Annotated in this window: 33 protein-coding genes, 3 rRNA genes and 6 pseudogenes (2 of these 42 only partly in view); 17 read left to right on the forward strand and 25 right to left on the reverse strand. The window is 68.8% G+C overall.

Annotation, left to right across the window (positions count from 1 at the left end):
- The 4 genes from QTQ03_RS18270 to QTQ03_RS18285 all read right to left on the reverse strand — a co-directional run.
- On the reverse strand, positions 1–277 hold the 5' portion of the coding sequence (locus QTQ03_RS18270; protein WP_289280888.1) for a nucleoside deaminase. The gene continues 161 nt to the left of window position 1, outside the view; 277 of the gene's 438 nt are visible here — the first part of the coding sequence; its start codon is at positions 275–277; the stop codon falls past the left edge of the window.
- Between the two features lie 253 nt (positions 278–530).
- On the reverse strand, positions 531–1,055 hold the full coding sequence (locus QTQ03_RS18275) for a tRNA adenosine deaminase-associated protein (RefSeq protein WP_289279111.1): 525 nt from the start codon (positions 1,053–1,055) through the stop codon (positions 531–533).
- Between the two features lie 114 nt (positions 1,056–1,169).
- The gene (locus QTQ03_RS18280) at positions 1,170–1,337 is read right to left on the reverse strand and encodes a hypothetical protein (protein ID WP_289279112.1); all 168 of its coding nucleotides are present in this window, start codon (positions 1,335–1,337) and stop codon (positions 1,170–1,172) included.
- Between the two features lie 78 nt (positions 1,338–1,415).
- Positions 1,416–1,781 (reverse strand): hypothetical protein, encoded by a 366-nt coding sequence (locus QTQ03_RS18285; RefSeq protein WP_289279113.1) that lies wholly within the window; start codon positions 1,779–1,781, stop codon positions 1,416–1,418.
- 60 nt (positions 1,782–1,841) lie between these two features.
- On the opposite strand from QTQ03_RS18285, the gene QTQ03_RS18290 reads away from it, so the two are divergent.
- Complete coding sequence (locus tag QTQ03_RS18290) at positions 1,842–2,576, forward strand: M23 family metallopeptidase (RefSeq protein WP_289279114.1); 735 nt, start codon at positions 1,842–1,844, stop codon at positions 2,574–2,576.
- 154 nt (positions 2,577–2,730) lie between these two features.
- Positions 2,731–3,798, forward strand: a complete 1,068-nt coding sequence (locus QTQ03_RS18295) for a PHP domain-containing protein (RefSeq protein ID WP_289279115.1) — start codon at positions 2,731–2,733, stop codon at positions 3,796–3,798.
- A 171-nt stretch (positions 3,799–3,969) separates the two neighbouring features.
- Here QTQ03_RS18295 and QTQ03_RS18300 read toward each other — a convergent pair whose 3' ends face one another.
- Complete coding sequence (locus tag QTQ03_RS18300; protein ID WP_289279559.1) at positions 3,970–5,112, reverse strand: IS701 family transposase; 1,143 nt, start codon at positions 5,110–5,112, stop codon at positions 3,970–3,972.
- 99 nt (positions 5,113–5,211) lie between these two features.
- On the reverse strand, positions 5,212–6,204 hold the full coding sequence (locus QTQ03_RS18305; protein WP_289279116.1) for a DMT family transporter: 993 nt from the start codon (positions 6,202–6,204) through the stop codon (positions 5,212–5,214).
- Positions 6,205–6,370: 166 nt separating this feature from the next.
- Between QTQ03_RS18305 and QTQ03_RS18310 the strand changes: the two genes are divergently transcribed.
- The gene (locus QTQ03_RS18310) at positions 6,371–8,041 is read left to right on the forward strand and encodes a DUF885 domain-containing protein (RefSeq protein WP_289279117.1); all 1,671 of its coding nucleotides are present in this window, start codon (positions 6,371–6,373) and stop codon (positions 8,039–8,041) included.
- 121 nt (positions 8,042–8,162) lie between these two features.
- Here QTQ03_RS18310 and QTQ03_RS18315 read toward each other — a convergent pair.
- Both QTQ03_RS18315 and QTQ03_RS18320 read right to left on the reverse strand, forming a co-directional pair.
- A pseudogene (locus QTQ03_RS18315) lies at positions 8,163–9,751 on the reverse strand (DUF6114 domain-containing protein).
- Positions 9,752–9,828: 77 nt separating this feature from the next.
- Positions 9,829–10,440, reverse strand: coding sequence for a DUF6230 family protein (locus QTQ03_RS18320; RefSeq protein ID WP_289279118.1), 612 nt, complete (start codon positions 10,438–10,440; stop codon positions 9,829–9,831).
- Between the two features lie 557 nt (positions 10,441–10,997).
- Between QTQ03_RS18320 and QTQ03_RS18325 the strand changes: the two are divergent.
- Positions 10,998–12,200: pseudogene (locus QTQ03_RS18325) on the forward strand (peptidoglycan binding domain-containing protein); the annotation flags it as partial.
- Between the two features lie 144 nt (positions 12,201–12,344).
- On the opposite strand, the gene QTQ03_RS18330 reads toward QTQ03_RS18325, so the two are convergent.
- On the reverse strand, positions 12,345–13,760 hold the full coding sequence (locus tag QTQ03_RS18330; RefSeq protein WP_289277416.1) for an IS1380 family transposase: 1,416 nt from the start codon (positions 13,758–13,760) through the stop codon (positions 12,345–12,347).
- 102 nt (positions 13,761–13,862) lie between these two features.
- Between QTQ03_RS18330 and QTQ03_RS18335 the strand changes: the two are divergent.
- A pseudogene (locus QTQ03_RS18335) lies at positions 13,863–14,498 on the forward strand (VanW family protein); the annotation flags it as partial.
- 412 nt (positions 14,499–14,910) lie between these two features.
- Here the strand turns inward: QTQ03_RS18335 and rrf are convergent.
- From rrf to QTQ03_RS18355, 4 genes are all read right to left on the reverse strand, one after another.
- A 5S ribosomal RNA gene (gene rrf, locus QTQ03_RS18340) occupies positions 14,911–15,027 on the reverse strand.
- Between the two features lie 97 nt (positions 15,028–15,124).
- Positions 15,125–18,239, reverse strand: a 23S ribosomal RNA gene (locus tag QTQ03_RS18345).
- A 377-nt stretch (positions 18,240–18,616) separates the two neighbouring features.
- Positions 18,617–20,132, reverse strand: a 16S ribosomal RNA gene (locus QTQ03_RS18350).
- Together the 16S, 23S and 5S rRNA genes form the textbook arrangement of a ribosomal RNA operon.
- Positions 20,133–20,852: 720 nt before the next feature.
- Positions 20,853–21,125 (reverse strand): SCO4848 family membrane protein, encoded by a 273-nt coding sequence (locus QTQ03_RS18355; protein ID WP_353890598.1) that lies wholly within the window; start codon positions 21,123–21,125, stop codon positions 20,853–20,855.
- A 414-nt stretch (positions 21,126–21,539) separates the two neighbouring features.
- Between QTQ03_RS18355 and QTQ03_RS18360 the strand changes: the two genes are divergently transcribed.
- Complete coding sequence (locus QTQ03_RS18360; protein WP_289279119.1) at positions 21,540–21,941, forward strand: alpha/beta hydrolase; 402 nt, start codon at positions 21,540–21,542, stop codon at positions 21,939–21,941.
- A 242-nt stretch (positions 21,942–22,183) separates the two neighbouring features.
- On the opposite strand, the gene QTQ03_RS18365 is transcribed toward QTQ03_RS18360, so the two are convergent.
- Entirely contained in the window at positions 22,184–23,602 is a 1,419-nt protein-coding gene (locus tag QTQ03_RS18365) for an IS1380 family transposase (protein ID WP_502889681.1), read from the reverse strand.
- Positions 23,603–23,785: 183 nt separating this feature from the next.
- On the opposite strand from QTQ03_RS18365, the pseudogene QTQ03_RS18370 reads away from it, so the two are divergent.
- The 4 genes and pseudogenes from QTQ03_RS18370 to QTQ03_RS18385 all read left to right on the forward strand — a co-directional run bounded on the left by QTQ03_RS18370 (position 23,786) and on the right by QTQ03_RS18385 (position 31,510).
- Positions 23,786–24,608 (forward strand): annotated as a pseudogene (locus QTQ03_RS18370) (alpha/beta fold hydrolase).
- Between the two features lie 648 nt (positions 24,609–25,256).
- Complete coding sequence (locus QTQ03_RS18375) at positions 25,257–26,585, forward strand: NAD(P)/FAD-dependent oxidoreductase (RefSeq protein WP_289279120.1); 1,329 nt, start codon at positions 25,257–25,259, stop codon at positions 26,583–26,585.
- 21 nt (positions 26,586–26,606) lie between these two features.
- A complete protein-coding gene (locus QTQ03_RS18380; protein WP_289279121.1) occupies positions 26,607–28,157 on the forward strand; it encodes an aminotransferase class I/II-fold pyridoxal phosphate-dependent enzyme in 1,551 nt (516 codons plus the stop codon).
- 197 nt (positions 28,158–28,354) lie between these two features.
- Complete coding sequence (locus QTQ03_RS18385; RefSeq protein WP_289280890.1) at positions 28,355–31,510, forward strand: AfsR/SARP family transcriptional regulator; 3,156 nt, start codon at positions 28,355–28,357, stop codon at positions 31,508–31,510.
- Here QTQ03_RS18385 and QTQ03_RS18390 read toward each other — a convergent pair.
- Positions 31,429–32,214, reverse strand: a complete 786-nt coding sequence (locus tag QTQ03_RS18390) for a Calx-beta domain-containing protein (protein ID WP_289280891.1) — start codon at positions 32,212–32,214, stop codon at positions 31,429–31,431. The two genes, QTQ03_RS18385 and QTQ03_RS18390, sit on opposite strands and share 82 nt — an antisense overlap.
- Positions 32,215–32,466: 252 nt before the next feature.
- Here QTQ03_RS18390 and QTQ03_RS18395 point away from each other — a divergent pair, with 252 nt between their 5' ends.
- Positions 32,467–32,937, forward strand: a complete 471-nt coding sequence (locus QTQ03_RS18395) for a hypothetical protein (RefSeq protein ID WP_289279122.1) — start codon at positions 32,467–32,469, stop codon at positions 32,935–32,937.
- A gap of 148 nt (positions 32,938–33,085) precedes the next feature.
- Here the strand turns inward: QTQ03_RS18395 and QTQ03_RS18400 are convergent, their stop codons facing one another.
- Positions 33,086–33,457 carry an ArsR/SmtB family transcription factor gene (locus tag QTQ03_RS18400; protein WP_289279123.1) on the reverse strand — a complete coding sequence of 124 codons (372 nt, stop codon included), beginning with the start codon at positions 33,455–33,457 and terminating at the stop codon, positions 33,086–33,088.
- Positions 33,458–34,029: 572 nt separating this feature from the next.
- Between QTQ03_RS18400 and QTQ03_RS18405 the strand changes: the two genes are divergently transcribed.
- The 4 genes from QTQ03_RS18405 (at position 34,030) to QTQ03_RS18420 (ending at position 37,960) form a co-directional block, all read left to right on the forward strand.
- The gene (locus QTQ03_RS18405; protein ID WP_289279124.1) at positions 34,030–35,031 is read left to right on the forward strand and encodes an efflux RND transporter periplasmic adaptor subunit; all 1,002 of its coding nucleotides are present in this window, start codon (positions 34,030–34,032) and stop codon (positions 35,029–35,031) included.
- Positions 35,028–35,729: an ABC transporter ATP-binding protein gene (locus QTQ03_RS18410; protein WP_289279125.1), complete on the forward strand. Its 702-nt coding sequence runs from the start codon at positions 35,028–35,030 to the stop codon at positions 35,727–35,729. Before QTQ03_RS18405 ends, QTQ03_RS18410 begins: the two co-directional genes overlap by 4 nt.
- Positions 35,730–35,799: 70 nt before the next feature.
- Positions 35,800–37,134: an ABC transporter permease gene (locus QTQ03_RS18415; RefSeq protein WP_289279126.1), complete on the forward strand. Its 1,335-nt coding sequence runs from the start codon at positions 35,800–35,802 to the stop codon at positions 37,132–37,134.
- A 196-nt stretch (positions 37,135–37,330) separates the two neighbouring features.
- Entirely contained in the window at positions 37,331–37,960 is a 630-nt protein-coding gene (locus QTQ03_RS18420; protein ID WP_289279127.1) for a VHL beta domain-containing protein, read from the forward strand.
- Positions 37,961–38,050: 90 nt separating this feature from the next.
- On the opposite strand, the gene eccB is transcribed toward QTQ03_RS18420, so the two are convergent.
- The 6 genes and pseudogenes from eccB to QTQ03_RS18450 all read right to left on the reverse strand — a co-directional run.
- Positions 38,051–39,469, reverse strand: a complete 1,419-nt coding sequence (gene eccB, locus QTQ03_RS18425; protein ID WP_289279128.1) for a type VII secretion protein EccB — start codon at positions 39,467–39,469, stop codon at positions 38,051–38,053.
- Between the two features lie 6 nt (positions 39,470–39,475).
- Positions 39,476–40,894, reverse strand: coding sequence for a type VII secretion integral membrane protein EccD (eccD, locus tag QTQ03_RS18430; protein ID WP_289279129.1), 1,419 nt, complete (start codon positions 40,892–40,894; stop codon positions 39,476–39,478).
- Entirely contained in the window at positions 40,894–44,838 is a 3,945-nt protein-coding gene (gene eccCa, locus QTQ03_RS18435; RefSeq protein WP_289279130.1) for a type VII secretion protein EccCa, read from the reverse strand. Before eccCa ends, eccD begins: the two co-directional genes overlap by 1 nt.
- Before the next feature lie 73 nt (positions 44,839–44,911).
- Entirely contained in the window at positions 44,912–46,090 is a 1,179-nt protein-coding gene (gene mycP, locus QTQ03_RS18440) for a type VII secretion-associated serine protease mycosin (protein ID WP_353890637.1), read from the reverse strand.
- A 47-nt stretch (positions 46,091–46,137) separates the two neighbouring features.
- On the reverse strand, positions 46,138–47,175 hold the full coding sequence (locus tag QTQ03_RS18445) for a hypothetical protein (RefSeq protein ID WP_289279132.1): 1,038 nt from the start codon (positions 47,173–47,175) through the stop codon (positions 46,138–46,140).
- A gap of 286 nt (positions 47,176–47,461) precedes the next feature.
- Positions 47,462–51,493 (reverse strand): annotated as a pseudogene (locus tag QTQ03_RS18450) (hypothetical protein); the annotation flags it as partial.
- Between the two features lie 157 nt (positions 51,494–51,650).
- On the opposite strand from QTQ03_RS18450, the gene QTQ03_RS18455 reads away from it, so the two are divergent.
- On the forward strand, positions 51,651–53,387 hold the full coding sequence (locus QTQ03_RS18455) for an IS1634 family transposase (protein ID WP_289276459.1): 1,737 nt from the start codon (positions 51,651–51,653) through the stop codon (positions 53,385–53,387).
- A gap of 75 nt (positions 53,388–53,462) precedes the next feature.
- On the opposite strand, the gene QTQ03_RS18460 is transcribed toward QTQ03_RS18455, so the two are convergent.
- The 3 genes and pseudogenes from QTQ03_RS18460 to QTQ03_RS30710 form a co-directional block, all read right to left on the reverse strand.
- Positions 53,463–54,593, reverse strand: a complete 1,131-nt coding sequence (locus QTQ03_RS18460; protein WP_353890599.1) for a hypothetical protein — start codon at positions 54,591–54,593, stop codon at positions 53,463–53,465.
- A gap of 41 nt (positions 54,594–54,634) precedes the next feature.
- Positions 54,635–56,068: an ISKra4 family transposase gene (locus tag QTQ03_RS18465; protein WP_289280660.1), complete on the reverse strand. Its 1,434-nt coding sequence runs from the start codon at positions 56,066–56,068 to the stop codon at positions 54,635–54,637.
- A 213-nt stretch (positions 56,069–56,281) separates the two neighbouring features.
- Positions 56,282–57,199 (reverse strand): annotated as a pseudogene (locus QTQ03_RS30710) (hypothetical protein); the annotation flags it as partial.
- Positions 57,200–57,228: 29 nt separating this feature from the next.
- Here QTQ03_RS30710 and QTQ03_RS18470 point away from each other — a divergent pair.
- On the forward strand, positions 57,229–57,671 hold the start of the coding sequence (locus QTQ03_RS18470; RefSeq protein WP_289280611.1) for an IS256 family transposase. 763 nt of this gene lie beyond the right edge of the window; only the first 443 of its 1,206 coding nucleotides appear in the window; the start codon lies at positions 57,229–57,231; its stop codon lies beyond the right edge, outside the window.

Raw genomic sequence — 57,671 nt, forward strand, 5'->3', positions numbered from 1 at the left:
GGGCCAGGACCAACGCGCCCGCGCACATCGTGCACGGCTCCAGGGTGACCACGAGCGTGCAGCCATCAAGTCGCCAGCGGCCCAGCCGGCCGGCAGCCCGACGCAGGGCGAGCACCTCCGCGTGCGCGGTCGGGTCGCCGGTCAGCTCCCGCTCGTTGTGTCCGGTCGCCAGCTCCGTGCCGTCCGGGCTGTAGAGCACCGCGCCGACCGGGATGTCGTCGATGGTGTCGGTCGCGGTGTCGGCTCCGGTGACAGCAACGCTCAGCGCCCGGCGCATCCACAGCTCGTGCCGCTGCCGGCGGCCGGCTCCACTCGGGTCGGCCAGCCCTTCGTCCGCGCCCGGACCGGACCGACCGGCCCGGCCTGGTGTCGGCTGCCCGGCCCGGACCGTCTCCAACGCGGGGTCGGTGACGTCGGCCGGTTCGCCGCCGCGCGGCGGGCCCGGCTCGCCGGTCGAGCCGGGCGCGGACGACCCGATCGGGCCGGGCGGGAACGGCTCCCCGCTGGTAGCCGAATCCGAACTCGCCGGGTCAGACCTCACGCAGTTCCTCGACCTCGTCGGCGCAGCCCAGCAGCGTGCAGATCTCGGCGGTGACGTCGGCCGGCAGCATGCCTTCGTGCCCGCAGAGCGGAAGCAGCTTCGTCGCCGGCACGCCCACGTCGGCGAGGAGATCCGCGTCCCCGACCGGATCCGCCTCCGGATCGGCGGCCGGCTGCTCGCCGTCCTCGTCGCCGCCAGCTCGATGGGACGCCTCGGTCTCGTCCACCCCGGTGACCGAGGCCTTGAGGTCCCCCACCAGCAGCGCGCCCAGGCGGGACTCCTCCGCGTACGCCGAGTCCGAGCCGAAGATCCGCAGGTCCTCGCCCTCGTCAAGACGCAGGATCACCAGGTACGCGTCCTCCGCCTCGACGAAGAGCAGCGAAAGGTCGGCGTCCGTGTCGACGTCACGCAACCGTTCGGCGACATCGTCGACGTCGGTGACGCCACGAAGGTTCACCTCGGCGGCGGTCCAGCCGCTCTCGTCGCGCACCACCGCCGCAGCGAAATACGACACGGTCCCCCCAAACTGCCTCGGCGCCGCACGCCAGCCCGTTACGCGTGCACGTTAGCCGGTCTGATCGGCAGGCGACCGGTCAACGCCCCGACGGACCGGCCGTTCCCGGGAAAGTCAACCCGCGAGGCGTCGCCGGGTGGCGATGAGCTGCCGCAGACGTAGGCTGCGGAGGCGCTGCGGGCGCTCCCGCTGGCGTACCGCCCGCGCACCGGTCAACTCGGCGAGGAGTTGCAGGCGGCGGCGGCGGCGCTCAGGGTCGAGCCGCGGAGTGGTCCAGGCCATACCGCCGAGAGTGCGTCAGCAGCGCCACCGCGTCAAGGCGTGATTCGCTGCGCAGCCAGCCGACGACGGACGGCAACCTCACCAGAGCGGCCAGTCGCCACTGGTCGCCCAGCAGGTCGCGACGATCGCCGCCGCGATGCTGGATCCGCCGCCGGTGACGATGGCGATCCCGGTGCCCACGCCCCGGTCACCGAGGCGCACCAGAAGGAGGGCTACCAGCCAGGCGAGGCCGCCGGCCACGACGGTCCACCAGGCGTACGTCCGGACGCTCGTGCCGAGTAGTCCAAACAACAGCAGCCAGACCGCGGCGCCGACACCACCCAGCGCCACCCCCGCCCCGGAGACGGGATGCGGCTCGCGGTAGGTGGGCCGCGCGGGCGGCCCGGCCGGGAACAGCCCCGACGGGTTGCGCGGGCGGAACCCGTCGTTCGGATCGGCTGTCACGGTCGCTCCCCGGTACGTAAGCCCCTCGTGGTCACCGTACCGGTCTGTCAGGATTGCCTGATGCCCCCGCCACCGACCGGCCGCCGCCCGGCGTACCTGGTCCTGCTGCTGCTCGTGTCGGCGCTGACGGCCGGCTGCGCGACGACCCGGCCGGGGGCGGTGGCCGACCGGCCCACCGGTCTGCCCACGGCCGTCCAGCCGGGTACACCGACCTCCGGCCCCGCCCAGGCCCCGACCTCGGCCGGCCCGTCGGCGGCGGCGACCCGCGCCGCGCTCCGGCATGTCTTTCCGGTACGCGCCCGTTCGATCGCCTACCACCCGACCCACTCGGTCTACCCCGGTACGGACATCTTCGCCGACTGCGGCGAGCCGGTCGTGGCGGTCACCGAGGGGACGGTCCTGGAGGTCAGCCGGGTGGATCGGTTCGACCGACGCGGGCCCCTCGGGCCGTGGAACGGCGGGTTGTCCGTCTCGCTGCTCGGCGACGACGGGGTGCGCTACTACGGCTCGCACCTGACCGAGGTCACCGCCGGGATCGACTCCGGTGTCCGGGTCCGCGCCGGCCAGCAGCTCGGAACGGTGGGCCGCACCGGCAACGCGAACAACGTGTGCCACCTGCACTTCGGTGTCTCACCGCCGTGCACCGGCAGGAACGACTGGTGGATCCGGCGAGGGGTGGTCTGGCCGGCGCCCTATCTGGACGCCTGGCGGCGCGGCGTGGACCGGGCACCCTCGGCCGAGGTGTCTGCCTGGCGCCGTCGGCACGGCTGCCCGAGGGCGCCGCACACCCGCTAGGGTCTGCACATCCAGGACGTGACGTTGCGGGACGTCATGCGTCTGCCGCATGGATCTGGGCATACGTCTGCCGCATGGATCTGGGGCGGTGCGAGGCGGAGTCCAGGCGTGGTCCGTCCCCCGACCGGCGGCGTGGGCGCGTAGGTTGCAGGGCATGACCGCCCGGGATCCCATCGCCGACCTGCGCCGGATCGCCTTCCTGCTGGAGCGGGCCAACGAGGCCACCTACCGGGTCCGCGCCTTTCGCGCGGCCGCGGCCGCGCTGGCCGCGCTGCCGGCGACGGAGGTGGCGGAACGGGCGGGTACCGGCAAGCTCACCGAGCTGTCCGGGGTCGGCGACGTCACCGCCCGCTGCGTCGCCGAGTCCCTCGCCGGCGAGGAGCCGGTCTATCTGCGCCGGCTGGTTGCCACCGAGGGGGCCGACCTGGGGGCGGAGGCGACCGTCCTGCGCACCGCCCTGCGCGGTGACTGCCACACCCACTCGGACTGGTCAGACGGCGGCTCGCCGATCGAGGAGATGGCGCTCGCCGCCGCCGAGCTGGGCCACGAGTACCTGGTGCTGACTGACCACTCGCCCCGTCTGAAGGTGGCCCGGGGCCTCACCGCCGACCGGCTGGGCCGCCAACTCGACCACGTCGCGAGGCTGAACGAGGCGCTTCCCGGGGGGTTCCGGATCCTCACCGGCATCGAGGTGGACATCCTCGCCGACGGCTCGCTGGACCAGGACGAGGAGCTGCTGGCCCGGCTCGACGTGGTGGTCGGCTCGGTGCACAGCGGCCTCAACGACGAGCGTGGAAAGATGACCCGCCGGATGCTGGCGGCGGTCGCCAACCCGCACCTGGACATCCTCGGTCACTGCACGGGCCGGATGGTGTCCTCCCGGCCGGCTGGCGTGACCGGGCCGGGCGATCGGGCGCACCGGCCGCGTACCCGACGCGAGAGCGACTTCGACGCGGACGCCGTCTTCGCGGCCTGCGCTGAGCGAGGCGTCGCAGTGGAAGTCAACTCCCGGCCAGAGCGGCAGGACCCACCGAAGCGGTTGATTCGGCGGGCACTGGAGGCTGGCTGCGTCTTCGCCATCAACACCGACGCGCACGCCCCGGGGCAGCTCGACTGGCAGCGCTTCGGCTGCGAACGCGCCGCCGCTTGCGGCGTGACCGCCGACCAGGTGGTGAACACCTGGCCGGCGCAGCGCCTCGTCGACTGGGCCGCGGACCGTTAATACTGCAACGGCGGGTCGTGACTTATGGCGGTTTGAGTCGTTTGCGGTAGTGGGCGGCTCGGGCTTGTTCCTGGCGGCGACGGCGGAAGTCGGACCAGCGCAGGATGTGGTCGGCTCGACGGCGGGTGGTCAGGACGAGGTGGGCGAACAGGCGGCGGATTTCGTTGCTGCTCAGCGGGATCTGGCTGCGCTCGTTTGCGGTGGTGCCCCCTTTGCGGCTTCGAGGGCGCGGGTGACGACGAGGAACGCGGCGGCGGCCATCGCGAGGGTGATGTGGGCGTACCAGGCGTCGTAGCGGCGGACCTGGTACTGGTCCAGGCCGACCTCGTTCTTCGCGGTCTGGAACGATTCCTCCACCGACCAACGGCTACCGGCGACCCGCACCAGGTCGCGTAGTCGGGTGCCGCGGGGGCCGAAGCAGACGTAGTAGGCGATGTCGCCGGGATCCGTGATCGAGCGTCGGGCCAGGACCCAGCCGCGGCGGCCGTGGGCAAAGGTGCGGCGGATCGGCAGCCGAGCCCAGTCGTAGCGGCGCGGCCCGTGCGCGCCGTCACCACACGACAGTCGTTGCCACGCGCCCGCACGCACCCTGCCGATCAGCTCGTCGACACCGGTGGTGGTGTGCAGCCCGGAGGGCACCCGATCGTCGCGTCGGGTGGCCATCACGTACGCGATGTCCCGATCCTCCAACCAGCCCCGCAGGCCAGGGTTCTGCCCGTAGGCCTCATCGGCCGTGAACCACGAAAACGGCACCCCCGCGGTGACCGCCCGCTCCAGCATGGCCTGCGCCTGCTGCGGCTTGGTCGCGAACCCGACGGCGTCCGGGATCGCCGAGCGCCGGCACCGGTCCCGATCACCGGTCCACGACTTGGGCAGGTACAACTCCCGATCGATCAACGCCCGACCCCGCGGCGTGGCGTAGCACAGGAACGTGCCGATCTGGCAGTTCTCGGTCTTGCCCGCCGTACCCGAATACTGCCGTTGGACCCCCGCCGACGCACGGCCCTTCTTGACGAACCCCGTCTCGTCAGCGATGAGCACCCCGGCCGCATCGCCGATCTGGTCCACCACGTAATCGCGCACGTCATCGCGGACCGCGTCCCGATCCCACGCCGCGCTGCACAACATGCCCTGCAACCCGTCCGGCGACACATGCCCAGCCTGCTCCGCGAGGGTCCAGCCGTTACGCCGCTCCAACGGTGCCAGTAGCCCCCGCACATACGCCCATGCCCGCCGCCGCGGCTCCACCCGCTCAAACCGATGCGCGAACCGGAAGAACAACTCCTCCAACCCGGCATCCCACGACCCGACCACCCGCGCATCCACCACAACCAACCAACGAATGATCAGCACCCGAAGCTACGACCCGCCGTTGCAGTATTAGGAGACGGGCCTGCCCATCAGGGGTTGGCGTCAGGAGGATGCCCTGCCCGGCACGGCGGGCTCGGCGGCGGGCACGGCCGCTGGGCCGTCGGTGACCGCCGCCGGTCGGCGCCGACCGACCAGGCCCTGCGTGACGGCAACGCCGAGGAGCACCACCAGCGCGCCGACCGGCTGGTGCCAGGTCAGCCGCTCGTCGAGCACCAGCGCGCCGATCAGCACCGCGAAGACCGGGATCAGGTATGTCACCGTGGAGGCGGTGCTCGCCCCGGCCACCCGGATGTTGCGAAGGTGGATGACGAAGGCCAGCCCGGTGCCGAGCGCGCCCAGCGCGAGGGCACTGGCCGCCACCTCCGGCGACAGCGAGGTCGGCGCCGGCGGAACCCCGGCGACCAGCGGCGTGACGACCGCCAGCTGCGCCGCCGCGACCAACAGTTGGGCCGCGGAGAGCGAGAGTCCCGAGTGCGCGCTGCCGGCGATGTACTTCTTCTGGTACGGGATGGCGATGCCGTAGCAGGCCGCCGCGCCGAAGCACATCAGCTGGCCGGTGAAGTGCGACCCGCCGACGCCCTCCCAGACCCCGAGCACCACCAGCACCCCGGCGAAGCCGAGCCCCAGACCGGCCGCCCGGCGCGCTGTCAGCCGCTCGGTGCGAAAGACCAGTACCGCCATCGGCAGCACCACCAGCGGGGTGGTGGCGTTCCAGATTCCGGCCAGCATGGACTCGACCCGCCGCTCGCCGTAGCCGAAGAGGGTGAACGGCACCACCACGCCGATCGCCGCGATCACGAAGAGGTGGGCCCACACCCGCGGCTCGCGAGGCAGCCGGTCGCGCAGCACCAACAGCACGACGAGCAGCGTCAGCGCCCCCGCGGCGACGCGGTAGAAGGTGAGCTGGAGCGGGTGCAGCTCCGCCACCCCGACCTTGATGAACAGAAAGCTGGAACCCCAGATCGCGGCCAGCGCGAGGAAGCCGGGAAGCCAGCTACGTAGTGCCGCCCGGTCAGGAGTGAAGTCGACTGTCACCCCTGACACTCTGCCGTAGGGGCGCGACGAAATCGCGCGCTTTTCAGCCGTGGTGTTGGCCGCCACAGCAGCGACGCCTCCAGACCTTGCCGTGCGGTCCGAACCGCCCCCCGAAGACCACAAACACGGTCGACAACCGAGCCGGACGGTCACGTAGGGTCGCACCGTGGGACAAATCGATGACATGGCCAATCGCCACGTGGCCGACTGGGCCACGCTGAGCCCGACCGGCGCGACCTACGTCGGCATCGCCGGCTACGACGACCAGCTCGACGACCTGTCGCCCGACGGGTACGCGGCCCGCGCCGACCTGACCCGGCGGACTCTCGCCGACCTCGACGTGACCGAGCCGGAATCGGAGTCGGAACGCACTGCCAAGGAGGCCATGCAGGAACGGCTCGGCCTCGACCTTGCCCGCTACGAGGCGGGAGAGGTCGGTACCGAGGTCAGCGTCATCACCAGCGGCCTGCACGACGTCCGCTCGGTCTTCGACCTGATGCCTACCGCCGGCGAGGAGGCACGGGTCAACATCGCGGCCCGGCTCAACCGCTTCGCCGGCGCGCTGGAGGACTACAAGACCACCCTTCGGCAGGCGGCCGCGACCGGCCACGTCAGCGCACGGGCGCAGCTGCTGGAGGTCGCGAAGCAGTGCGACGTCTGGGTGGCCCCGGACGGCGACAACTTCTTCCACGGGCTCGTCGAGCGGCTGGACGAGGAGGGCACCCTCGGTGCCGAGCTGCGCCGCGGCGCGGCGGCCGCCACCGCGGCTACGGCCGGGTTCGGCCAGTTCCTCCGTACCGAGCTGGCCCCGCTCGGCCGGGAGCGGCAGGCCGCCGGCCGGGAGCGCTACGAGCTGGCATCGCAGTACTTCCTCGGCGCGCGGGTCGACCTCGACGAGACGTACGCCTGGGGGTTCGCGGAGCTGGCTCGGCTCGAGACCGACATGCGGACGGTGGCCGCCCGGATCGTCGGGCCCGGCGCGACCGTCGACGAGGCGGTGGCGGCACTCGACGCCGATCCGGCCCGCACCATCCAGGGCAAGGAGGCGTTCCGTGACTGGATGCAGGCGCTCGCCGACAAGGCGATCAGCGGGCTGCAGGGCAGCCACTTCGACATCCCCGAACAGGTGCGCCGGATCGAGTGTTGCCTGGCCCCGACGAGTGACGGCGCCATCTACTACACCGGCCCGAGCGAGGACTTCTCTCGGCCGGGCCGGATGTGGTGGGCGGTGCCGCAGGGCATCACCGACTTCTCCACCTGGCGTGAGGTCACCACCGTCTACCACGAGGGCGTGCCGGGCCACCACCTGCAGGTCGCGCAGACGGCGGTCCGCGCCGAGAAGCTGAACCGCTGGCAGCGGCTGCTCTGCTGGGTGTCCGGACACGGCGAGGGCTGGGCCCTGTACGCGGAACGGCTGATGGACGAGCTGGGCTACCTGGAGGACGCGGGCGACAAGCTCGGCATGTTGGACGGCCAGGCGTTCCGGGCCGCCCGGGTGATCGTCGACATCGGGATGCACCTGGAGTTGAAGATTCCCGTCGACAACCCGTTCGGTTTCCACCCCGGCGAACGGTGGACGCCGGAGCTGGGCTGGGAGTTCATGCGGGCCCACTGCCGGGTGCCGGACGAGAACCTGCGCTTCGAGCTGAACCGCTACCTGGGCTGGCCGGGGCAGGCACCGTCCTACAAGGTCGGTGAGCGAATCTGGTTGCAGGCCCGGAACGACGCGCAGGCCCGCAAGGGGGCCGGCTTCGACCTGAAGGAGTTCCACCGGCAGGCGCTCGACCTCGGCTCCCTCGGGCTGGATCCGCTCCGCCGGGCGCTCGCCCGGCTCTAGGCGGGAGCCCCCCTCGCCACGGGACACGCCGGGGCGTCGACAGCACCCGACGAGTCGGCCCGTCCGGGCGGTGCGGGGCCGGTGGGAAGCCGGCCCCGCACCCGGTGGTGGTGGAGCGATTTCAGTCCAGGGTCAGCCGTAGCGTCGGCTTGGCGGTCAACGTGTCGCTGGCGATGAAGGCCAGGTCAATCACCGGGTCGATGAAGGTGATCGGGATCGGTAGGGTGATCGGGACGCCGTCGGGTAGGGGCAGGTCCGGCGTCAGGATGATTTTGATGCCCAACAGCCGACCGACGAAGCGGGTGGCGTAGAAGTCCACGTTCCCCTGCACGGTCAGCCGTTCGGTGGCGAAGCGCATGGTCCGGCCGGCCGGATCGGGCACCTGGAGCAGGAAGTCGTCGGTGACCGCCCGCGCCATGCTGAACTTCAATGCCCTGAGCGTGCCCTCGGCCGTAGGCAGGTCCACGATGCCGTCGAACCGCAGCCCGGTCATGGTCACCTTCGATCCGGTCAGTTTCGACGGCGTCGCGTTCACCACGGGCTGCCCCGGGTCGGCGGCGATCCGCGGCAGCGGCTCGCCCGCCTCGACGGCGCCGCTCGGTGTCGGGGCCGGGGTCGGGGGCTGGGTCGCCCCCGGGGTCGGGGTGGGGCTCACGGTCGGGGTCGGGGTGGGGGTGGGGCTCAGGGTCGGGGTGGCGCAGCGGGACAGGGCGGGTCGGGGGCTGGGTGCGCCGGTCGCGGTGGGTCCCCCGGCGGGGGTCGCGGACGGCGACGGCGAGGCGGTCACCTGCTCGTTCTCCTCGTCGTCCCCGCCTCCGAACAGGTCGCCGATTGCCTCCAGGACATCGGTGATGATGTTGCCGTCGTCCTCGTCGGCGTCCGCACCGGGGCTCGCCGGGGGGGAGCCGATCGGGCGCGATGTCGGCGACCGGCTCGGGCTCGTCAACTCCGCAGGCCGTGTCGGGCACACGGTCGGGACGGACATCCCCGGGGGGCCACGACGGCCCACCCCGCCGAGATGGTGGCGCGGGCCGTCCCAGGCGCGGCGAGCACTCCCGCAGCAGCGAGCCCAACCAACCCGAGCAGCACCACGAGCAGCCGCGGGTCACGCGGTCCGGGCACGGGCGGATCAGCCTCCGGCGAGCAGGGCGAGGCCTCGTGCAGCGGCCCCGCTGGCCGGGGGGCGCCGCCCGCTGTCAGGTCCTCGACAAGCGTGAGAGGTTGGTGGCCAGGGCCGGCGGGCGCGGTGTGCGACGATGTCGGCCCGTCCGGTGCGGCGGCGTCAGCGCCCTCCGGGCCGGCGGACGGTTCGGGCCTACCGGGATCCGGAGTCCAGGCGAAGGCCAGGGAGCCGCCCACGGTGCCGAGCAGGAAACCGACGAAGAAGCCGCCGAGGTTCACCCCGATCAGCGAGAAGAGGGCGGTGACCACAGCCACCACGGCGTAGAAGATCCGGTGCTGCGGACTGAACCAGATCAGCAGGCCGCAGGTCACCAGGATGGTGGGGATCAGCCAGGAGAGAAACCCCGTGGGTCCCATCTGGAAGGAGAGACCACCGAGCGCCATCTGGGTGGTCCCGAAGATCTCCAGGCCGGCCAAGGCGATGAGCAGGCCTCCCCAGAACGGGTGGGCGCGGCGCCACCGGCGGAAACCGCGCCAGGTCTCGCGGAGACGACCGGGCCGGACGTGCTGCGGTTCGGCGGTTGTCACGTACGCCTCCTGGCGGAGTGAGGATCGGGGCCGGGCAGGGCCCGCGGAGCGTGCCCTCCGCGGGCCCGATGCTCAGCTCAGAAACATTCCTTGGCGTCCGCGCCGACGTTGACCTTGAGCCTCAGCCCGGTCAGGTTGAACGTGCCAGCATGGGTGGAACGCGCAACCTGACGCACGTTCTTGATGACCACCGTGTCGGACTGCTGGCCGAAGGACTTCTTCTCACCGACGGCGCCCGTCGGGCCGCCGGTCAGGGTGGACGCATCCTGACCGATGTTGATGTTTCTGAACTCGGCGTCGCCCTCGAGCAGGTCCATGTCGATCAGCAGCTCGTTCGCGGTGGCCGGTTTGCCGCCCCCGCCAGCGTTGATCGTCAAGACCACCGGCGCGCCGGGCACCTTGACCGACTGACACAGGTCGTAGAGCTTGGCGTCGCGGATGCCGGACACCGCCACCGGGTGCGGCGTGCCGTCCTCCTCCTGGGCGATGCCGCCGTACTGGACGAAGCCCGTGCCACTCAGCTCGGTGGCGGAGACCTTGAAGGTCTGGCCGGAGACGGCGAACGAGGCGGCGATCGCGCCGTTGGACATGCCGAACACGATCGCGCCGGCGACAGCCGTCGCCGGCACCATGAGCGCGGCGAAGCGCCGCCACCGGGTACGACCCGGGTTGTCGAACCGATCCTGCACGGGGTCCCTCCTAGGGTGGATGTCGCGCGGGGCGGCCGGTCGGCGGAGGTAGCGGCCAACACCGGGCCGCGTCACCTGTTACCGGCAGGTAACGAACGTGCGATGATGGTGCACCCCTGAGGCCCACGTCACAAGGCCCCGATTACCTGCCAGTAACAGGAGGATGACCGCGTGACACCACGCCGTCACAGGCCATTGACGGAAAGAGAGATTTTGTAAACCGCAAGTATCTCTAAAAGGGGCGATCCGGTGCCCGGCAATGACGGCAGGTAGCCAAGACATCGACGAATTACGATTCCATAACGAACCTGTGCGCAGCGGCCGGTGGATGGGATGCCCCGCCCGGTCCGCCCAACCGCCGCCGTACGCCGGGACCGCCGCGTCCGCCCGCGACATGCCACCGTCTGACGCCGCCGATCGCGCGCGACGACCGGGTGAGGTAGCGCCGCCCGGAACCGGACCGGCCGGGGCGCAGGCTGCCGCGCTACCGATGCGTTGGTTACCGTAGTTGTCTTCCACCCGGGAGATCCGCCCCGTGTGGTATGCCCCCTTCCGAGGTGACTGTGACGCTGTACGGCAAGAAGACGCCACCCGCCGACGACAGGCCGACCGTGCAGGTGACCGCGGTGCGGTGGCCGGTTGAGGAGCCAGAGCCATCCGGTCCGCGGCGCGACGGGACGCGGTCCCGGCGCACCCGCCTGTTGCTCGCCGCGGGCCTCGCCGCGGTGGTGCTCGCCGCCGCGGCCGGGATCGGTGCGTACGCGTACGCCGGCGACGTGCCGCGGGGCACGACGGTGCTCGGCGCCGAACTCGGCGGCCGGAGCCGGGTGGACGCGGCTCGCGAGCTCCGCGCGGAGCTCGACCGACGCGCGGTGGAACTCACCGCCCCGCTGACCGTGGGCGTCGGCGAGCGCAGCGCCGAGATCAATCCGGTCGACGTAGGCCTCGCGGTCGACGTCGACGCCACCGTGGCGACCGCTGCGGCGGCGGATGCACACGCGGTCGACCGGCTGCTCGGTGCCCGGTCCGTGCGGCCCGTGGTGACCGTGGACACTGCCCGACTCGACGCGGCGCTCAAGAGGATCCTGGGGGACCAGGGCGGCAAGATGACCATGCCGGGGATCACCTGGAGCGGGCTCACCCCGAAGGCGGTCCATCCGAAACCCAGCGTCTCCCTCGACTCGGAGCGTTCGGCGCAGGCGGTGCGGGAAGGTTGGCTGAGCGGTCAGCCGGTGACCGTGCCCCTGGTCGAGACCCACCCGGTGACGACCGCCGAGGAGGTGGACCGGATGGTGACCGAGCTGGCGAAGCCCGCGGTGGCCGCGCCGGTCACGCTCACCACGGACAAGGGCTCGTTGTCGATTCCGCCGAAGGCCATCGCCGCAAGCCTGCGGTTCAGCGCAGACAAGGTCGGCAAGCTGACCGCGCAGGTGGACGTCAAGCGGCTCCGCGCAGCCCTCGGCGGCGACCTGACCAAGGTCGAGGTGCCCCCGCAGAACGCGCGGATGACCCTCACCGGCGGCAAGCCAAAGATCATAAACGGCAAGGTCGGGCAGCAGTTGGAGACCACGACGCTCGGGGAGGCCCTGCTGGCGGTCCTGCCCCTGACGAACGGCCGCAAGGTCACGGGCACGCTGAAGCCGGCGCAGCCGGAACTGACCACCGAGAAGCTGGCCAGGCTAGGTATCAAGGAGCGGGTCTCCACGTTCACCACCCGCTTTCCCGGCGGGCTCTCCTCGCCGCGCAGTCAGACCCGGATCCACGGATAGCGGAGGCGTGATCGCTACGCATCGGTGATAGGCGATGGGTGGTGTGGTGTTTCGGTGGGTGGGCATGCCGGTTTCCCGGGTGGCGCCGGGTTCGCTGGTCTCCGTGGGCTGGGACATGGCCGATGGGCCGAGTGGTCAGGTCCAGATGGGTAGCCGGCGGAGCCGGGCCAGGACCTGAGCCAGTAACTGTTGCCTCGGGGGTAGCCGTAGGGTGACCTGCCGGGCGTGGCGGACCAGCCGGGCGGGCACGGTGATCAGCCGGTGGCGCAGGGTGCCGAGGTGGTTGCGGCCTCGTCCGTCGCCGTCGTCGAGGCCGGCCAGTTCCTGCAGCCAGGCGGACAGGTTGACGGCCAGCAGCGCCCCCCACATCCACACCGTGTTGGCCGCCCGGCTGCCGGAGGGCAGGTGCCGCAGCGCGGCGCCGTGCTTGGCATCCCGGATGCGATCTTCGATGTCGGTGCGCATCCGGTGCCAGGCCTCCACCGCGACCGTCTTCGCCGGGGTGGACACATCCAGGTTGGTGGCGATGAACGAGTACGCGTACACGTGCCCGACCAGGCCGTCCAGGGCGAGCGTGAGTTGAGCTTTGGGGATGGTGCGCCGGCGGCGGGCGCGTGGGTCGGCCGAGATATCGGTAGCGTGGACCTTGACCCGCCGCACCACGGTCATGGTGGCGGGTGGCCAGCCGGCCGGTGCGTAGTCGCACACGGCGACCTGGGCGCCTTTCATCCGTTCGGCTTTGCGCCATGCATCGTCGGGGATCGCGGCCGCGGCTCGCCAGACCGCGGGGTTGCGGGTCACTCCGAGGGAAAAGTCGCAGCCGGCCTCCACCGCGGCCTGCGCGATGTCCTTGGCGAAGTAGCCCACATCGCCGCGGACCTTCGGCCGGGCGGTGACCCCGGCCGCGTTGAGGGTGGCCACGCTGCGTTCGATCAGCGAGCCCGCTCCCGGGCGGGGGTCTTCATCACCGGCGAGGAGGTCCGCGGCGGTCACCACCCCGGCCTCCGCCCACGTGGCCACGTGCGGGCGCCCGGCCCGGGCGCCCTTGTAGCTGTAGGCGATCCCTTCCTTCTTGGCCCCGTACACCTCGACGTCGGTGCCGTCCAGGTCGATGGTGGCCCCACCGGTGCGCAGCACCGCCCGCCGGGCGGCCGGCAGCAAACCGACAACCCGGCAGGCGATCTCCCCGATGCCTTCCTCGATACCAGCCACCTGCGCCGGACCGAACCGAGACGCCAACTCCACCGCGGTGCTCGCCGCCGGCGTGGGCACCGCGGACAACGCCTCACCCGCCGTATCGGCGCGGCGGCGATCCAGACCCACCCAAAACTGCGCGCCGCACATCTGCGCCTGCGCCACCGCGACCAGGAACTCTCCGCCGGACAATCCTCGATCCCGCTGCTTGATTCGGCCCACGGCGTCGTCCAGCGCGGCGGTCACGCCCAGCCGGCCGACCAACTCGGCCACCGCCACCACACCCGAGACCGGCGTCAGCGACGCGTCCGGTGCGCCAACACGGACACGACCTGCCAAACCAGGTATCTTCTTCACCGAACGGGTGTCCTTCCCACAGCGGCGGATTGGTGTCTCGACAACCCCAATCGTCCCTGCTGGCAAGGCATCCGTTCATCTATGCCACGCGGTGGCATATCCCTATCCGCGGATCCGGGTCAGAACATCGTCACCGCCGCCAAGGAAGTCGACAACACCCTGGTGCTGCCCGGCGAGACTTTCTCGCTCAACAAGCACACCGGTGAGCGCGGCTACGCCCAGGGGTACCAGGACGCGCCGGTCATTCTCAACGGGAAGCTGGTGCCCGGGGTGGGTGGCGGTGTCTCCCAGTTCACCACCACGCTGTTCAACGCGACCTACTACGCCGGGCTGGAGGACGTCGAGCACAAGCCGCACTCGTACTATTTCAGCCGCTACCCGGCCGTCATCGAGTCGACCATTTTCTATCCCAACCTGGACTTCAAGTTTCGTAACAACACCGACTACGGGATCCTGATCGACACGTCCTACACGTCGAGCACCATCACGGTCTCGATCTGGAGTACCAAGATCTGGGACAGCGTGAAGACGGAGTACACCCCTCGTCGCAACATGACCACACCGAAGACGGTTTACCTCAAACCGGGCCCAACCTGCATCGCCGCGGGCGGCAGTGAGGGCTTCACCCAGGACGCCTTCCGGGTTTTCCGGAAGGACGGCAAGGTGGTCAAGCGGGAGAAGTTCACCTGGCGTTACGGCGCCGAACCACGCTTCATCTGCGCCCCGGAGCCGTCCTGACCGCCCTCCCGCGCCCGCTCCGCCCCGCCGGCCAGGAGGCCGGCGGGCTTTCCGTGGGTCCATCTCGCGCCCCGCCGTCCGCCAGGCACGCGCCCCTGCCTATCGCCGCCGAGCTGCAGTCGGTCGGGCCGGTTCTACTGAGCCCCGTCGGGCAACGCGGCGCGGGCGCCCGCGCGACGGAGGGTGACGATCCTGCCGGCAGAGGAGCCGTTGCGGCAGATCGGCGCGGACGATTTCGCGGCCCCGGTCACACCCGCCACGCATGCTGGCTCCCAGCATGCAGGGCCATCGGGATGCCCCCGGGTCGCGCGGGTGGCGTGTTGGGGTGAGACAGAAGCCGGGGTTGGTGTGGTTTCGTGGTGCGGAAACGCGTTCAGGGCCACCCATACGGGTGGCCCTGAACGGAAAGATTGTCCGGCGGTGTCCTACTCTCCCACACCCTCCCAGGTGCAGTACCATCGGCGCTGGAGGGCTTAGCTTCCGGGTTCGGAATGTAACCGGGCGTTTCCCCTCCGCCATGACCGCCGTAACTCTATCGACATATCAAACAACACGAACCAGCCAGTTCCCACCAGCGGGCGTTGTTCGTTTGTCCAGAGTTGCACAGTGGACGCGTAGCAGCTTTGTAGGTCAAGTCCTCGGCCTATTAGTACCGGTCAACTGAACCCGTTACCGGGCTTACATTTCCGGCCTATCAACCCAGTCGTCTAGCTGGGGGCCTTACCCACCCCGAAGAGTGGGCGGGATACCTCATCTTGAAGCGAGCTTCCCGCTTAGATGCTTTCAGCGGTTATCCCTTCCGAACGTAGCTAACCAGCCGTGCCCCTGGCGGGACAACTGGCACACCAGAGGTTCGTCCGTCCCGGTCCTCTCGTACTAGGGACAGCCCTTCTCAAGTATCCTACGCGCACGGCGGATAGGGACCGAACTGTCTCACGACGTTCTAAACCCAGCTCGCGTACCGCTTTAATGGGCGAACAGCCCAACCCTTGGGACCTGCTACAGCCCCAGGATGCGACGAGCCGACATCGAGGTGCCAAACCATCCCGTCGATATGGACTCTTGGGGAAGATCAGCCTGTTATCCCCGGGGTACCTTTTATCCGTTGAGCGACACCGCTTCCACATGCCAGTGCCGGATCACTAGTCCCGACTTTCGTCCCTGCTCGACCCGTCAGTCTCACAGTCAAGCTCCCTTGTGCACTTGCACTCAACACCTGATTGCCAACCAGGCTGAGGGAACCTTTGGGCGCCTCCGTTACCCTTTAGGAGGCAACCGCCCCAGTTAAACTACCCACCAGACACTGTCCCTGAACCGGATAACGGTCCGAAGTTAGATACCCAAACCAACCAGAGTGGTATTTCAAGATTGCCTCCACCCATACTGGCGTATGAGCTTCACCGGCTCCCACCTATCCTACACAAGCTAATTCGGATACCAATGTCAAGCTATAGTAAAGGTCCCGGGGTCTTTCCGTCCTGCCGCGCGTAACGAGCATCTTTACTCGTAATGCAATTTCGCCGGGCCTGTGGTTGAGACAGTGGGGAAGTCGTTACGCCATTCGTGCAGGTCGGAACTTACCCGACAAGGAATTTCGCTACCTTAGGATGGTTATAGTTACCACCGCCGTTTACTGGCGCTTAAGTTCTCCGCTTCGCCCCGAAGAGCTAACAGGTCCCCTTAACGTTCCAGCACCGGGCAGGCGTCAGTCCATATACATCGAATTACTTCTTCGCATGGACCTGTGTTTTTAGTAAACAGTCGCTTCCCCCTGCTCTCTGCGGCCATACAACGCTCCACCCGCGCGGGGCTTCACGTCTCCGGCCCCCCTTCTCCCTAAGTTACGGGGGCAATTTGCCGAGTTCCTTAACCACAGTTCGCCCGATCGCCTCGGTATTCTCTACCTGACCACCTGTGTCGGTTTGGGGTACGGGCCGCTCGGAACTCGCTAGAGGCTTTTCTCGACAGCATAGGATCACTGACTTCACCTGAATCGGCTCGGCATCACGTCTCAGCCTTCACGCGCCGCGGATTTACCTACGACACAGCCTACACGCTTACCCCGGCACAACCACCGGCCGGGCTCAGCTACCTTCCTGCGTCACCCCATCGCTTGACTACTACCCGCCAGGTTCCCACGCTCCCCACGATCAGTCCGAAGACCTCACACAGCTCGGGTGGTTAGCACAACGAGGTTCATCAGGGTCGCTCCTTCGCGGGTACGGGAATATCAACCCGTTGTCCATCGACTACGCCTCTCGGCCTCGCCTTAGGTCCCGACTCACCCAGGGCGGATTAACCTGGCCCTGGAACCCTTGGTCATCCGGCGGAAGGGTTTCTCACCCTTCTTTCGCTACTCATGCCTGCATTCTCACTCGTGCCGCGTCCACAACTCGATCACTCGGCTGCTTCACCCCCGACACGACGCTCCCCTACCCACCCACACACCTGCACACCACCCACAAAGGGACAATGCGAAGTACACGTGTGAATGCCACAGCTTCGGCGGTGTGCTTGAGCCCCGCTACATTGTCGGCGCGGAACCACTTGACCAGTGAGCTATTACGCACTCTTTAAAGGGTGGCTGCTTCTAAGCCAACCTCCTGGTTGTCTATGCGACCCCACATCCTTTTCCACTTAGCACACGCTTAGGGGCCTTAGCTGGTGATCTGGGCTGTTTCCCTCTCGACTACGAAGCTTATCCCCCGCAGTCTCACTGCCGCGCTCTCACTTACCGGCATTCGGAGTTTGGCTGATTTCGGTAAGCTTGTGGGCCCCCTAGACCATCCAGTGCTCTACCTCCGGCAAGAAACACACGACGCTGCACCTAGATGCATTTCGGGGAGAACCAGCTATCACGGAGTTTGATTGGCCTTTCACCCCTAACCACAGGTCATCCCCCAACTTTTCAACGTTGGTGGGTTCGGCCCTCCACGCGGTCTTACCCGCGCTTCAGCCTGCCCATGGCTAGATCACTCCGCTTCGGGTCTAGGACACGCGACTCAAACGCCCTATTCAGACTCGCTTTCGCTACGGCTCCCCCACACGGGTTAACCTCGCCACATGCCACTAACTCGCAGGCTCATTCTTCAAAAGGCACGCCGTCACCCCGCAAGGCTCCGACGGATTGTAGGCGAACGGTTTCAGGTACTATTTCACTCCCCTCCCGGGGTACTTTTCACCATTCCCTCACGGTACTCGTCCGCTATCGGTCACCAGGAAGTATTCAGGCTTACCAGGTGGTCCTGGCAGATTCACGGCAGATTTCAGGAGTCCGCCGCTACTCGGGAACACCCACAGAAGACCAGCCACTTTCACCTACCGGACTATCACCGCCTACGGTCAGCCTTCCCAGACTGTTCGGCTAGCAACTGGCTTTGTAACTCCTCGAACACGTGTCAGCATGTCCAGCAGGGTCCCACAACCCCGACCACGCAACCCCTGACAGGTATCACACGCAGCCGGTTTAGCCTCAATCCGCTTTCGCTCGCCACTACTCACGGAATCACTATTGTTTTCTCTTCCTACGGGTACTGAGATGTTTCACTTCCCCGCGTTCCCTCCACACACCCTATGAGTTCAGGTGCAGGTGACACCACATGACTGGTGCCGGGTTCCCCCATTCGGACACCCTGGGATCACAGCTCGGTTGACAGCTCCCCCAGGCCTATCGCGGCCTCCCACGTCCTTCATCGGCTCCTGGTGCCAAGGCATCCACCGTCCGCCCTTGACAACTTGACCACAAAGATGCTCGCGTCCACTGTGCAATTCTCAACAAACGACCAACCCACAACCCACAGCCCCACACCAAACCCGACAACCGCCAGCGGTATGCGAGACCAAGCCATGCCTGGCAACCAACCCCACCCCGAAAGATGAGACAACAACACCGAAGACAACAACCACAGGTTGTTCCTTCAGGACCCAACAGGGTGCCTTCCACCTCCCCCAGCCGCACCAGGACCCCCGTTCCACACCAACCCGAAAGCTGGCAGTACTAGAAGAACCCGACCGTTGCCGAGGAAAACTCACCAGTGTCTCCGCCAAACGAGCACCCCAACCCGACATCCGCGGGCCACGAGGCTCCATACCGTCCTTCGACGAATGGCGCTCCTTAGAAAGGAGGTGATCCAGCCGCACCTTCCGGTACGGCTACCTTGTTACGACTTCGTCCCAATCGCCAGCCCCACCTTCGACGGCTCCCTCCACAAGGGTTGGGCCACCGGCTTCGGGTGTTGCCGACTTTCGTGACGTGACGGGCGGTGTGTACAAGGCCCGGGAACGTATTCACCGCAGCGTTGCTGATCTGCGATTACTAGCGACTCCGACTTCACGGGGTCGAGTTGCAGACCCCGATCCGAACTGAGACCGGCTTTTTGGGATTCGCTCCACCTCACGGTATCGCAGCCCATTGTACCGGCCATTGTAGCATGCGTGAAGCCCTGGACATAAGGGGCATGATGACTTGACGTCATCCCCACCTTCCTCCGAGTTGACCCCGGCAGTCTTCGATGAGTCCCCGCCATAACGCGCTGGCAACATCGAACAAGGGTTGCGCTCGTTGCGGGACTTAACCCAACATCTCACGACACGAGCTGACGACAGCCATGCACCACCTGTGACCGCCCCCGAAGGACCCGACATCTCTGCCGGTTTTGCGGCCATGTCAAACCCAGGTAAGGTTCTTCGCGTTGCATCGAATTAATCCGCATGCTCCGCCGCTTGTGCGGGCCCCCGTCAATTCCTTTGAGTTTTAGCCTTGCGGCCGTACTCCCCAGGCGGGGCGCTTAATGCGTTAGCTGCGGCACAGAGAACCGGAGAGGCCCCCCACACCTAGCGCCCAACGTTTACAGCGTGGACTACCAGGGTATCTAATCCTGTTCGCTCCCCACGCTTTCGCTCCTCAGCGTCAGTATCGGCCCAGAGACCCGCCTTCGCCACCGGTGTTCCTCCTGATATCTGCGCATTTCACCGCTACACCAGGAATTCCAGTCTCCCCTACCGAACTCTAGCCTGCCCGTATCGACTGCAGGCCCGCAGTTGAGCCACGGGTTTTCACAGTCGACGCGACAAGCCGCCTACGAGCTCTTTACGCCCAATAAATCCGGACAACGCTCGCGCCCTACGTCTTACCGCGGCTGCTGGCACGTAGTTGGCCGGCGCTTCTTCTGCAGGTACCGTCACTCACGCTTCGTCCCTGCTGAAAGAGGTTTACAACCCGAAGGCCGTCATCCCTCACGCGGCGTCGCTGCATCAGGCTTCCGCCCATTGTGCAATATTCCCCACTGCTGCCTCCCGTAGGAGTCTGGGCCGTGTCTCAGTCCCAGTGTGGCCGGTCGCCCTCTCAGGCCGGCTACCCGTCGTCGCCTTGGTAGGCCATCACCCCACCAACAAGCTGATAGGCCGCGAGCCCATCCCAAGCCGAAAAACTTTCCACCCCCAGATCATGCGACCAGAGGTTATATCCGGTATTAGCCCCGGTTTCCCGGGGTTATCCCAAAGCCTAGGGCAGGTTGCTCACGTGTTACTCACCCGTTCGCCGCTCGAGTACCCCGAAGGGCCTTTCCGCTCGACTTGCATGTGTTAAGCACGCCGCCAGCGTTCGTCCTGAGCCAGGATCAAACTCTCCAACAAAAACCTGTCGAACAATCCATCCCAGCAACAAAAAAGTTGCCAAAAAAAACCCGAACCAGACAGACCACAGCCCACCCAGCCCGGAACAAAAAATTGGCACTGGCTTATCAAGCACCCTGTTGAGTTCTCAAAGAACAACCACACACCGCCAAGCCCCCACACCGTAGGAACCCACCCGGGGCAACCGCTCCCACCCACCACTCTCGCGGTGAGCACTTTTACTACGTTACCTCACCGTATCCGCCGTGTCAAACCGTGTGTCCCGGTCTGTCATGCTTCGTACGGGTTGGTCCCGATGGCCGCACGCAGCTAGCTACAGCCACGCTTGACCGTCGGATTCCGACAGAACCGGCCGCAACGGTCTCCCGCTGGCTCGCCCGGTGCCCTGCCGGCCGTAAACGTTACCCGGTCGGTTCCGCCCCACCAAATCCGCCTCCCGGCAGATCCGGCGAGCACCGCCCGGCGGGGCCACGGAGGAGTAGTCCTCGTCGACCCCGGCCAGCTCGATCCGTGGCTCAGGTTCTTTGCCCTGTTTGCCCCGTTCCGCGCTGGCAGAGAGAAAGTTACGCGTCTGCGGTTTGAACGTCAAATCCGTGGCGAGCAGTCCGCGTCACACCTCGCCGACCACCGGTGCGTGGACGATCCCGCGCGCGAAACCACCTCAGACCGGCCGGTGAACCGAACACCACAACGGCTACGGACCAGTGCGCACGAGCCGCGTCAGGAGGCCGAGGAACGGCGGAGGGAGCGCAGGGCACACACGCCGAGCGCACCGACCGCGGTGCCGATCGCGAGCGACCCACCAACCAGCAGGGCGTGGATCCACAGGAAGCTCGTCACCGGCGGATCGGCGACCACACCCGTCGACCAGGAGCGTGGGTCCTGCCAGATGGCGACGGCGAATCGCGGCCAGATCACCCAGGTCCACACACCGACCCCGGCGAGAAAGAGCGCCCAGCCACGCGACAGCACCATGGCGACCGAGTATGCCACCGTGGTCAGCGCAGGTCTGGTTTTCGTTTGGTCAGGCGTGCGCCGCGAGGGCCGCCGGGAGCCGGAGGACGGGCGCCGGGTGACGACGCCGTCCGAGACCCGTTGACAACCGCGCCGTCGAGGGCGCCCGCCCGGAACGGACCCGTCGTGAATCCCGTTACGGCGAGCGTCGCCGACGAGGCTGGCGACGGCTGTCCGCCGCGACAGAGGCTCACACGCTCGACGTGTTCGGTCACGGACTCGGTAAGGTTCCGACGTGGCAGACGCTGTCGTGATTCCCGGTTCCCGCTATGGACCAGGCGCTCCACTGCTCATGTACGGCGGCGACGCCGCCGAGCGGAGAGGCGCGACCGTCCATCGACACGACTGGTCGCAAGAGGGCCCCGGTATTCCGGGCCCGAGAGCGAGGGCTGGGTGCGCGGGGAGTTGGTCCCGGTGCTCGACGCCGTCGGCGGTCGGCCGCTGTTGATCGGCAAGTCCCTCGGAACAGTCGCGGCGGTCCTCGCCGCGGAGAGGTCTCTACCCGCGGTGTGGCTTACTCCGTTGCTCACCCTGCCCTGGGTGACCGCGGCCTTGGGCCGGGCGACCGCACCGTTCCTCCTCGTCGGTGGCACCACGGACGGGTTCTGGGACGGCGCGTCAGCTCGTCGGCTGTCGCCCCACGTCCTGGAGATAGACCAGGGGGATCACGGTTTGTACGTGCCCGGGCCGCTCACCGAGTCGATCGCGGTTCTGGGCAGGGTGGTGGTCGCCGTCGAGGAGTTCCTCGAAGAGATCGCGTGGCCGGGTCACCTCGACCGGCACCGCCCCCGGTGAACGATTGACCACGCCATCCGGTAGCCGGTTGGCGGCGACTCTCGGCCGGCTGCCGGAACGGTGATCGAGTCCAGTTCAACGGCGGAGCGACTAGCCTCAGTCTTTCGCTAACTGTTGATCAAGGCCCTGTTTGCATTTGTTGATCTTCATTTGGTGATCGATCGGGGTATGGGCACGGCGAGGACCCGACGCGGTGGCCGGGTTCCTCCATGGGGGTACTCGTCGGGGCGTGGGGTTGGGGTTCAGGTGACGGGCTGGGGCAGCACGGCCAGCCGGTCGAACGCGGTGACGAGCTGGTCGGCCCAGGGCCAGCCTTCGGCGATGCGCAGCTTCGTGCGGCGGGCCGAGCGGGTGATGCGGGCGGCGACGTGCAGCAGTCGGTAGCGCAGTGTCTTGGGTTCGGCGGTGGCGAGGTCGCCGTCGAGCAGCAGGTGTTGGGTCCAGGCAAGCAGGTCGATGGCGCACAAGGCGAGTTCCAGCCAGGCGGCGTTGATGGCGAACACCCGGGATGGGAAGCGGCCGAACCCGGTGTCCTTGCCCGTGCGGATGCGGTCCTCGACGCGGGCGTGAGCGCGGTGGCGGGCCTCCAGATGCTGGATGGATCCGTTGCCGGGGCCGGTGTCGGTGGCCATCACCTGGTGGCGGAAGCCTTCGATGGTGTCGAACAGCGACAGTTGTGCGCCGGGGTGCGGGCGTTCCCGGCGCACGATGAACCGGGTGCCGTCGGGGTAGTTGGCCCGCAGGTCGGCCGGTAGTAGGCCGGTGATCTCGCATACCTGGGCGCCGTCGCGTGGCTGGCCGTCGGCGTTCAGGGCCGGTACCCACTGCTCGGGGTGCCCCGCAGCCTGCTTGATCGCGTCGCGGATCGCCTCCCCGATGGCCACCCCGACGGAGAAGAACGTGTTCATACCGTGCTCACGCAACGACCGGATATGGCGCAGGAACCCGTACGTGCAGCCGGCCGAATCCGAGCGGACGAGGATGTCGGTGCCGTACCGGTGGACGTCGGGGATCTGCGCCAGGGCGTCGTCGAGAACGCTGATGTGATCGGCGGTGGTGTTCGACCCCGCCCGCCCGGCGCGCAGCAGCCCGGACAACGCCTCCCGGGTGTTGTCCAGGAAGCAGAACAACGGGTGATATCCGAAGGTCTTCTTCCACGTCTTGGACGCCTGCTCCTTCTCCGAGTGGCAGATCACGATCGAGGCGTCCAGATCCAGCACCAGCCCAGACACCGGCGCACCAGCCGCCATCGACACCGGCAGCCCGTCGCGGGTCTCGGCCGACTGCGCCCACGCCAACTCCCGCGCGGCAGCGCGGGCCATCCGCAGCCTGGCCAGAACAGCATCATCCACACCAGACAGCACCCGCCACGCGGTAGGATCCGAGGCGACCGCGCCGAACAGCCCCGCTTGGTCCCGCAGCACCGCCAGATCGCTGATCGCCTCACCACCGTCGGCGATCATCACCGCGAGGTCCACGGCGACCCGACCCGGGTCATGCCCGCCCTGCCGCTGCCGCAGCCTGGCCAGGGCCTCGCTGAACCCGCCGGTCAACCCGGTTACGTCCGCGATGTCGGCCAGCAAACGGGCACCCGCGTGGCCGACCACGCCACGTCCATCGCTACTGACGATGATCTTCGGTCGTGTTCCGGTACTCTTCACCTGACAGGTGCCTTCCCTCGGGATAGATGAGACCCTCAGCAAGTCCTATCTTCCCAGGTCAGAAGGCACCTTTCCTTTCATGATCCACGATGTGGACCGCCCTTAACGAAGGGCCCAGGCTAGGCGATCGTTACGCTGCGTGTAGGCATGCGGCAACGACGCCCCGACCCAGCGGAGGAGTTCATGGGCACAGTCACCACGACCGATGGAACGGAGATCTTCTACAGGGACTGGGGGACGGGCCAACCGATCGTCTTCAGCCACGGCTGGCCGCTTTCGGCCGACGACTGGGACGCTCAGATGCTGTTCTTCCTCAACAACGGCTACCGCGTCATCGCTCATGACCGACGCGGGCACGGGCGCTCCACGCAGACCAGCGACGGCCACGACATGGACCACTACGCTGGACCTGGCTGCGCTGACCAGCCACCTCGATCTCCATGACGCGGTCCACGTGGGGCATTCCACCGGTGGCGGCGAGGTCGTGCGCTACATCGCTCGGCATGGGGAGAGCCGGGTGGCGAAAGCGGTACTGATCGCCGCGGTGCCGCCGATCATGGTGCAGACGGACGCGTATCCGGGCGGTCTACCGAAGAGCGTCTTCGACGATTTTCAGACCCAGGTGGCCACAAACCGGTCCGAGTTCTACCGGGCCGTTCCTTCCGGCCCCTTCTACAACTTCGATCGGCCCGGCGTGCAATCCTCGGAAGCGATCATCGACAACTGGTGGCGTCAGGGAATGATGGGCGGAGCGAAGGCGCACTACGACGGCATCGTTGCCTTCTCCCAGACCGACTTCACCGAGGACCTCAAGAAGGTCACGGTGCCTGTCCTGGTGATGCACGGTGACGACGACCAAATCGTTCCCTACGCCAACTCCGGACCGCTGTCCGCGCAGCTCCTGCAGAACGGGACGTTGAAGACGTACCCAGGATTTTCCCATGGCATGCCGACCACGGAGGCCGAGACGATCAACGCCGACCTGCTGGCCTTCGTGCGGTCCTGACCGCGCCAGAACTCGTCGCGAATCCGCACGTTACGGATGCGGTCACGGCACCGGGTTCCGGGCCCGTCGCGGCTGCCCCGGGCCCGGACCGGGCGATGCGATACGTACCGGCCGGCCACGGCCGGTACGTATCGTGGTGGAAGATCCTCGCACGACACCGACGACTCCCGAGGGTCATCACCGCCCGCCGCCTCCCCTCCCGCAAGCGATCGGCGCGACCGCGCCGTAGCAACCGGCTGGACGGCCGCGATGCCCGGCTGGAATAGCAGCATCCGCCCGGCGTAGTTGGGTCGAGCGCTCCCAGATATTGATTGCCGCACGCCTCGGCGCGGACCGGGCGCTGATCGGCCGCCGAGCCTTCTGCCCGCCTCGTGGACGATGACCGGGCCGTACCGACGACCACCACACCGTCGCGGCTCCACCCACGCCCCGCCTGCCCCTACCACCGCGCCCGCTGCAGGCGGCGCCGGCGCGACCGCCATCGACTCAGCACGTCCTCACCGACTCTGCCCGGTCCCGCTCGCCGTGGTGGCCGTCGTGGCCGTGCTGACCGTCCGGTCGACTCACCGCCGTACTAGGGTCATCGACGTACGCGGCCCGGACGCCACGCCCGGGACGCCGATCGTCACACGCCGAGAAGGACACCGCATGCCCCTGTACGACGCCATTGTCATCGGAGCCCGCTGCGCGGGTGCGTCCACGGGCATGCTGCTCGCTCGGCAGGGACACCGGGTGCTGGTGGTGGACCGTTCGGACTTCCCCAGCGATGTGATCTCGACGCACTTTCTCTGGCCACATGGGATGTCCTATCTGAACCGATGGGGTCTGCTGGACCAGGTGACGGCGATCACGCCGACACACACCGAGGTCACGATGGTGAACGACGGGATCAGCCTTACCGGCTCGGTGCCGTCCGAGCTCCTAGGCGCATACTTCCGTGATTGGCACGGCGACGACTCGGGCGTGGTGCGCTCCTACGCCTCCGTCCGACGCCGCGTGCTCGACCAGTTGCTGGTCGAGGCGGCGAGCAAGGCAGGCGCCGAGGTGCGGACCAACTTCACGGTGCGGGAGCTGATCACCGAGGCTGGCCGGGTCGTCGGCGTTCGCGGGCGCACCTCCGACGGGACGATGGTCGAGGAACGCGCACGGATCGTCGTCGGCGCCGACGGCCGCAACTCGTTCGTCGCACGCGCCCTCGACCTGCCAAGATACGACGAGCGGCCCCGATGCACGTTCGCGTACTGGAGCTACTACTCGGGCTTCGATCTCGGCCCGGCCCAGCTGCACCGGCGCGGCCGGCTCGCGTGCGCCGTGGTGCCCACCAACTTCGACCAGAACATGGTCCTGGTATGGGGTCCCAGTGAGTGGTCGCGGGAGTTCCGTCGCGATGTGCCCGGCAATCTGCAGCGTACGCTGGACTTCGTCAGCCCGGAACTGGGCGAGGTGGTGCGCACGCGGGGAGTCCGTGCGGAGCGCGTCTATGGGACGCTGGACCAGTCCGCGTTCCTCCGGCCGCTGTCCGGGCCGGGCTGGGTGCTCGTCGGGGATGCCGAGTCCTTCAAGGACCAGTGCACCGCGACCGGGATGACGCACGCGTTCCGGGATGCGGAACTGGTCTCCTCCGCGGTGGGCCGCTGGCTCTCTGGAAACATGTCCCTCGATGAGGCGATGACGACCTACGAGAGCCGTCGCCGCAGCCAGAACGCCGCAGCCTACTACGACTATGTCTGCACGCTCGCCGAGATGCGTCCGTATCGGCACGACGAACTACAGCTGTTCGTGGCGTTGCGCGGCAACCAGCTGGAGACCGACCGGTTCATCGCCACGCACGCCGACATCGCGCCGGTCTCGGAGTTCTTCCAGGCGTCGAATCTTCTCCTGCTCAACGATGCGGCGACGGAAACCTCCGTCGGCTACCCGGTGTTCGACGACTTCAATGCGACCGTTCGTACGTACCAGCAGAACCTGTTCGCCTGACCGTATTCCGGAGAACCGACTGTGACCAGCCCTCAGCTTGATCAACGTGACGACGGCGAACTCATCGACACCATCCTTGCGGCCGCCCGACGGCACGACGTGGAGACCATGGTCGCCGCCGCGGCAGGGGTCTCCGAGATGACCCGCAACTGGGCCACCCACATCCCGTGGGACGAGGTCGCGGCGCTCGACGGCGCTGCTCTCGCCCGGATGGTCGCGGACCTGGAGCACATGTGGGAGCCTGCCCATCCGGGCGCTCCGTTCGATACGGACGAGGTCTACGCGCTGGACAAGAACGCCTACGACTTCTATCGGCCGGCCGGCCGCAACCTGGTGACCCGCACCGAGGACTTCCACGGATGGGTCCAGGCCCGCCGCCGCACCGAGACCTGGCAGTACTCCAGGGTGTTGGAGGCCGCGCCGAACAGCGTCGCGCAGATCACCAACGACCTCGGCCGACGCACCCGTGGCATCAACTTCAACTCACAGGACTACCTGTCGTTCAACACGCATCCCGCGATCCGGGAGGCGGCGGCGAGGGCCCTGCGGGACTACGGACCGCACAGCGCTGGTTCGCCGATGGTGCTCGGCAACACCCGGATCTCCAACGAACTGGAGGCAGCTCTCGGTGATCTCGTGCGGGCAGAGCAGGTCACGCTCTTCCCCACCGGGTGGGCCGCGGGGTTTGGCACGGTGGTGGGGCTGGTCCGCCAGGAGGATCACATTCTGATCGACCGGCTGGCGCACTCCTGCCTCCAGCAGGGGGCACGGGCGGCCACCCGGAACGTGGTGCGCTACGAACACCTCAACGTCGAGGCGGTCCGCCACCACCTCGCCGAGATCCGTCGACGGGACAGTCGCAACGGCATCCTCGTCGTCACCGATGGTCTGTTCTCGGTCGACGCCGACTGGCCGGACCTGATGACCCTCCAGCGCGCGTGCCGGGAGTACGACGCGACTCTGCTCGTCGACGTGGCGCACGACCTTGGCTCAATGGGCCCGGGCGGCACCGGTGTGCTCGGCATGCAGACCGTGCTCGGCGACATCGACATCGTGATGGGTGCCTTCTCGAAGACATTCTGCTCCAACGGCGGCTTCGTCGCCTCCGCCTCGCCCGCACTCAAGCAGTACGTCAAGATGTTCGGCGGCTCGCACTTCTTCTCGAACGCGTTGTCTCCGGTGCAGACCGCCGTCGTCTTGGAGGCCACAAGGATCATTCGCTCGGCGGCGGGCGACGCCCTGCGGGCTCGGCTCCACACCGCCGTCACCGCGCTCCGCGACGAGCTCACCGGCCACGGCCTGACGTGCATGGGCGAACCGTCACCGATCGTGCCCCTTCTGATCGGCAACGAGAAGCTGGCGCGGACCGCGAACCGTCTGCTGTTCGACCGGGGCGTGCTCGCGTTCATGGTGGAGTTCCCGGTGACCCCGACCGGCTCCTCGCGATTCCGACTCCAGGTGCAGGCCAGCCACGCGCCGGAAGAGGCCCGCGCGGCGGCCCGCGTCATCGCCGACGCCATCGCCGATGCCCGGGCGCACCTGTCCAGCGCCTTCGGCAGCACACTCCGCTAGCCGCCGCGGCGCGCGAGCTCGCAGCGATCTGCTTCCAGGATGGGGGGTGTCAGGTACCAGGCGCAGCCACCACGCCAGCCCCGCTCTTACATATCCTGGTCAAGGTGGGTCTCGGAGCCGCGTACATCTTGCTACCTCGATCCCGGGATCGTCGGAAGCCGCGACGGGCTGGACCGCCATAGCGGGAGGGGTCGATGATGTCGCGCGTTGAGGTCAACATTCTCGGCGGCGTCGAAGTGGTCGGACCGCTCGGGCGGGCCGAGTTGGTGGGACGTCGGCATCGCGCGTTGGTGGCCGCCCTGGCCCTGCGGCCCGGCTCGGTACTGCCCCTGTGGCGGCTCGTCGAGGCGCTGTGGGGGGAGCATCCGCCGCGGACCGCGGTCAGGTCGCTGCACAGTCACGTGGCGCGACTGCGCCTCGCGCTCGACGCGAGCGGGCTGGGCGGAGTGCTGCAGACCCGGGAGCCGGGCTACCTGCTCGCCGTCGACGCGACGGCGGTGGACGCATACCGGTTCGAACAGCAAACGCGGGCGGCCCGCGACGGCCTGGCCGCCGGACTGGCCGACTGGGCCGCCGACAGCATGAAACGGGCATTGGACCTCTGGCGCGGGGAGGCGCTCGCCGACGCGGAGCCGATCGGGTGGACCGCGGCCGAGGCGGCACGCCTGGAGGAGCTACGGCTCGCAGCCCGGGCGGATCACTGCGAGATACTGATCTGCCTCGGCAGACCGGATGAGGCGCTCGGCGAGGTAGAGCGGCTGCTGGCGGCGGATCCGACCCGCGAACGGCTGGTGGGCCTGCGCATGCTCGCCCTAGCGGGAGCCGGGCGGCCCACCGAGGCCCTGAACGCCTACCAACAACTGCGCGTCCGGCTCGCCGAGGAACTCGGGGTGGATCCGTCGCCGGAGCTGGCAGATCTGCACACCGCGCTGCTGCGTGGCACCGCACCCGCTGAGCTGCGCGCGCCGGGTACCGTCCTGGGCAGGCACTCCGCCGCGGCCGCGACGCCACCCCGACCGGCACAGCTGCCGGCGCCGGTGGGATATTTCACCGGTCGCGTCACCGAGCTGGGTGAGCTCGACAGGGTCGTCGAAGCAGGTCGTGACGACGTCCAGCCCGTGGTGCTGATCTGCGGCCAAGGCGGGATCGGCAAGACGTCACTCGCGGTGCAGTGGGCCGTCAGCGTCGCCGACCGGTTCCCTGACGGTCAGCTCTTCGTCGACCTTCGTGGCCACGATCCGGCCGGTGCGCTTGCCCCGGCAGACGTGTCGGCAGTCCTGCTGCGGTGCCTTGGGGTCCCGAATGATCGGCTGCCTACCGGGCTGGCCGAGCGGGTCGCCCTGTACCGCACGATTCTCGCGGACCAACGCATGCTCGTCGTGCTCGACGACGTCGGGTCCACCGAGCAGGTCTTGCCGGTTGTCCCCGGGAGCGCCGCGAGCCTGCTCGTGATGACGAGCCGCAACAGACTCGCCGCCCTGGTGACGCACGTACAGGTACACACCATCGTTCCCGAGCTGTTCAGCCAGGGCGAAGCGGCCGAGCTGATGGCGAAGATGCTCGGCGCGGAGCGGGTGGGCAGAGAACGCGACGCGGTGGTCGGACTCGCCGAGTTGTGCGGCCGGCTTCCGCTCGCGTTGCGGATCGCGGCGGCGAAGCTCGCGATGCGCCCGGCCCAGCCCATCGGGGTGCTCGTCGAGGAACTGTCCGACGGCGACCAGTTGGCCCACCTGTCGGTCGAGAACAGCAGCCGCGACGTCAGTGCGGTGTTCGCCAGCGCGTACCAGTCCCTGTCTCCACCCGCGATGCGGCTGTTCCGGCTGCTCGGTCTGCATCCCGGGCCGCACATCGGTGCGCCGCTGGCTGGCGCGCTGTGCGATATGCCCACCGACGTGCAGCGACATGCGTTGGCTGAACTCGTCGCGGCACATCTGGTCGCCGAGCCACGGCCCGGCCGGTACCAGTTCCACGACCTGGTCCGGCTCTTCGCGCGGCAGCGCGCGCTGGCTGACGAGCCCTCGGGTACGCGGGCCGATGTGGCCGAGAAGTTGCTCGACTGGTATCTCGTCGTCGCCGAAACGGCCAACCGGGCGCTCGACGGCAATCTCGACCGCGTCACGGCGGTGCTGCGCCACGCGGCTCCGGACCTTCCCTTCCCCGCCGCTCGCGAGCCCGCCATCGCGTTTCTCGAGTCCGAACGCGAGAATCTCCTGCCGATCGTGCGGTACGCGGTGGAGCACCACCAGCCCGCCGCGGCCTGCCAGCTGACCTACCTGTTGACAGGCTACTTTGACGTGTGTGGCGACTGGTCCGAGCGGGTGGAGATGTGCCAGCACGCGGTCCGGGCCGCCCGACGGCTCGGAGACCAGGCTCTCGAAGCCGAGATGCACCGGGCACTCGGTGTGGCCTACCGTACGACACACCAGCTCGCCCAGGCTCTTGACAGCCACGAACGCGCGATGTCGCTGTTGCGGCTGCTCGGGGACGAAGGTGGCCTCGCGTACGTCTACAACAACATCGGCGGGGCGTTCGTGGAAATGCGCCGCTTCGCCGCCGCGATCGAGGCGTACCAGACCGCACGGCGGCTGCACGACCGCTGTGGCAACCAGGCCGGCGCGGCGACCGCCCAGCGCAACCTCGGCTACGTCCACGTCCGGATGGGCCGCGCCGATCTCAGCTTCGTCTCACTGAACGCTGCGTTGGCCACCAGTCGATCCATCGGCTTCCACCGGCTCGAGGCGAGCACGTTGAACAGTCTCGGCGAGGCGTACCTGCAGCAGATGCGACACGATCAGGCGCTCGACTGCTTCCACGAAGCCTTCACGGTGAGCCGCAGAGCCGGCGATCGGCGCTACCAGATGGTCGCGCTGGGCGACCTCGGGCGCACCTACCTGGCCCGTGGGGATCCCGCATCCGCCGTGGACCACCTCAATCGGGCGCTGGTGTTGAGCCGGAAGCTAGGTCACCGGCACATCGAGGCTCGCACCCTCAACCAGCTCGGCGAAGCGCACCTGGGACTGGCGAACCTCGACGAGGCCCGCCGGTGCCTGACGGCAGGCGCCAGCCTTCGGCGCGCCGTACCCGACCTGTACGAGCAGGCGCACGTGCACCGCAACCTCGGCGACCTCGCGGATCTGACCGGCCACCGGCACACCGCACGGCGTCACTGGTCGGCGGCCGTTCACCTGTACCGCGAGGCGAACGCGACCGAGGACGCGGAGCGCCTGGCCAGCCAGCTGACGGGCGGGATCGAGCTGGGTGCCAGCCCCTGTCACCCGCGGTCACGTCCGTCATCGTCGACGATTCCCATGGCCACCCGATCCTCGGTGATCTCGCCCGCGGAGGGTTCGTAGAGGCGAACGTAGAAGTATTCCTCTCTCTCCACCACCCGATCGTCACGGACCCTGATGCTCAGCTCCGCCGCCGACGCTCCAGCGGGTATGGTCAGCGACCCGTCGGAGATCGCGGTGTAGTCCGCTCCGGCCGTCGCACTACCGTCCTCCGTGGCGAAGTGGATGGTCAGATCGACCGGCGCCGGTTCCGAGGTGATTACTCGCAGCCGGCAGTCCACGCACGACTCGAGGCAGTGCGGCTTGCCAAGTGGCGTGATCCTGACGTCGTCGTTGCGGATCGTGCCCAGACCGACGGGGTCGGCCAGCGTCAGTCCGACCGGGCTGAGCAGTTCCAGCGCGAACACCTCGTCTGGCTCGACCACGTAGTCGCCCACGATCTCCACGACGACCGTGCGGCTGGTGGTGTCACCGGGCGGCCAGGCCAACTCGCCGGATGCCGGCACATAGTCGAAGCCGGATTCAGCCATCGGTACCGCGCCGCCTGCGCCGGCCCCCGTCGCGAACTGGACGGTCCCCCCGGCACAGCCGGTCGACCACACCGTGAACGTCATCGTCGCCGCGGGGACGAGGCCGCCCTCGAACCGCGCGGTGTCGCTTACGCCGATGCTGCGGGGCGCACAGATGTCCGCCGCGACAGCCGGCCGGACCGAAATGGCGACCACCGCCAGCACCAGCACGGCGCCGACGGCGACCAGCCGTGTCATGCCCTGCATCTGTCCCCCTCCTTGGCGCCGGATCAACGCTTGGTCTGACTCATCACCTCCAGGGTTAGGCCAGGCCTGTTGTGGCGCGGTTGTGGCGGCGACGAGCTCCCGCGCCACGCCGCCGCGGGAGGGGGTCGCGCCGCCCACAACAGAGCCGCAACCGCCGCACAACAGCGGTGCCGTGTCTTGGCCGCATCGGGGTCCGGCCCGGAACAACACGGTTCATCGCACCGTGAGACGAGAGGAGAAATCATGCTCAGCAGACACACAGGGGTCCGTGCGATCGTCGCGACGCTCGGGCTTCTCGGCGCCATGTTCGCGTCGCAGGCGATGTTTCCCAGCGCCGCGCAGGCACGGTGCAACGGCGTGGGCAACACCATCACCAGCACCCTGAACATCGGTGGAGCGGTCGCCGTCAGCGAGACTCCGCTCATCGGCACCTGCAACGACAACAACTACTACCAAGGCACCTTCAAGAGCAACTACTCGGGCTGGCGCGCGTCCGTCTGGTTCGAGAGGAACGGATGGCAGAGCCGGTTCGGCCCATACGGCACGGCCGAGAAGTACTATTCCTACTCCGACAACAACACCCCGGTTCCCGGGGCCACGGCCATGCACTTCTGTCTGGACAACGGAACGACCTGGTACTGCGGCTGGGGAAATGACTACACCGTCGCCGCCGGCGTCACACACAACTACTCCGGAATAAACCACGGCTTCTGACCCTCGCCCGGACGCCCGGGGCGCCGGTGACCGGCGTCCCGGGTCGGCGTGTGCGTCAGATGCGTCGGTCTCGGAGCTTCTCGTCGCCACCCGGATCGGTGAGGCAACCATGGTCATCGGACGAGGACCCCGCCGCCGGTGGTGCCGTTCAGCGGACGCGCTTCGTCGCCCGCTTCCGAGGCGGCGTCAAAAGATCGGCGATCGCCGCTATCGCCGACGGCACCAGCCGGTAGTACGCCCAGACACCCCGCTTCTCGCGCTCGAGCAGACCAGCCTCGGTGAGAATCCGAAGATGATGACTCACGGTCGGCTGAGACAGACCGAGCGGCGCGGTCAGGTCACTCACCGACGCCTCACCCTCCGGAGCCGACTGGATCAGACTCAGCAGCCGCAACCGCGCCGGATCAGCAACCGCCTTCAGCACCCCCGCCAACCGCTCGGCTTCGGCACGCTTGATCGGCTCGCCAGCAAGCGGCGAGATGACAGGCACAGCAGTCCTCGTAGTTCCCACGTCCTCCATCGTTGCACCAACGCCACCGATCGGCTGGCAGAACCACGACCGGTGCCGGTCCGATGCCGACACCTGCCGCGCGATCGGTGTCAGCGGAGTGACGGACCGTTGTCACCCGGTGGGCACATGCCCAGCTCGGGCAACGGCACCCCGCATGCCAGCCGGGTCACCGGACGATCGGTCCGCCGGGGCGTACGCCGACCCGGCGACGCCCTACCGGGTGCGGCGGGACGAGACGGTCCGCCGCGGCGACCGCATCGAGCGCGGCACGTGCGCAACGCCTTCGACGGCTGCGAGTCGCCGCGGCGGAGGCCGGCCGAGAAGCCGGTGACCGTGGGTGCCCGGCACGGCGACAACGCGACCCGGCCGCAGGTCGGACGGAGATAGCCCACCGCCCCGATGTGTCCTACATGGATGCGATCCGGGCCGGCTACCGTCCGACGGACAGTGGGCCAAGAGAGCCGGGGTAGTCTTCGACGGGTTCGCCACTCACCGACCAACGGCTGACGGCTGACGCCGCGGGCAACCGGTCGCCAACCCCGTGCCCGGGATCGCCCGCAGCAATCGAGTTAGGAGTACCGGTGCGAAGGCTACTGTCACTCTGCTCACTCGCGATGTCTGTGGTCGCCGTTTCCGGCTGCAGCGACCGGAGCGCGCAGACGGAGACGCCTGGTCTCGCGCCTCGTGGCACGACGATGACCACGGTGCAGCCCACCCGCCAAGACCTCGCCAACAAGGTGAGCCTGTCCGGGAAGGTGACCATCAACCCGGTGTTCGGGATCGTGGCTCCGGTCACCGGAGAGGTTCGGTACTTCGATGTCAGAACGCCGCGGAGTACGCCGACCAGGCCGACCAGGGTGGCGAACGTCTGGGCGTCCGGCAAGGCACACCGAATCGAGGTCCCGGCGGGTGCGGTGTTCGCCGGCCGACTGGTCGACGACCGCTCCGAGGTGACCGCCGGGATGCCCGTTGTCTCCGCGAAGAAGGTCGGCTACGGGCTCGTCGCCGACATCGACAGCGCCCAAGCCTACAAGATCTCGGATGCGCTCACGACGGTCCAGGCCCAGATCAAGAATGGCCCCGGGCCGTTCCCCTGCGAGGTGCTGGGCACGATCGCCGCCCTGCCCGCCGGCGCCATCCCGGACCCGCCCGCCACGCAGCCGGCCGCCGCGCCGTCCGGCCAGCCGCCCTCCCCGCCAGTCGTCCCATCGCCCGCGGACCAGCACGACAGAACCGAGCCGTCGGAGCCGACCGGGATGCGCCTGGTGTGCACCGCGCCCGCCGACATCAAGTTGATCAACGGGGCCAGCGGCACGCTCGAGGTGGTGACCGCGCGGGCCGTCAAGGCTCTGGTGCTCCCGGTCGAAGCGGTCGCCGGCGGGCAGGGCCGAGGCAAGGTGGACGTGGTCGAGCCGAACGGTGCACGAGAGACCAGGGACGTCGTGCTCGGGCTCAGCGACGGCAAGGTCGTGGAGATCAAATCCGGTCTCACCGGCGACGAGAAGGTCGCGGTCCCCGGCCCCAACCTCCCGCCCGCCAAACCCGGCGGAGAGGACGCCCCCGCTCCGATGGGTGAGAAATGACGGCGTTGCTGGAGCTCCACGGCATCACCAAGACACTCAGGGGCCAATCACCGCGCACCATTCTCGACGGCACTGACCTGACCGTCGACCGTGGCGAGAGTGTGGCCATCCTCGGCCGGTCGGGATCGGGCAAGAGCACACTGCTCAGTGTGATCGGCCTCTTCGACCGGCCTGACAGCGGACAATATCTGCTGGATGGCCGGGACATCACCCGGCTACCGGAACGCAAGGCGGCAGCTCTGCGCAGCGCCGAGTTCGGTTTCGTGTTCCAGCGATTCTTCCTGCTCAAGCACCTGACCGCTGCACAGAACGTCGCGATGGCCCTGGTCAACGGCCAGGGCTGGCTGCCGAGCCGCAAACGTAGAGCCAGGACCCTGGCGGCTCTCGACCGGGTCGGTATCGCGCATCTCGCCAAGCGCCGGCCGGCGCTCCTCTCCGGCGGCGAGCAGCAACGGGTCGCGATCGCGCGGGCACTCGTCCGGGAGCCGCGTCTGCTGTTGGCCGACGAGCCCACCGGTGCGCTGGACACCGAAACCGGCAACCTGGTGGTCGAGGTGATGCGCTCGGCGACCGACCGCGGCTGTGGCTTGATCCTCGTCACCCACGACTGGGACCATGCCAACAAGATGCAGCGTGTGCTGCGCCTCGGCGACGGGGTGCTCCGTTCGGCTGCCGACACAGGGAGTGCACCGCAGTGAGCGGGCCGGCACGTCATGATGTGGCGATCGGGGCGAGCCGAGCCGGTGCCGAGCGCAGCGAGGTGGCCGCGTGATCCGGTTCTCTGGGCGGTTCCGTTCGGCCCTGGTCATCGGCGTTCAGGGCATCCGGGCCCGCAAGACCCGCACCCTCCTGTCGATGGTGAGCCTGTTCCTCGGGGTGCTCGCCGTCGTGGTCGTTCAGGTCGGCGCCGAGACTGTCAGGAGTGCCCGGCTGGCTGATCTGGAGCTGCACGTGGGCAAGGACGGCACCCGGCAGACCTACCTGCCGGGCAGCGCCGACACCATCCAGATCAGCCGGGACACCCTGGAGGGGCGGACGGACGCGGTCGCCGTCTCCGCCGTTCAGGCGATCATCGGGGAGCCCGGCGTCAGCCCGGTCAACCCCGGTGGGGCCCCGTTCGACCAGCCGGGTGGTGGGCCGTATCCCGGTCCCGGTGCCGTCGATGTCTACTGCGACCCTCGCGGTTTCTGCCAGCCGGTGCAGGAGGGCGGGGACGCCCCGGCCGTGTCCGTGCCGGGCCAGGCGATCGAACTGAGCCTCACCACGCTGACCGGCGACATCCGCCAGTTCCGACCCTTCCGATCGGTGTCCGGCCAGTGGCTGGACTTTTCCTCCGACCCGTCGTTGTCTCCCCGAATCGTCATCAATCTCGAGGCGGCGAAGGGATTCACGCGCCACCAGGTGCCGGCCGAGATGCGCGTCGCGGGGGCGACCGCCAACCCGACGCCGCGCATCATCGGCGTGGTCGATGACGGCAATTCGCGGCCCACCGCCTACACCCGAGCCGACGAGCTGCAGAACTGGGTGCCCCACACGAGCAACAGTGGCAACTACGGCCCCGGGCTGGAGCTGATGCTTGCGCCCACCGCAGGCGACCTGGAGCAGCTGCTGCGGATCCGCCTCACGGCGATCGGGATGCCCCCGGGTCAGCTTCACTTCGAGACGGTTCAGGCACGGAAGGAGATCGCCAAGGAACTGGCCCTCATCCGCTGGATCTTCCTCGGCATGGCCGGATTGGTCCTACTCATCGGCGTCGCCGGCATCCTCAACGTCGGGCTCGCGACCGTCGGAGAGCGGGTCGAGGAATTCGCCCTGCGGCGGGCGGTGGGCACCTCACGGTCGCTGTTGGCCGGCATCGTCCTCGCGGAGACACTTCTGACCGGCCTCCTCACCGCAGCCGTCGCCATCGGGGTGTCCGCGCTCGCGCTGACCGCGGTCAGCGCACTGTTCGGCGATCGGGAGCCGTTCCTACAGGATCTCGTGTTTCCCTGGCAGGCAGGGGTCGCAGGGGTGATCGCCGGCCTGGTCGCCGGAGTACTCGGCGGCCTCGTCCCGGCCATCCGCGCCGCCCGCATCCCGATCGCTACCGTCATGCGCGCCTGAGATGCCGCGCAGGTACGTCGTCCACCGGCAGTAGCCCCAGTACCCGGGATCGGAGCCCATGACCGAGTCAGCCATGAGCGGCGACACCGCTGCGGAGGGTCCCAATGCCAGCCCACCGATCTCGCCTCCACCGGGTGTTGACGGTGACGTGCAGCGCACCGTAGCCCCAGCTGGCACCACGGGTGACCGGCGTTCGGTGAGCACCCGACTACGGAGCCCGTACGTCTTCGCCGCAGGATCGGCGGCGATCGTCCTGGCCGCCATGGTGATCAGCGCGCTACAGCCCCCATCCGCGGCGCCTGCGGAGTCGGTACCTACCGTCGCCGCCGGCGTCACTCCCGGCGCCGAGGACCCGCCGGTCGACGCGTCACCCGAGCCCGAGGTCGACACGTCACCCGAGGCCGAACCCGAGCCGTCGCTGTCCCAACGGCCGGTGCCCCGGCTGACCAAGGCGGCTGCGACCAGACGCCCCACCTCGCCCAGCACCCCGCCGCGGGCGACACCATCCGCCGCGAGCAGCCCGCCCCAGACCTCGCCGACGCCAGGTGGGTTGCCAGCGCTGCCTGCGTCGTCCGAGGCGAGCCTGAAATCGGTGGGCGGAGGCACCAGGACGTACGTCACGTTCACCAACAGGCGGGCGGAGCCGGTCCGGGTGCACTGGCTCGACTTTGCGGGCAAGCGTCGGCAGTACGCCGTGCTCGAACCCGGCACGTCATACCGCCAGCAAACCTACGTCGGCCATCCGTGGGTGGTGACCACCAACGCCGGCCGAGGGTTGGTGTGCTTCCGTCCGGCGGCAACCGAGGCCACGGCTGTGATTCGGTAAGCCCAGGACATCAGGGGGCGGCACCCGCACCCCGTGCGAGAAGTTCCCGGTTCGCTCAGATCAAGCAGCCGCCCAAACTCCGGGACGGCGTCAAGGCGACAGTCCCTCCGTTCGGGCCGCCTCAGGATGCAGGGCCGGGCCGGTGGTAAACATCGTCAGCACTGTGGTCGGCACCGGTACCCGAGGAGACTGTGCGTATCCGAGAGCGTCGACGACCTCGCCCCCGGCAAGCGGGTACTTCACCCCGAGGTCAGTGATCAGATACACCGTTCCGGTTTCCACTCCCGGCGCCGACTGCCCGACCACCAGCGCCCCGCCGCCGGGTGGTACCTGTATCCGGTCGGCCAGCCGGCTGTCCCTTGTCGCATCGGTGGCCGTAGACCGCGCCGCCGCGGGTCGATCCGCCGGCACGGTCACCAACCGCCCCACCCCTCCCTGGTCGCGGTCGAAGGACAACTGAACGCACACTTCCCTCGCTCCGTCCAGCCCCTCCACCGGGCGGGGTGGTGTACGGGGGTGTTCCTCTGCCGACGCCGTCGTCGCCTTGGCCGCGGGCGCCACGGCGGCCACGTTGACCGGCCGGGGACCGTCGGGATTGAGTTGCGCTATGCGTTGGTCGGCCAGCAGGAGTGCGAGGTGCGTGGCGGTGATCGGGACCAGACCGTCACGGCGCATCAGATAGTGCTCGGTGGTACCGCCGGCCATGCGTACTGTGAAGACCTGCCCCACCCTGGTGGACTTGCCGTCGAGCGGTACCCCGGCCTCACCGCGCCCGGTCACCTGCGGCGCGGCGAGGTCGGGCCCGGCGGCCAACGCGTTGAGCCACGCAGCCGACACCGACATCGGTGTCACACTGCGATAACCCAGCGCAACCAACGTCCGTTGGTCACGAATCCGCATTCGTCGGTCACGCCACGCCAGATACGTTTCCCGGCCGACGCTGACCAGCACCGCGCGCTCCTCGGGCACCGGTTCCGCCGGCCAACCCTCGTCCAGGCTCACCACCACGCCCGCCTGACCGGACGGGGCCGTCACCGGCCCTCTCCGAGCGGTGCACACCAGCCAGGGACCACCGCTCATGGCGTCCTTGTCGGGCAGTGCGTCAGGGGCACCAGGTATGCCGATCGGCCGCCCGTGCGGCACCTTGGCGAGCGAAGCCCGCGAGACGATCCGTACTGTCGCACGGTCGTCGGACACCGCCAGCAGCGCCGAACTGTAGTTGAGCACCGGCCGCAGCGTGTCGTCGAGGAAGAGGTAGCGAGTGCCGGTCTCCCGTTCGACGATGATCGAACCAGGTTCCTGCCACTCGAGGCCGCGGCCACCGGCAACCAGGCCGTAGATCCCGAAGCCAGCGGTCACCACCAGAGCGAGGACGAGGCCGATCGTGCCCCCCACACCGCTGCGGCGCATCGGCCGGTCAAGTACGTCTGGATCGCCGCCCACCAGCGCGGAGACCAGCCGATCCGCCACGAACTGGTGGGCGTGGAGTTGGTCACGGGTGTCCGGCATCGTCGATCAACCCGCCAGTCCGCGTACCCGCGCGTAAACGCTCAGCACGGCGAGCGCCAACGGTGCCACGGCGATCGCGGTCAGCGTCTCCAACACGTCGGCCGACCGGCCCCACCACGGCGACGGCCGGTGTTGCGGCAGGCGGTGCACCACGGCGACGACGACACCGACACAGGCCACCCCCGCCGCCAAGAGCGCGCCGCGGGTCGAGGCGTCCGCACGGACAGCCAGTGCCAGCGCGAGCAGAAGCAGACCCACCGCGCCGGGCAAGGCGTTGGCAAGCCGCTGCCCGGTGTGCACCAGCGTCCGGGACCGCAGCAGCAGCGCCAGGCCAAGCGCCACAACAAGCGATGTCGAGGCCCACCCCCCGTCGGCGGCCAGTACAGCCAGGGCCGCCGCCACGGCGGCGCCGCCGGCGGCGAACAACGCCAAGAGGTAACGGTCGGCCACGATGGTACGAGTCCGGACCAGGTCCTCGGGGATCGGGTCGATGTCCTGTTGGAGTTCCGCGGCGGTGGTCGGCAGCTGCGGCGGGCGCAGGCGGGCTACTCGCACCGCCACGCTGGGGCTGACCACGCCGGTGAAGAAGGCGAGGCTGGCCACGATCGCCGCCGCCCCCACCCCGCTCGTCCCTGCCACGACGACGGAGCCGCCTCCGAGGAATGCGTATCCGGCGGCGACCGCCACACCGACGAACAGTGGCCGCGCGACCGCCACCACGAGCGCCACCAGGGCCGCCGTGGCGGCCGCCAGCGCGCCACCGGCCAGCACCTGGGTGCCGTTCCAGGCGGAAGCGCCGGCTGCGGACGGCACCAACGCTCCGGCCAGCCCCGCGAACGGCACCGCCGCGATTCCGAGCAGCACACCAATGCCCACGTCGCCGAACGCCCGGGAACTGGTGCCACTCGCGACGACGAGGAGCAGGCCGACGATTCCGGCGGCGCCGGCACGCCACCCCGCCGAACCGGGCAGCAGCAGGCCGATGAGCATCCCCGCCAGCACCGTCGCGGTCAGACCCAACAGGAGTCGTCGGGTGTAGGTTGGGTGCCAGGCGTCCGGTCGGTCCCGGACCACCGCGCCGACCCCGTCCACGATGTCGTCCAGGTCGATGGGCGGCAGCGGATCTTCGGCGCGCCGAAGGTACACCACCTCGCCGTCACGAAGCCCCAGCGTGGCTGGGGTGCGGTCCTCGTCGAGCGGCTTTTCGCCGAGGCGCTGCAACACGTACGTCGCGGTGCCCATGGCGGTCAGCCCCGGATCGACGTGGCGGACCACCAGCGGGAGCACCTCGGCCATCGGTGTGTCGACCGGGACCGCGAGATCAACTCGCCCTGCCCCGGTGTCGATGGTGATCCGGCACATGTCGCGGGCGGTCGCGGCAGACGGCCGCGCGACTGCCACCGTGCCGTCGTGGGTACCGGTCATCAGGTCGTCTCCAGATCTGTCGGAGGCATCTCGGCCGTCTGCACCACCTGGATGCCGCGTCGGGTCACCAACTGGGCCCGGCCGGGCGGGAGTTGCCGGGGCGCGGCGTCGCCGAGGAACTTGCCCTCCTCGCGGGCACAGGACAGCAACAGGCCGGGGCAGGCAAGCTCCCAGATTCGCCGCAACGCCGGGTCCATCATCGCCCGCATCCCACCCGAGCTGCTGCGGGCCACGACCAGGTGCAGGCCGATGTCGGCCCCTTTGGCCAGCAGTTCGACGAGGGGGTCCAACGGGCCGGGCATGCCCCCGGCGAGCAGGTCGTAGTCGTCCACGAGGAGGAACACCCGGGGCCCGGTCCACCAGTCGCGACGGTGTAACCGGTCCGGGGTGACGTCCGGGCCGGGCAGGCGGCGACGCATCGACACCGCGGTGTTGCCGGCCAGCGTCGTCAGTGCTTCGACGTCGGTCGCGTAGCCGACCCGGTACTCCTCCGGTGTGCACTGGTACAAAGCCACCTGCGGGTCGGCCAACGCGATCCGGGCCTCGCTCGGCTCGTAGCGCCGGACGATACTTTCGGCGACCAGTCGGAGCAGGTTCGTCTTGCCGGTCTGCCCGTCGCCGAAGACCAGCAGGTGCGGGTTCCTGGCAAAGTCGTGCCACACCGGTTCGAGCCGTTGTTCGTCCCAGCCAAGCGCCAATCGGAGGTCGCCCTCGGGCGGCGGCAGTGCGGTGACCGGCAGGCTGGCGGGCAGCAGCCGCACGGGTGGTGCCGGCTGACCTGGCCAGGCGTCGGCGATGTCCTCGACCAGACATCTGAGGGCCGTAGCGGCGTCCACGTCGGGGGCGCCACCGTCGGTGCGCGGCACGGCTGCCAGGAAGTGCAGGGCCTCGGCGGTCAGGCCCCGGCCGGACTGCGCCGGAACCCCGGCCGCGGCCCGGGGCCGCACCTCCGACTCCAGGGGGTCACCCAGGCGTAGCTCGAACCGCGTACCGATCAGATCTCGTAGCCAGGGTCGGATCTCCGACCATCGGGCGGCGGTAATGATCAGGTGGATCCCGTAGCCGAGGCCTCGGGAGGCCAGTTCCGACAGCTTCGGCTCCAGGTCCTCGAACTCCTGCCGCAGCGTGAACCAGCCGTCCACGACGAGGAAGACGTCCCCGTACGGGTCCTCGACCGTGCCGTCCTGGCGGGCCTTGCGCCAGCTGGCCATCGATTCGATGTCGTGGTCGGCGAAGAGCTGCTCGCGTCGTTCCAGGAGCGCTTCGACTTCGGCGACGGTGCGGCGAACCCGGTCGGGGTCGAGGCGGCTGGTGGTCGACCCGACGTGTGGGAGCCCACCGATACCGGCCAGCGCCCCGCCGCCGAAATCGAGACAGTAGAACTGAACCTCGGCCGGGGTGTGCGTCAGCGCCAATCCGATCAGCAGCGTCCGCACCATGGTGCTCTTACCGCTTTGTGGGGCGCCGACAACGCCGACGTGCCCCGCGGCGCCGCCCAGGTCGGCGACGAGCAGATCCCGCATCTGGTCGAAGGGGCGGTCCACGACGCCGACCGGCGCCCGCAGCCGCCCCCGGTCGGGCCAGCCCTGGGCGGTCATGCCGCGCGCCGGCTCGACGCCGATGCCGGGTAGGAGTTGACTCATCGTCGGGGACTCGCCGAGTGGCGCCAGCCATACCTCGCGGGCCCGTGGGCCCTGGTCACGCAGCCGTCCGATCAGCACCGCCATGAGGCTGGGCATCGGCGGAGCCGCCGCTCGGGACGTTGGTGCTTCCGGCTCCGCGGCTCCGTCGACCGCCACCGGCACCGGCACCGGTCCGGTGTCGAACGCGGTGATCTCCCGGCGGACCACGCCACCGGCCGTGGGAGCGCCCGTCGTCGCGCACGGTCCGGAGACGTAGCCGGCCTTGAACCGGACGAGGGTGGACGTATCCAGCTTGACGTAGCCGTGTCCCGGGCTCGACGGCAACTCGTAGGCGGCACCGGAGCCGATCACACTGCGGCTCTCCGAGGCGGAGAAGGTACGCAGCGCGATCCGGTACGACAGGTGGCTCTCCAACTGGTGGATGCGGCCCTCGTCCAGTCGCTGCGAGGCGAGGAGCAGGTGCACCCCGAGACTGCGACCCAGTCGTCCGATGGTGACGAACAACTCCATGAACTCGGGCTTGCTGCCCAGGAGTTCACTGAACTCGTCAACCACGATGAGCAGCGTCGGCATCGACTCCAGCGAGGCACCCTCGGCGCGGGCTACCTCGTACTCCAGCCGGGAACTCACCCCAGCCTGGCGCAGCAGCTTCTGCCGACGGATCATTTCGCCGTGTAGCGAGTCCTGCATCCGGTCGACGAGCACCAACTCGTCCGCCAGGTTGGTGATGACCGCCGAGGTGTGCGGCAGCTTCTCCATGCCCAGGAAGGTGGCTCCCCCCTTGAAATCGGTCAACACGAAGTTGAGCGACTCCGAAGAGTGGGTCGCGGCCAGCGCCACGACCAGGGTGCGCAGCAACTCGCTCTTGCCGGAACCGGTGGCACCGATCAGCACACCGTGCGGCCCGTTACCGCCCTGGGCCGACTCGCGGAGATCGAGGGTCACGACATCGCCGTCCGGTCCCATCCCGATCGGTACCCGTAGGTCGCCCCAGCCCGACGACCGCCACAGGGCGTGCACGTCGTAGCTGTGTGGGTCACCGATGCCGAGCAGCCGGGTCAGGTCGAAGTCGGCGGCCATCGGTTCGGTGGCGTCCACACCCCCGCCCGTGCGGTACGGCGCGAGCAGCCGGGCCAACGCCTCCGCGCGGGTGACACTGAGACCGTCGACCCGGCACCGCCGATCAGGGTGGGCGTGTTGCCGGACGGTGACCTGATCCGCCTCGACGCCGAGCTGTAGGACCTCTGGCCCGTCGAGCGCGTTGGCACCCCCGACGTCGAGCAGCACCGTGTTGCGCAGGCCACCCGCGATGAGCGGTGAGTCGTCGGGCAGCGGCACTCCGTCGCAGACGACGACCAGGAACGGCTCGGTGGAGCTGGCGGACGCGTCCGATGTGAAACGCGGACGCGCCAACATCCTCTCGCCGAGCACGCCGACGAGCCCGTGATAGTCGTCGGCGAACAGCCGCGCGACGCCGGCCCCGTCGCAGTGCGTGGGATGGCCGGTGTGCGGCAGCCACTTCGCCCAGGTCCAATCGGCCATCCGCGCCGGATCGGCGAGGACCGCGATGCGCAGTTCCTCCGGCGCGTGCAGCGCCGCCAGATGCGCCAGCAGCGCACGGCCGAGGCTCAGCACGCCGGCCTCGTCGCCGACGAGTTCCACTCCCGCGAAGCCTGGTAGATGCACCACCGCCGGCACCTCGGTGACGGCTTGGTAGGCACGCATGAACCGCCTCAGCGCGCTGGCGCAGAGCGGCTCCAGGTCCTCCACCGGCGCGGTCTGCGGAGGCACCAACCGTAGGGCGGCGCGCTGCTCACCCACGCCGATGCGAACCTCGGCGAAGTCGTCGTGGCCCACCCGCCGCTCCCACAGCCGCGGACCCATCGCCACCGACCACAGCCGCGACGGGGGCGGGTGGATCCAGCCGACCGCCACGCGTTGCTGGTTGGCCGCCCGCCGTACCCGTCGACGGATCTGCGCCAGATAGCGGAGGTAGTCACGACGGTCGCTGCGCAGCTCCCGCTTACGCTGGCCCGCCCCGCGTCCCAGCTGGACCAGCACCATGCCGAGGGTGGAGACTCCCATCAGCCCGGAGGCCAGATAGCCCATCGGACCGACACCTGGGCTGGCGAACATCAGCATGGTGGCACCCGAGCCGAGGCCCATCGGTAGGTAGGTCAGCGCCGTGGACATGTCGGCGGCTGTCGGCTCCGGTAGCGTCGGAGGTTCCTGGAGTTCGATCTGGCCGTGTGGCAGCGGAGGTCCGTCGCCCCGCGGCGGCCGGCTGATCACGATACTCACCGCGTCTCCCCCCGTCGTGGACGCTGCATGACCCCTGTCCCTGCCCTGCGACATCGAAAGCCCGTACGCGTCGTCACCGGTCCGTCCATCCGGCCGGCCGCCAGCGACGCCGCCGCCCGCGCGGCACCACCGCCCGGGCCACCAACACGGCGACCACCAGCATGGTCGCGGCCACCGCGACGATGAGCGCCGCGCGGCGGCCCGAGACGCTGCCACTCGGCCAGGTCGGTGCCGCGACGGTGACCGGCGGTGCGGTGGGCGGCGTGGCACCGACCCCGTCCGGCAGGATGGACGTCACCGCCGCGTACGGGTTCACGACCCCCCACCCGAGTCGGGGGTCGGGCACCGAGCTGCCCGGCGGGTCGGCGGTCACCTGCAGCCGTTGCCTGACCTGAGCCGCGGTCAGCCGAGGGTGGTAGGCCCGCACGAGCGCGGCAGTGCCGGCGACCAGTGGTGCGGCGTAGCTGGTGCCGGTGGCGGTCAGGTGGCCGCCACCGCGCGGTCCGACGCTGACGATGCTGCTCCCCGGGGCCACCAGGTCGACGAACTCCCCGGCGCCGGAGAAGTCGGCGGCGGCACCGTCGGGACCGATCGCCCCGACCGCGAGAACCTGCGGGTACGCGGCGGGGTACGGACGGGCGTTGCCGTTGCCCCGCTCGTTGGCGACCGCGGCCACGATCAGCACGTCCTTGCTCGTGGCGTACTCGACGGCTCGGCGCAGCGTGTCGTCGGGAAACAGTGACGCCGAGGAGACGTTGATGATGTCCGCCCCACGGTCGGTGGCCACTCGGATGGCCCTGGCCAGACCGTCGGCGGTGCCGTCACGTCCGTCTCGCGTCTGCCGGATCGGCAGGATCGTACTAGCCGGGGCGACTCCGCTGAAGCCGGTGTCCCTCGCCGGCCGGGCCGCGATCAGACCGGCGACGAACGTGCCGTGCCCGGGGCAGTCGTCCACGCCACCCCGGCCGCCGACGATCTCCACCTGGTCGAGCCGCCCGCCGGTGAGTTGGGGCGCTTGCGCCACACCGGAGTCGATGACGGCCACCACCTGGCCCGCGCCGCGGGTCAACGGCCAGACCCGTTCCGGCGACAGGCGGCGCTGCGCCCAGGGCACGTCGGGAACGCGGGCGTCGGAGGCCGGTACGCATCCGCCGGACTGCTGGCTCAGCGGCGGCAGGCCGTCGCCGAGGGGGTCCGCCGCCGCGGTTCCGGCCGGGCAGAGGGCGAGTGTGAGGGCGAGGGCGAGGGCCACCGCGGGCGGTGGGGGTCGTACCGCCGTGGTCCGTCGAGAGGCGTGGGTCACCGGGTGCCCGGCCGGTCGGGCGGGCACGCCTGTTCGTGCGGGTCGTTGTGGTCCGTCGAGTCGCTGTCGTCCGTCGAGTCGCGTGTCGTGTCGGGCTCCGGCCCACGTAACGCCGCCACCGCCCGATGCCACGACAGCCGACTCAGCTCGGGCTGAGGGCCACTGTGCCGCCTGATGTGCTCGAGCAGCGCGCGGTCCGGGGCGAGGTGGTGTTCCCGCAGGTAGTAGGCGGACGCGTCGGACCAGATCCAGCTCCCGTCGGTGCGCAGGTCAACCGTTACCACCTCGCCGCGCTGCGGTTCGACCACGTCGGGTTCCGCGTCGTGCACGGTGAGCAGAGGATGGCCGGAGTCCAGGTAGTCGAGGATGCGCTGACGCTGCCCGGCGGACTCGATCCGGGGATGGTCGGCGGCGAACGGGACGGCGTCCTGCGGGAAGTCGAAGACCGCCGCCAGTCGCGGCGGCGTCGCGGGAGTCGGCGCGGCGATCTCGGTGGCGTCGACCAGAGCCACGGTCTGGTAGGGCGGCAGCGCGGCCTCTGGTCCGAACACCTCCACCTGCGCACTGACCTCGCCCGCGTCGAGCAGGGTTCGCTGCATCCGGGCCGCCGTTCGCGGCGCGGCGTCGTCGTCGGCGATCTCCATCAGGTAGACCCGACGGGCCGGAGCCCACGGCAGGTCCAGTTCCGGTATGCGCCACACCGCCCACAGCGCGCGGAAACCCGGTAGCGTGCGGGCGGTGTCCGCCGCGACCGAATCGGTCTCGGCGGGTGCCCGGGTGAAGCGGTACGGTGGTTCCGGCTCGTCGACGGCACGCGGATGGTCGTCGGCGATTTCACGGTGGGCAGCGGTGAGCGCGGCGGCTTGCGCCGGTGACAACGGCAGGCCCAGCGCACGGATCTCACGTGCGGCCACTGTCACCGCCAGTTCCTCCCGGCCCTCTGCCAGCCACCACCGGCACTGCGTCACGACGTCGTCAGGCAGCCGGCCGGCGAACCACAACATCAGGTCGTGTGCCCGCTTCTCAGCACTCACCGATCGTCTCCTCCGATGGCCACGGATGTCACAGTTTCTATGCGTAGGTGATTCGGATTGGTCTGTTGGCGCTCGTCGGGCGTCGGTCGTCCATGTCGGAACGCGACAATCGACCCTGCGGGTGCCGCATCGCGCCAGGATCGGAGCTGGTTCACGGCCCCGGTGGCGGTGGTAGCGCAACCGGACGGGTGTGTGGATGTTCCAGGTCAGCGCCGGCATCGAACCACGTCGGCGGTGGAGCCTCGCGATTCGGTCGTGACGGTGATCGTGGCGACGCCTCGCCCCAGGGGGAGCTTGGTGAGGTGAATGATGAGGGTGGCATGCCTGCGAGCATCGGCACTGGTTCTTCGGAGGTGTGGGGTGAGTAGGTGCCGGCAGTCGGGCCCTGACCCCAGAATGCCGGCTCCGGCTCTGCGGGGTCGGGTGGTGTGGGCGGTAGGCCCGCGGGTGCTGGCACTGATGGCTGGTATCTCACCAGCAGTAGGCACACGATGAGCGGCATCCCGATCAGCCGTACGTACCTGATCAGATTCGTCAGGGTGAGGACCTGGCCGCCCACGTAGCCGGAGCTGGTGTCGGACGAATACGCTCCAGCGGTCGCTCCCTCGTCCTGAGGTGCTGGCTCCGACTCCGATGACGCTGACGGCAGCGGTAGGCTCAGCCGCTCGGCGTCGGCGACGGAAACGGAGAAGTAGAGCCCGCTCCCAACGGTGATCTCTCGATGGATCGGAACGCCGGAGCGTTCGACGAACACGTTGCTCCGGTCGAGCTGCGCCTGCGCGTGATACACGGCGTCAGCCCGATAGCGGTAGTAGAGGCCGTCGTGTTTCGTGGTGGTGGGCTGCTCGGTTCCACGAGTGTGTCCGGGGCCGGAACCATTCGCGGCGTTCCTACTCCAGTTGAGCCCAGCGTACGGACGGGCATCCTCGGTTATCGGCATCTGCCCGACCGCCCCCAGACCGAGGCCGCCAGTCGTGCTTTCTTGGCCAGTTTCCCCGTGTTCGGCGCCGACTGTCACCTCCCGCTCCCGCGTCACGGTGTGACTGCCCAGGTACTCCGGAGCGACCACTTGTAGCCCCAGCCGCAGCCGGAAGACCTTTGTGGTGATCGGCCCGTCGTGGACCACCGTGGTGTCGTATGTGGCGTCCAGGAGCCGTCGCAGGTGTCCTACTCGCATCGCTTCGCTGAGGAACTGGTCGAGCTTCTCCCCGCCGTGGGTGGCGTCGCCGGCCACGCGAGCACCGGCATTCCGGGAGGCCGCACCGAGCGCATTGGTGGCTCTGTCCAGCAACTCGCGGAGATGGTCGGGCGTGGGGCCGCGAGGCATCGCCTCGACCACCACCTCCGACATGCTGAGGTCGATCTTGCCGGTTCGGGGTGGTGGCGGCACAAAGCTGACAGGACCAACGGTCGTATCGGTGCGACCAGGACCCGGACCACCCACGCCCTCCATACTTTCGGTGCTTTCGGTCGGAATCAGCAGGTCGACGCTGCCCGTCACCCCATCGTCCGCCCGTACGCGCCGCCGATCAGGATCCCGGTCGGTGCTGGTGCGTAGTCCGGCCTTGTCCAACAGGTTTGCGTACTGCCGATGCCGGAACACCTCGATGGTGTACTGGACGGGGACGGTGAACCGCTCGACCTGGGAGTCGAGCTTCGCGGTGTCCTTGACCTTCCACGAATGCGTGTCGGTGGCAGCGGTACGCCGATGTCCGCCCAGGCTGGCGGCGATGCCGGGTCGGCCACCCGTGGTGTTGGTGCGGGCAGCCGTCAGGTCGTGGCCGCCCTCGCGGAGGTTGTAGACGATTCCGATGGATGCACCCCACCCTCGGGTAATCGTCGTGGTTTTGGCGTCCTTGTCATCTCCCTGGGCAATGTGGCGGAGTGCGACCTTCTCCTCGGTTCCGACATGCCGGGCGTCGGTCGTGTTCAGGCGCCCACTGACCCGAATCTGGAAGGTCTCCTGTCCCTTCCAGATGGGACGGGTGACCATGGTGCTCACGCCACCGGACAGCACGTCCGGCATAACCGCCGAGGCGGTCGCCGGGGACAACAGTGCGCGCATGGCTGGTCCGATTCCCGGCGCAGCGGGATCCGCGACATGTCGCGACACGTGTGGGGCCACCTCGTCCAGGACGTGGGTAAGCCGTGCGGCGAGCTGATCCAGGCCGGCCACCGCGTCCACCACGGCCGGGCCCAGCGACGAATTGTCCGCGAGGTACGGGGGTAGGCGGCGCGAGTCTCCTCCCCGCTGGAGAGGATCCTGCCCGTCGCCTACGGGGAGGCCGCTGGCGGTGGCGTTACGGTGGGCGGCGAGAAACTCGGTGCCGTCGGGCACGAGTAGACGAACCGTGGCGCTGGCGTGCTCCGCCGGGCGGCCGATCCTGCTGGTCCACGAGTGCGCAGTCACCTCGTACACCATGTCGCCCCGGTAGTGGTGGTGGGCGCTGGAGTCGGCGACACCAGTCGTCCGCTTGGCGGCCATGGTGGCCGCGCTGGTGTCCTCACGTCCCCTGGTGTAGCTTGCCTGGGCGCTTCCCAGAAATACGCCGAGGGTGCCGCGCACGCCCCAGCCGAAACCGGTCCCGGTCGCTGACGCCACGGAGGCTTTCCCGGAGTTCTGCTGCTCGGAGGTCACCGACTCCTCGATGCCGAGCAGGCGAGGCCGATAGACCTCGGCGGTGACGGTCACGGTCGAGCGCTGGTGGAAGAACGAATGCGCGGTTGACGGACCGGGCAGCACCAGCCCGTCGTTGACGAGCCGATCGAACTGAGCGGACAGGGCGACGGGGGTGAGCCGCGGAGCATCGGTGATGCCGACGCCGGTGAGTGCGTTGACGATCGCCGTGTTGATGTCGTCGACGCCGCGCAGTCGGATCACCCCAGCGGTCCCTGGGCTCAGGGACACCGGCTGCGCGTTTCCGAGCCGGGCCGCAAGGTCGGCCTCGGTCGGGTCGAGGGACGGGGCGCCGGCGTCCGTCTCCCGAGCGGCGACCGAGGCTGGAACGGTGAGACGAACAGTGCCCGTGGTGGTGCCCTTGTGGGTGACGGGTGCCGAACGACGGTTTAGGCCCAACGCGTCCAGCACCGGCGGGCGGGGGGCACGGCGCTCGGTGAGCCTGACGTGGAACTCCGCCTCGTGTTCGCGGACGAGAGCGGCGCCACTGTACTTGATGGTGTGTTTGCTGACACCACCCGACGCGGCCGTCGACGTGTGGGCTCGGTTCCAGCCACCGCCGAGGCCGAGACCGAGACCGACGTTCGCGCCGGTGATCCTGCTGAGCAGCGGAAATCGGACGTAGGGGTCGACGTTCACCGCGATGGTTCCGCCCTGTTTGTCCTTGGCCTCAATCGTGCCGGTCGTCTCCGTCGTGGTTTCCAGCTTGACCGCGGGTAGTTCGGTCTGCCTGACTCGGCGACCCAGTGTCGCGGAGGCCGTCACGTCGTAGTGCCGCCCACCCACCGTAACCGGCATGGTGACTCCTGCCCCGAGCAGGGTGTGGAAGTCGCCCATCAAGCGCATGGTCGCGAGCCGATCAGCGACCCGCGCCCGCGCGGTCGCCACCTCGGCCGGCGGCAGGGCGGAGTACCGGAAGTGGTCGAGCAGCTCGACGGCCAGCTCAGCGACGGTGGCGCCTGACCAGGACACATGCTCTGCAGCCAGCAGCCCGGTGGGAATGTCGCCGGTCACGTCGTCGACCGACGACGGCGCGGGCGGTGCCAGTTCCGATCGCCCATCAGCGGTCGACGTCCGGCTTCCCTCCGAGGACAGGCTCTCCTCGAAACGGGTTGCCTCACCCGCCGGTACGCGAACGTAGACGGCAGCGTCGTTGCTGCGAAGTGAGTGCGTTCGATCCGACAGCGTGGTGTCAACAGCGATGTCGTACCGGCCGGAGAGCCGGTACAGGACGGTGTCACCGGTATGCGTCAGCTTGGACCGGTGGGTTGCCTCGATCGTGCCGGCTGTGGTCAGTCCCCTACTCGCACCAGCGGTGACGGCGATTCTGGGCAGGGCCAAGACACTGCCTGTAGCGACCTCGGCCACCGTCGGCAGCGGCGTGACCGCCAGCCCTGCCTCCATGCTGGAGGTGCTCACCTGACCGCCGGAAAGCTTGTCGGTGGTTTCCGACTCGTGCACGACGTCGGCAGCACCACTGTCGACCCGCTGCACCTGATCGAAGTGCGCGGTGAGCGTCAGCGCGACGTGGTGGTTCCGACCGTCCACCAGAAAGGTCACAGGGTCACCTATCACCGGGCCGTTCAGTAGCTGCTGACCCCTGCCGTTGGCCACCAGATCGGTGATAAGGCCATCGACCGCTCCCCGAGTTCGACAGTTGGTGGGCATGCGGGGCGGATCGGCGGCGGATCCGTGCAGGTGAGAGGGCTGGCACCCATCGGAGACTGTCCAGAGGCGTGGGCAAACGGATTTGCCGTGGGTCTTGTTCTGGCCAGGCTTGTTGTCTGATGATGCGGGCATGTACTTGCGGAAGATCCAACGGCGGAACAAGGACGGGTCGGTGGTGCGATACCTCCAACTCGCCCACAACCGACGGGTCGGCGGCACCACGCAGGCCGAGGTGCTGGTCAACTTCGGCCGCGAGGACCGTCTGGACGTCGACGGGTTGCGCCGCCTGGTCGCCTCCATCAACCGCTACCTCGGCGAGGAGGACGAGGTCGCCGCGTCGCTGGGCGCCGAGGAGGCCGGGCCGCTGACGGTGGAGTTCTCCCGGCCGCTCGGGGCGAGCTGGCTGCTCGACGGGCTGTGGAAACTGTTGGGCATCGACACCGCCCTGGCCTCCCGCATCGACGGGCGCAAGTTCCGCACCGACGTCGAGCGCACGATCTTCGCGCTGGTCGCCAACCGGGCCATCGCCCCCGCCTCCAAGCTCGCCGCCGCCGAGTGGGCCACCCGCGACCAGGTCATCCCCGGCCTGGACGCACTGGCCGAGCAGCACGCCTACCGCGCCATGGACCTGCTCGTCGCCGCCGATGTCCACGCCGCCGTGCAGGAAGCGGTGTTCTTCTCCGCCGCACACCTGCTCAACCTCGAAGTCGACCTGGTCTTCTTCGACACCACCTCCACCTACTTCGAACGCGACACTGCGGACGACCCGGACGGCGAGAGCTCCAGCCTGCGCCAGTACGGGCACTCCAAGGACCACCGCAAGGACCTGCCCCAGATCGTCATCGGACTGGCCGTCACCCGCGAGGGCATCCCCGTGCGCTGCTGGACCTGGCCCGGCGGCACCAACGACCAGACCGTGATCACCGAGGTCAAGGACGGCCTGCGCGACTGGCGGCTCGGCCGGGTGGTCACCGTCTGCGACACCGGATTCTCCTCCGAGGCCAACCAGTCCTACCTGCGCCGGGCCGGCGGCCACTACATCACCGGCATCAAGATGCGCGAAGGCTCCCACCGCGCCGACCAGGCCCTGGCCCGCCAGGGCCGCTACCAGGAAGTACGCGACAACCTGCGCGTCAAAGAGGTCCGCCTCGACGGCGACGAGGGCAGACGCTTCATCATCTGCCACAACCCCACCGAGGCCGAACGCGATGCCGCCCGACGCGAAGACCAACTCACCGCGATCCGCGAGGAGTTGACGCGCATCAAGACCGCCCGGGAAGCCGACGCGACCAAGGCGAAGGCCAAGGCCGCCAAGACCGGCAAGCGCCCCACGGCCCCCTCGGACGCCCCGCACCGCAAGGCCGAGTGCGCGCTGCGCGACCACCCTGCCCTCGGCCGCTGGCTCAAGCAGCACCCCACCACCGGACGGCTGTCCATCGACACCGCCAAGGTCGCCGCCGAGGCCCGCCTGGACGGCAAGTACCTCCTCGCCACCAGCGACCCCGACCTGTCCGCCGAGGACATCGCGCTCGGCTACAAGAACCTCCTCGAAGCCGAACGCGCCTTCCGCACCCTGAAATCCACCCTCGACCTGCGGCCGGTCTACCACCGCCTCGACGAGCGGATACGTGCTCACGTGCTGCTGTGCTGGCTCGCCTTGCTACTGATCCGCGTCGCTGAGCGCCGCACCCAGCAGTCCTGGCCCAAGATCGCCGCCGAACTCGGCCGGATCCACCAGGTCACCCTCTCCGGCCCGGCCGGCAGCCTCCAGCAGACCACCCGGCTCACCGACACCCAGACCAAACTCTTCACCGACTGCGGTGTCCCGCTCCCGCCAAAGATGAGCAGCCTCAAGACCGCCGAATAGCCGCTGAGCTGGGAAAACAGGATCCGGAGCCGTGGGCAAACGGCCCCGAAGCCTCCCCACGCCCATCGCCCCAGGTCAACCCGCAGATCCGCCACCGCCGCATGCCCGCCAACCGTCGAAGCCGGGCGCTCCTACCAACGGCAAACCCAGGCCACTCGCTGTCGACAGTGCGCGCGCGTTCTCCCGCATCGTCGCCAGCCCGGTGATGGCCTCGGCGACCGCGAAGGTAGCGGCCTCGACGCGGGACGCGGTCACCCGCACCGGTTCGGCCGTGACCGCTGCGGATTCCGGGTAGGCGAGGCAAAGGACGTCGGCGACGGAAGCCGAGTGCGCTGTGTCGGGCGTCCCGTCAGGATCGCTGCCAGCCGAAAGGACGTGTGCGGCCAGCTCAGCGGTGACGCTGAACCACCTGGCATTGGTGTCGTCGACACTGCGGGTGCTTTTGGTCGAATGTTCGGTGCCGTGCTGTAGCACCGTTTCCTCGACCGACCGCACGATCGCCTCGACGCGCACCGGCGCAGCAGCCAGCGAGCTGACGACCGTGCCCAACGAGGAAGCCAGCGACATGTTCGACTGTGTGACCTCGGCCGTCGTGGTGTCGCTGACCCCAGCGGAGGCCTCGGGCGCGCTACTCGTGACCGGAGCACCCTCGTCGAGGGTAACTGGCCGGGCGTCGGTGGGGTTCAGCCTGAGCCGAAGCCTCACCGGTTGATCGTGGATCGTGGCGTCGACGGTCTCGCCGACCACCAGCCGCCGCACCGCTCTGTCAGCACCGAATCGCCGTACGAGTTCAGCCACCCGCTGGTTGACCCCTGGCCGCAGGTCGGGAGGAAGGACCTCGGCGAGGGTGGTGGCCAGGTGGGCCGCGATGTCGCTATCCGCCAGGCTTCTGCCGGCGACGGCACCGATTCGGGCAGATCCGAGCACCCCGTCGCGCTTGTCCGCCCCTTCGCCGAGGGTGCCTGTAGTGTCACCGGGCTTGATATCGAGGGTCCGCTTGACGGTCGCGTACCCCTGGTCGACGTACTCGGTCTCGGAGTCCGAGGCGGTGACGTATCCCCGGATGAGGGCATCGCGCGCCGGGATGACCGCCTCGAGACCGTTGTCGTCCTTCGCGTCTGGGGGTGGCGCGTGGCGGGACAGCGCGGACACGCTCATCTTCCGGCCGGCCGCGTCGCGGATGACAGCGGCCAGGTAGTTGTCCACCCCGCGGTCCGATTCGGGTGCGGCTCCTCTGAGGTGATCGTCTATTGTGGGATGGCACCGCCGAGGTAGCGGCTGTTGTGGATGCGTTGTTGTTCCTGGGCCAGGTGCCAGGTCCAGTACTGGTCGAAGTCGCCGTTGCTGATCAGGGTGCGGAGTTTGAGGATTGCTTCGGCGCCGTCGAGGCCCCAGCGAGCGCCGGTGACGTCCATACGATCTTTGACCAGGTGGCGGCAGGCGCCTTCGATCACCCCGGTGGCGATCGGCCACCCGTTGGCCAGCGCGGTCGGGTAGTCCAGGTACGGTTTTTTGGCCAGCAGGTAGGCGGCGGCGACATCGGCGGGTTTGCGTTTGCCGGGGTCCAGGCCGTGGTAGGTGGCCTTGCGTCGGATGGCTGCGGCGACTATGCCGGCCCGTCCGGCCAACACCTGCCGGGCCTGGGCGCGGACCCACCGTTCGGCGTTCGGGTCGCCCTCCGGGTGGAAACACCAGGTGGCCTTCCAGAGGTACTCGATGACGTGGATGAAGTCCACAACAACCGGCAAGGTGATCTTGCGGGTTTTGGCCTCGGCGTGGATCCGGTCGATCTGGTGGGTGTTGCCGTCGACCAGGGCGATCCAGGTCCGAGCGTGGTCGGGGTCGCGGCGGTCGGCCTCGGCGAACCCGGCGGCGATCACCGCCGCGGCGTCGTCGGTCACGCTGGCGTGCAGCCACTTGCCGGAGGTGACCGGCGCCGGGGTAGCAGTTTGGGCCGCTTCGGGGTCCTCGGGCAGGATGTCGGCGATGGTGCGCGGCTTGCCGGTCACGTCGAAGACCGCGGCGACCTCGCACATCCGCTTGCGGTTGCGTTTCTCGCCCTTGGACCGGCGGCCGGCCAGTTTCTGGCTGACCGCGGCCTTGGCGGTGCCCGCGCGGAGCCCGTCGGGGCGCATCACCACCCCTTTGGCGTCGAAGGACAACGCCAGCACATCATCATCGGCCGACCAGTCCGGGGCGTGGGCGGTGTAGAAGGCATCCACATCTATCGCCGCTGCGGCGGCCAACGCCTCGACCTGCCGTTTCCCGATACGCACCGTGGTGGCCCGCTCAATCGCGGCCGCCGCGTCGGTGAACGAGCCGCGGGCCGCCTCGGCCGCGGCCAACCGGCGCAGTCCATGCGAGTGCTTCTCCACGGGCAGGTTCAACACCGCGTCCGCCGGGTTCAGATCGGCCCGCGCCCGCGCCCGGTAGGCGATACGCGTCACCACCACCTCACCGAACCGGGTGGCCAGCGTCCGCTGCCGCCCCCGCTCGGCCCACCCCCGCAGATGGCTATCGGCGTCGGTCACCTCGTCGAGCCGTTCCTCCCGACTGGCACGAAGATCCAGACTGTCCTGCAACAACTGACACAGCAACCGCATGCCATCGGTATGCAGCCGCTCCTCCAGTTCGGCGTGAGTCATCCCCGCCGCATGCTCACCGGACAGGAAGTCCACCATCGCGCCGAACCGCACGGATGAGCCGGCGAAAGCATCGTCCGCCGTCTCGGATGCGTACTCTTGCACCGGGCTCCCTCTTTGCTGATGTTCGTGTCTCGCAACCGACGAACATAGCGGGAGGATCCCTTTCACCATCACAACCAGTAACACATCCCCAGGCCACACAGCGTGTCGCCGCACCTCACCAGAGCCGCACCCGTCCGATTCCGGGTCGGGATTGGCGATGGTGTGTGGAAGGTATTTGACCAGTGTGCGGATCGACTCGCCGTAGTAGTTGCCGTAGTTGTTGTTGAAGTTGACCGGAAAGCCACTTTTCGCGTAGTGGTTCAGGGCGGCCCAGCAACCGAGACAGGGACGGTACTTACCCATGATCAGGTGAGTGCCGGTAATGTCCTGAGCGCTCAGCCCGGCGCTGTGCACAGCCAGCAACAGTTTCTGTTCGGCGTGCATCGAGCGGTCACCGCTGGCCCCATGCCGCAGCATGATGGTTGTGTTTGCGTGGGCAGGATTGGTAAGCAGTTCTTTCAGCCTCTGTCGGACATCGGCGCTGCCCGGCGCGGCGTCCACGGTCTGGATCTCACCGCTGGCGCGCATCGCCTCGGCCGTGTCACTGTCACGGACGCCGGCGAAAGCTGCCTCGAGTTTCGTCTGGCTGCGCCGCATGCGTCCGGCGTACTCGTCGGCGACTTGCGACCCCAGATTCTCCCGTCGACGCGCGTCACTCTGCCCGATGCCAAGCAGTCGTTGCAGGGGGGCGCCAGGCCCGTCCGGCAGTTGCAGGTTGTCAAGCAGGTCGACGGTGGCGTCGAAGTTGGTGGCGAAGACCAGCCGCTTGTTGATCAACATGCCCTGCACTTCGAGGTCCTTGGGCAGGCTGTCCCGATTGGGACTGTCATCACGTAGCTGACGGAATGTGTCGTGCAGCTTGAAGCTGAGATGGCTGAGCGTCTGCGCTGCCCGCTCGCCACGCTTGTCCCGGGCGAACCGCAGCCGAAACTCGTCCACCGCTCGCCCGTACTGGCCACCACCATAGGACGGGACTGTACAAATAACGGCTGATCGACCGATCAAGGGAGAGACGCCAGATGACGACCGAGACCACCGTGGGACAGCCGGCCGTGGAGCCGGTGGGTGCGGTCACGGATGAGCAGTTGATCGCGATGCTGGTCGATCGGGCTCGTGGTGACGGGTTGAAGCTGACCGGCGAGGGTGGGCTGCTGCAGCAGCTGACGAAGCGGGTCCTCGAGTCGGCGTTGGATGGGGAGATCACCGACCACGTCGGCTACGACAAGCACGACCCGGCGGGTCGGGGTAGCGGGAACACCCGTAACGGCAGCCGGACCAAGACGGTGCTCACCGACGTCGGGCCGGTCGAGGTGCGGGTCCCACGCGACGCCGCCGGGACGTTCGAGCCGCAGATCGTGCGTAAGCGGCAGCGGCGTCTGACCGGCGTCGACGACATGGTCCTGTCGCTGTCGGCCAAGGGCCTGACCCACGGCGAGATCGCCGCGCACCTGGCTGAGGTCTACGGCGCTGAGGTGTCGAAGCAGACCATCTCCACGATCACCGACAAGGTCATGGACGGCATGGCCGAGTGGCAGAA

Source organism: Micromonospora sp. WMMA1363 (assembly GCF_030345795.1).
Taxonomy (GTDB): domain Bacteria; phylum Actinomycetota; class Actinomycetes; order Mycobacteriales; family Micromonosporaceae; genus Micromonospora.

Coding starts and splice junctions, on each gene's coding strand:
- QTQ03_RS18390 (WP_289280891.1), bottom strand. CDS start 32,214: ATGACACGGCTGGTCGCCGTCGGCGCCGTGCTGGTGCTGGCGGTGGTC.
- QTQ03_RS18410 (WP_289279125.1), top strand. CDS start 35,028: ATGACGGCGTTGCTGGAGCTCCACGGCATCACCAAGACACTCAGGGGC.
- QTQ03_RS18295 (WP_289279115.1), top strand. CDS start 2,731: ATGACCGCCCGGGATCCCATCGCCGACCTGCGCCGGATCGCCTTCCTG.
- QTQ03_RS18400 (WP_289279123.1), bottom strand. CDS start 33,457: ATGGAGGACGTGGGAACTACGAGGACTGCTGTGCCTGTCATCTCGCCG.
- eccB (WP_289279128.1), bottom strand. CDS start 39,469: ATGCCGGACACCCGTGACCAACTCCACGCCCACCAGTTCGTGGCGGAT.
- QTQ03_RS18465 (WP_289280660.1), bottom strand. CDS start 56,068: ATGGTGGACTTCCTGTCCGGTGAGCATGCGGCGGGGATGACTCACGCC.
- QTQ03_RS18455 (WP_289276459.1), top strand. CDS start 51,651: ATGTACTTGCGGAAGATCCAACGGCGGAACAAGGACGGGTCGGTGGTG.
- QTQ03_RS18395 (WP_289279122.1), top strand. CDS start 32,467: ATGCTCAGCAGACACACAGGGGTCCGTGCGATCGTCGCGACGCTCGGG.
- eccD (WP_289279129.1), bottom strand. CDS start 40,894: ATGACCGGTACCCACGACGGCACGGTGGCAGTCGCGCGGCCGTCTGCC.
- QTQ03_RS18375 (WP_289279120.1), top strand. CDS start 25,257: ATGCCCCTGTACGACGCCATTGTCATCGGAGCCCGCTGCGCGGGTGCG.
- QTQ03_RS18385 (WP_289280890.1), top strand. CDS start 28,355: ATGTCGCGCGTTGAGGTCAACATTCTCGGCGGCGTCGAAGTGGTCGGA.
- QTQ03_RS18290 (WP_289279114.1), top strand. CDS start 1,842: ATGCCCCCGCCACCGACCGGCCGCCGCCCGGCGTACCTGGTCCTGCTG.
- QTQ03_RS18280 (WP_289279112.1), bottom strand. CDS start 1,337: ATGGCCTGGACCACTCCGCGGCTCGACCCTGAGCGCCGCCGCCGCCGC.